The sequence below is a fragment of the Streptococcus parasanguinis genome (assembly GCF_015557775.1).
In the GTDB taxonomy this organism is placed as follows: domain Bacteria; phylum Bacillota; class Bacilli; order Lactobacillales; family Streptococcaceae; genus Streptococcus; species Streptococcus parasanguinis_AA.
The window spans coordinates 286,345-344,015 of record NZ_JADNOY010000001.1 but is presented as its reverse complement, the minus strand read 5'-3'; the positions used below and the strand labels follow the sequence as shown (position 1 = coordinate 344,015).

Sequence of the window (57,671 nt, the reverse complement as noted above, 5' to 3'; positions counted from 1 at the left end):
CTTTTAAAGAATCAACCTGGTTGATCAAATTCGCCAAATTCCCAGTTTCTTTAGTCCAATATTGGGCTGTGTCTTTTGCGACCGTTTGGTTAAAGGAAACGCCTAAAACCAAATTCAGATCCGTCTGAGCGAGAGCCTCTAGGAGACCTGGATTTGTTCCTCCCACTTCATGACCATGGATATAGGCAAAGGCTTCTTTACGGATATATTTCAAGAGGTCTTGATCATAGACCGTTCCTACAAACTTGACGCGTGGATCCTGATCAAATCCAGTTCGAACTCGGAGCTCCTCAAAATAAGGATTGCCTTCATGATTACAAATGATCACCAAATCCCGCTTGGAGGAAGAGGCCATAAATTCACGAATGGCAGTCTCGTAATTATTTTCTGGAACAAAGCGACCCAAAATCAAGTAATAGTTTTTCTCCTGTGTCTGCCACTTCTGATAGAGTTCTCTGACCTTCCTGTCCTGATTGGTCAGACTGGTCGGAGATAAGTCCGTCCCATAGGCAATATAGGTCGTTTTAGACCACGGGTAGGCTTCCTTGATATAGGACTCGATACCAGGGTTGTCAGAAATCACCAAATCTGCGTGGCGCGTCATGATCTTTTCAGAATACTTGAGATAGGCTTGGATCGGCTTGGCCCACTTGGCCCGCTTCCACTCCAGTCCATCTGGGTTGATATAGAATCGTCCACCCAATTTATGGATCTTGCGCGCAAAAGGTGCCACAAAGGCTCCAATTGTATTGCCCAAGATATAAAAAATAGGTTTTTTAATTCCTTGTTTCTTAATGACCTTTAAGGCATAGTTGATGGCCATCATATCATAGGCAATGACGCGAGCTGGCCCAAGTTTCGGTGCTTTAATCCTAAAACAATCGACACCCTTGTAGTCAAAATGTTGATAAGCTTGATCATTAGAAAGGCAGGCAACATGGTACTGGATATCTGGAGACATTTGATGCGAAACCAATTGGTCCACAAAAGTCTCAAAACCGCCATATTGAGCCGGAAGCCCACGACTTCCAATAATAAAAACATGTTGCATAGAGTTCCCTTTCTAACAATTTACAGTCTATTCAATTATACCATTTTCTAGGCTTTTTGCCTAATCCAAACAGAAAAGCAACCCTCAAGGGTCGCTTCAAATTTCTCTTATTTCACTTCTTGTTTGTAAAACTCTTTCAAGGCATCTTGCCAAGTTGGAATGACGAACCCTGTAGCCTTAGCCTTAGCCAAGCTCATCGTTGAGTTCAGTGGACGTTTCGCTTTAGCTGGGAATTGGCTGGAATCCACTGGCTTCACTTCTACATCCGTATCTTTGAGGATTTCAACGGCAAAGTCATACCAAGTTGTATCTTCTTCAGCATCATTTGATAGGTGGTAATAACCATATTCCTTACGGTTTTCAGCCAAATAAGTCATGAACTCGGCCAAAGTACGTGTCCAGGTTGGACGACCATGTTGGTCATTAACGACGGTCAAAGTCTTGTGTGTCTTGGCTAAGTTTTGCATGGTGAAGACAAAGTTCTTACCGTAGTTCCCGAAAACCCAAGCTGTACGGATGATATAGAAGTTAGACACATGCTTCTCAACCAATTCTTCTCCCATACGTTTCGTACGACCGTACTCAGTTTGAGGATCTGGTTGATCGTCTACTTCCCATTCTTGTCCCACTGGTTTTTTCCCATCAAAAACGTAGTCGGTTGAGATATAAACCAAAGTTGCACCGTGTTTTTCAGATGCTTTTGCTACATTTTCCGTACCAGTCACGTTGATGGCATAGTCCAACTCTTTTCCTTCGTCTTCAGCAGCATCAACAGCTGTGTAAGCAGCACAGTGATATACCAAGGTTGGTTTTACTTCCGCAAATACCTCGTCAACTTTCTCTGCATTTGTGATGTCCATTTCAGCTACATCGACAGCTACATATTCTTCATTTCGTTCATCTAACAAATGGCGAAGCTCTGTTCCAAGTTGACCATTTGCTCCTGTAATTAAAATCATGTTAGGTTCCTTTCAATTGCTTTATCCCTATCATTATAGCAAAAAAAGCAGAAGTTTTCTGCTTTTAAACAACACACCTTTTCCTAGTTAACAGTGGTATGATATCACTTAACAAATTGCAAGAAATAATAAAAAGACTTATCATTACAGGAAGATGTGTCCTTGCTCCTGAAGCATAGATCGTTGGAGAAAATGAAACTAACATTCTTCCAACCATTCCAATAGTTAATAAATAAACATACCATATCCTCTTTTCTTTATCTACAACAAAATATAACGAAAGAAGAATAAAAATAAATATTAGTAAGTAGATAAATACTGCACTATAATTCTCAATATTATTAACAAACACCCCTGTCTTATTTGCATTCTTACTAATCAAAAATATTTTATAAAGGGATAAATTAAATTTTAACTTACTTGCAATCAAAAGTAAAATAACAAATATGCTCAATATAAACGATAATACTCTTTTAGTTAATAATGAAATAATCAAAATTAAGACTAAGAAAAATAAAATAAATAAATATGGTTTTGATATTGTTAATAAATTCTCGCCTGTTTCTAGAATACCCAATGAAATTTTTTGAATTATATTTAAATTTTTAAAATTTGGAAACCAATTTTGAGTCTCTTGCATTATTCGAATAGAATTGCCAGGGCTTAATTTAACAGATAAAATAGCCAAAATGCTAAAACTTAAATAAACTATATCAAACTTTTTTAAAGATTTATTTTTTAAATCTCTGACACATTCGAATAAAAGCCACAAAAAAGAATAAACAGCTAATTGCTCTTGCATAATTGAAAAGACAAAAAATATCATACTCAAAACTTTGACCAAAATGTATTTTGAGGTTCTATAATATAAAGAAAAAATTAGCAGAGAAGCCGGAAAAATATAATTCGTATAGGTAGGAATAGCACCTGCGCTAACAAATAGTGTCCTAGGAAAAAACAAAAATAGCAACACACCTGGTAACAGAGGAAAGTTAGGACAAAGTTTTCGACTACATATCAATAAAAAAAGTGTTGCCAAAAATGCTGAAAATATAAATATTAATTCATGTAAAGAAAAATACATGGTAGCAGATTCAATTAGCAATCTACTACTCCAAGTCATATATCGAAAGATTGCGAAATATAGATAATTAAAATTTATTTGTTGAGCATGAACGATAAACCCCGTCTGATCTCCAACAGGATACACACTATTTGCCTGGTAGAATCTGTAAGCAAATAGAGCTGAAACAAAAACCAAAAATAAACCAAAATATACTTTTTTAATCTTTAATAGTCTTTTCATCACTTTTCTCTTTTATCAAATAAACTGGACGCTTCTTGGTTTCCATGAAAATTTTGCCAATATATTTACCCAAAATCCCAATAGTTAGCAATTGGAAGCCCCCAAGGAAAAGAATCACTGTCATAAGAGATGGCCAACCAGAAGTCGGATCTCCAAAGACTAGTGTACGGATCACAATTAGAACCACCATGATAAAGGCCAAGATCCAAGATAGAAGACCACCAATAAAGGCAATATTTAGTGGGGCATCTGAGAAGTTAACGATCCCTTCAATCGAGTATTTGAAGAGAGACCAAAAATTCCAAGACGTCTCTCCTGCCACGCGCTCTACATTTTTATATTCGAGGTATTCTGTCTCAAATCCTACCCAAGCAAAAATCCCTTTTGAAAAACGATTGTACTCGGATAACTCCATAATGGCATCGACCATTGGGCGACGCATCAAACGGAAATCACGCGCTCCATCGACCATTTCCACTTGGCTAATATGATTGATCAATTTATAAAACATCCGTGCAAAGAAAGAGCGAATCGGTGGTTCCCCATCACGGGTTACGCGTCTCGTTCCGACACAGTCTAAATCCGGATCTTCCTCCAACTTCTGCTTCATTTCGATCAATAGTTCTGGAGGATCCTGTAGATCCACGTCCATGACTGTTACATAATTACCTGTGGCATGTTGGAGGCCAGCATAAAGAGCTGCTTCCTTCCCAAAGTTCCGTGAAAAGGAAAGATAGTGCACATTCGAATCTGTAACATGTAGCTTACGTAGAACAGATAGCGTCCTGTCTGACGAACCATCATTTATAAAAATATATTCAAACTTTTCTCCCATCTCCATCCGAACGCGTTCCATCTCTCGATAAAACAATGGAATCGATTCTTCTTCGTTAAAACATGGGACTACAACTGATATGGTCATCTCTTACTCCTTGACTTATTCACTTTCTATTGTAACAAAAAACTAGGGTTTCCCCTAGTATATCACTTAATTGAATTGTAAAACAACAATTTAATAATATTGACTAATGGTTGTAATAATTGAGACAAGAATAAACAAAGAAGCAATGTAAGTATAGTTATATTCTACTTTGTTCTTATCATATTCAATAGATTCTGTTCTATTCTGATTCCAAAACAGTCTTCTTGAAAAATCCGTTATACAACCAAGGAGAACAAAAATCCCCGCAAAATATCTCCCCTGAATTCCTTTAATTGAAATATCAGCAACCTCACCCCACATTAGATAGGCTGTCATTAGAATTCCAAAAACAATCCCCATCGAGACGAGAACTACCCCAAACTTCGCAAAAGTTTTAAGCGGTTTCCCATTTGGAAGTATAAATAGTGTAACTGAAATGAAAATTAAATAAAACCACATAAAAGCTTTCGCATCATAAGTCAACCAACCAAAAGTAAATAATGATTGTAATTTAAATGGAATAAAATTCACAACCTCTTTAATCATCATTCTCGTGAAGTCAGAAAAATGATGCAAGGTAAATATAATCTTTTTCATTGGATTAACTGCTGGATTTGGATGCGCAACTGTTGCATTTATGCCACTTGTTACTTTCAACCAAATCACACTCGTTAGAGCGACCATAAGAATGGATCCGGCAATTAGCAGATATTGTTTTTTATTAAGTTTTTCTTTTGGCAAAAAGACCAACAAACAAATAAGTAACACATATGGCAATTTTGAAAAAGCTATTAAAATACAAAGGATACTGTAGAAAAATATATCCCTATTACTGACTTTATCTTTTTCAAAATAGGAAAGGAATAAACCGATAACTAAAAAGATAAGACCATTAGCAAATGCATCCTGATTGAATGATGCAGCAATATAAATATTAATAGGAATAATCGCTAGTAGGGAAAAAATCAACTGCTTATCACCAGCTTTTTTTATAGCAAGACGAACAAGCAAGGCGAAAACTAGTAAATTGAAAAACCTACCTAAAAAAATTGAACCCAATACACTTAAATGTAAGAGACGCGCGATAAGAATTCCTAATGTTTGGGGTAAATAACTTACAAATGAATAGCCATTGGTATTACCTAAATTAGAATATACTACCTGTTTGTCAGATAATTGTTTTTCTTCCAAATCAGTTTGTAATAAAGGCTTCTTAAATTCTTCTTCAACTTCAGATATATCCGATGAAACCTTCATCTCTTCTACTGATGAAGGTAAATATAAATGTCCATTACTAATATAGAGAGCTCTAGAATAATGAAAATTTTCATCTGGTGTATCCATATTCGGGGTATAGACACAAAAAATTAGTCCAGTAAATAAAACTACTGAAAAAATTTTATTGTATAACTTCATATTTATTAGCGATAGAAGGGTGAAAATTCCTCCAATGATAACAAATGTTTTAATTGGCGCATTATTGAATGGACCATCGAAATATAAATACGTTCCAAATATCAGAAACCAGATAAGCAAAATATAAAATTTCTTTTGCCAAATATTTTGAAAGAAATCTGAACCATTTTTAAAAAGTAGATTTGTCATGTAACACCTTTCTTTTCTTCTAACTGCTGAAACAGATCATACCACTTTTGAATGATAATATCCTCTGCATAAGTCCCTATAACATATTTACGTCCTCTTCTTCCAATGTCCTCTAGAAAAGCAGGATTGGTTAGAAAATACCGCATTTTAGTTGCTAACTCCTCAATACTTGGATCAAAGAGCATCTCAGGCGTAGCAGTTTGAAGTTCAGCAACTCCTTGTGAACAATTATAAGTTAATACTGGAGTACCTAAAACCATTGACTCAACAACCGACATACCAAATGCTTCCGATTTAGAAGTTAATAAGGTAAACAATGACTCTTGATAAACTTCTTTAACCTGAGTTGTTTTCCCTTTTAAGATAATACGCTTTGTCATTCCTAATTGATTGATGAGCGATTGGAGAGTTTCCCTCAAATTACCAGATCCGTAAATATTAAACTTAACATCAGGAAATTCACCAGCCACTTGTGCAAAGGCCTTAATTTGATGATCAATTTGCTTAACTGGATCTAGTCTGCCCACAAAAGAAATCACTTTTGACTTCTCCTTATCTAACACCTCTGATACTTTTATATATCTAGGCAGAGGATTTGTAATCGCAACAAATTTTTCCAATGGAATATTGTAATGATTGCTAATCACTTCCGAATAAGAATCCGATAAGAACATTATACAATCCAATTTCGGATATTTATTTTTAATAATATATGGATAAACTTTATAAATTCCCTTACATTCCAATACAAAATCAGCAGAAGAATGCATTTGTCCAATGAAGAAAGCACAATTAGAAAATTTCTTCAAACTTTTTTCCATCAAAAGATAAACAATTGGGTTTGCTAAAATGACCATTGGATTCTTTGATTGTGACAAAAGTACAGTTAATTCTTTTTCTAATTTTTTTGAGTAATACTTTTCTTTTAAGAATAACCACGGCTTTTCAAAGAAAATATCCTCCTGATATAGAAGAATTTCATGATAATTCTTTTGTACCTTCTCATACTTTTCTTGTGATTGAACAGCACAGCCGACAACCGTCACTTTGTTTCCATCTTCAGCAAAACGTGTAGCGAGCTGATCAACTACACGCTGAACACCACCGATTCCACCTAAATGGTGAGTGACAAAAATAATATCTCTTGTCATTTTTCTATTTCTTTCTTGATTTTATAATACTAAAGATTGTAAAACTTCCCATTATATAAACTAACATAGCAATGCAAAAACTAATAGAAGCTCCCATAATCTGATACTTATTAACCAGCTCACTGGTTATCATTTTAGTAATGATAAACATTAGGGTATACACGGATAATAAATAATAATGTTTTCTCATGATAATTAAGATATTTTCGAGGATAATTGAAAATGAATATAAGACACCTGAAAAAACGAGAATAGTCAGTTCTATCTTATATTTTAATAGATCTATTCCAAATATTAAACTAAGAACATTGACACCAATTAAATAAGCAAAAAAAGTAATAACTATCCCTATTAAGAGAGTAAAAAGCACTATTTTGAAGAACATTTTGTAAAACATCTGAAACTGTTTCTTCTGCCACAGTTCAGCCATTTGAGTAATGAGAGGTCTTACTACCAAAATACAAAGACTCATAAAAAATACTGGCATAAACAGGATGTTGTAATCCCTTTGAGCACCAGTTTCTACTATACCCTTAGCATAAGCACCAGAAATCGATAACTTCGCCTCATTAAAAACAAGTGTCAATAAAAACCCATAAATAAATAAAGAAAAACAAACTTTAATAATTTTTATAGATTCATCAAAAATATTTTTTGAAAAAATATGACTCAAACTCAACCTATCAAACAATTTGAAATGGGCATAATCATAAACAAATACAAAAAACAGATTGATGAAAGCTAGGACCATCAGAGTCAAAACTATAGAATGAGACAATAAGAGCCCAAATAAAAGAATGAGGACGCTTAAAATATATCTATAGACCATAGCTTTTCCAGCAATATCTAAACGACCATGTTGTTGAAAATAACCTTGAAATAGATCCGAAAAAGCATCCGCTACACGGTACACAATAATCCAAGAAATGATCATCACAGAGCTTTTAGTGAAATCATAGTTTATTGACCACAGATAGGGAAATAAGCTAATCAACATTAAGATAACCGTTAGTAATCTTGTGAAAAAATAAGCTGAAAAGGGATGAGCTGAGTTAACATCTGTTGCTTGGTAGTTACGAACTTGAAATTGCCCAATAATGATCCATAAATTACCAATTGAGGTAGCTAGACTAAATTGGTCTGCCACCTCACTGGTTTGCATTCTAGATACAACTAACAAATATAATACCGAGACTGCTGCTGCCGCAAAATTTCCTAGCAGGTTCCATATGTAAATACTTTTTTGAGAAGGAGTATTATTCATCTTTCTCCTCATTTTTGTTTAAAGCGATAACTTGGACAAGATTTTTAAACTTGGTATCTAACTTTGACAACCGTACAGTTAATTGGAACTGATTCATTAATAACAAGAAAATAATAAAAAGAAAAATAAAATTAACAGCAGATGCAATTCCTAAGGATGCTGCGATAAACTCTGCTAACTTTGGAAAAATACTAAAAACTAATAAAATTAATGAAAAGAAGATCCAAAACAAGGCATCATTAATCTGTACACGAGATTTTCTGATGTTCTGGAGAATAAACCCACATGTTCCCAATGAAACAACAACTAATACAACTTGAAACCAGATTGACATTCTATTTTCCTCTCTCTCTAAAATTCTGAATGAATAGAATAGATACGAACATATGAATCATGTACTTAATAGAGCGTGAAAAAGTTAAATAACTTTCTCCCGCTTGTCTCTCTTCCATTCGAACTTGAACTTCTGAAATTGGAACACCATTTCTTAATAGATAAGAAACAGTATCTGGTTCAGGACCATAGTTGATATTTTTTGCAAAAACTTGTATTAAATCTTTTGAAAACATTCTCATTCCAGATGTCGGATCATTAATGGTTTTTCCAGTGGTCAATTTAATAGCAAAACTTATAAGGGTATTCCCTAACATACGAAACGAATTTGGTCTTTTCTCTGTTACAAAGCGAGAACCTATGACCATTTTATTTCCTTTATCAATTCCATCTTCTAAAGCAGCAATATACTCTGGAAGATGCTGACCATCTGCATCAAATTGCACCGCTTTTTCATAACCGTATTGGTAAGCATACAATAATCCAGTTTGAAATGCTCCAGCTAGTCCAAGATTGACTGGTAAATCAATAATATTATAACCATTGTTATGACAAATTTCTGAGGTTTGATCTCTTGAACCGTCATTGATAATTACATAATCATACTGAGAATAATTTTGAATAATATTATTTACTACTGACTGAATCGAACCTTCCTCATTATATGCAGGTATAATAATTAATAAATCTGAGGATTTCAATATCCTTCTTCCTCCATTAAAATTCTTTTTTATCCATTATACAATAACCAAAATATTTTATCCACTAATCTCAGAACTTTATACCAACAATAACAATTGTTGTAAGCATAAAAAAGCTCGATATTAGTTATAAATATCAAGCAATTCTTTAAACTTTGTTATTATTCAAATCCATTTGGATGTTTGCTTTGCCATCTCCATGCATCTTGACACATGCGATGAATATCATATTGAGCTTCCCAACCTAACTCCTCACTTGCTTTTGATGGATCTGCATAACAGGTTGCAATATCTCCAGCACGTCTCTCAACAATCTTATAAGGAATTGTTTTTCCTACCACATCTTCCATATTTTGAATGATTTCAAGAACAGAGTATCCTCTACCAGTACCCAAGTTATATATATTTAACCCTGAATCTTTTTCAAGTTTCCTTAATGCCGCCACATGCCCTTTTGCTAAATCAACCACATGGATATAATCGCGGACTCCAGTTCCATCTGGAGTTGGATAATCATTACCAAACACATTAACATATTCTAGCTTTCCAACTGCTACCTGTGTTACATATGGTAAAAGATTATTTGGGATTCCATTTGGATTTTCACCAATATTCCCACTTTCATGAGCACCAATTGGGTTGAAATAGCGTAACAGCACGATATTCCAGGAAGAATCTGACTTGTATATATCTTGAAGCATCTCTTCAATCATCAACTTTGTTCTCCCATATGGATTGGTTACTGATAGCGGAAAATCCTCTAAGATAGGGACAGTATGTGGATCACCATAGACAGTCGCTGACGAGCTAAAAATAATGTTCTTACATTGGACTTCCTCCATAACTCGAAGCAAGGTCAATGTTCCGGTTATATTGTTTTCATAATATGTGAGAGGGATTTGAACCGATTCCCCAACGGCTTTTAATGCGGCAAAATGAATCACCCCTGTAGGTTGTTCTTTTACGAATACTTCCAATAACTTCTCTTTGTCTCGAACATCTATGTCGTATAATGCAATAGATTTACCAATAATCTTTTCAACTTCTTGGATACTTTTTTTACTACTATTTACAAAGTTATCTACCACAACTATTTCATGACCGGCTTTAGTCAATTCAATTAGTGTATGGGAACCAATAAATCCAGCTCCACCTGTTACTAAAATCTTTTGTTTCATTATTTTTTCCTCATTTAAATAAATTACCTTAATTATCCCATATTTTAGTAATAATTTCAAAACTTGCCCTACATTTTTCACCCCGCCCCTCCCCCTTTTCATGGTATAATAGAGTGAATCGATGACGGAAGGACACCTTATGTTAAAGCTGGGAATTATTGGTACGAGTTGGATTTCACATGAATTTATTACAGCTGCTCATCAGACGGGCCACTATCACTTGCAGGCTGTGTATTCGAGAAAGATGAAGACGGCTCAAGAGTTTTGTGAGCCTTATGGGGCGATCTCTTGCTACACGGATTTCATCGACTTCTTAGACAGTGAGCTGGATGTGGTCTACATTGCTAGCCCCAATTCCCTTCATTTCGCTCAGGCCAAGCTTGCTATTCTAGCCAAGAAGCATGTCATCATTGAAAAACCGGCTGTGACCAAACCTTCTGAATGGAAGGAACTGGTCAAGCTCGCTAATGAGCACCAGGTCTATCTCTTTGAAGCTGCCAGAAATTATCAAGAAGCAGCCTTTCAAGTAGTTAAAAACTTCCTCTCTAACCAGGAAATACTGGGCGCCAACTTCACCTTTGCCAAATATTCTTCTAAATTGCCGGCCCTTCTTGCAGGTGAGATGCCCAATATTTTCTCAGATGTCTATGCAGGTGGAGCCTTGATGGATCTGGGAGTCTACTGCCTCTACTTGGCGATCGGCTTCTTTGGAGCTCCAATCTCCAGCCACTACACCGCTCAGCAATTACCCAATTCGGTTGATCTCTATGGTCAAGGTGTCTTGATTTATCCAGATTTTCAGGTTGCCATTCAGGCGGGGAAAAATATCACCAGCCATCTACCTGCTGAAATCTACACCAAGACTGGAACACTAACTCTCAATGCTGTGGCAGCCATTAACCAGGCCCAATTTGTCAGCCATTCTGGTGAAGTCATCGACCTTCCGATCCAGTCCTGCCCACACCAAATGCAAGAAGAGGCGGAAGCCTTTGCCCTTGCCATCGCTCATCAAAAGCCGTCTGCTTATCTCGAATGGTTACAAACGGCTGCGCAGGTCCATGAAACCCTCTACCAGATGCGTCAGAGCGCTGGAATACAATTTAAGGATGAAAAAGAATGAAAGAACAATTTCCACAAAGCTGGAAAGACCAGTTAGAAACACTCGGATTTGATACATTCACTGAAATTCAGGAACAGATCTTCTCCCCTATCTATGAAGGAGAAAATGTCCTTGGGATCAGTCCTACCGGTACTGGTAAGACACTTGCCTACCTCTTTCCAAGCTTGCTCAAACTCAAACCGAAGAAAGCCCAACAACTCTTGATTCTAGCTCCTAATACAGAGTTAGCAGGACAAATTTTTGATGTCACCAAGCAATGGGCAGAGCCTCTTGGGCTCCAGACCCAACTCTTCCTGTCAGGATCCAGTCAAAAACGGCAAATCGAACGCCTCAAAAAAGGACCTGAAATTCTAATTGGGACGCCTGGTCGGATCTTTGAACTGATCAAGCTGAAAAAGATCAAAATGATGAATGTGGAAACCATCATTTTAGATGAATTTGACCAATTACTGAGTGATTCTCAGTACCACTTCGTCGACAAGATCAGCCACTATGCTCCCCGCGACCACCAACATATCTATATGAGCGCCACAGCCAGGGTCGATCCAGATCAGCTAGAAGAGAATACTCTTCGCATGACGGTTGATGGAGTTTCTTTGGACAATATCCAACATTTTTATATGCAAGTGGATCGGCGTGACAAGGTCGAATTGCTCCGCAAACTCGCCTACGTTGAAGATTTTCGTGGTCTGGCTTTTTTCAACAGCCTATCTGATCTAGGTAGTGCTGAAGAAAAACTACAATACCGGGGTGTTGAGGCCGTGTCGCTGGCTAGTGATGTCAATGTTAAATACCGCAAGGTCATCCTGGAACGCTTCAAAGACCATCAGCTAACCCTCTTACTGGCCACCGATTTGGTCGCTCGTGGAATCGATATTGAACATCTTGAATGTGTGATTAACTATGATATCCCCCGTGATGTAGAGACCTATACCCACCGCGCTGGTCGAACAGGTCGAATGGGGCGTGAGGGCTATGTGATCACCTTTATCACCCACCCAGAAGAACTCAAATCCTTGAAAAAATACGCTTCTGTCCGTGAACTTGTTTTAAAAAATTCCGAACTATTTTTAAATGAATAAGAAAATCCTCTGCTAGTAAATTTACTGCAGAGGATTTTTTAGTTAATTTCCATTGTAATAAATGCGATGACTTTCAAGTTGATAATCCAACAATTCATCTACCGTTACAAAGGTATAACCTTGTGATTTAAGGTAGTCAAGGACGGTCGGAAGAGCATCAATCGTGGTTTGATGGATATCATGCATGAGGATAATCGAACCCGGTTTGACCTCTTTTTTCACTTCATTGAGAATAGCCGTCGTATTATGAGTTTTCCAATCCAGGCTATCCACATCCCACATGATGAAGGACTGGTCTACACTGTATTGGATGGCGTTATTGATGGCTCCATACGGAGGACGCGTGATCTTAGTTTGAACGCCTGTCGCTTTTTGAATAGCTTCTTGGGTATCCAAGATCTCTTTTTTGGCATTATCCAAGCTCAATTTTGGCAATTGAGGGTGATCCCAGGTATGGTTCCCGATTTGATGACCTTCTTTGCGGACTTGCTTAGCAATATCAGGATTCGCACTGACATTTTTTCCAACCATAAAGAAGGTAGCTTTGGCATTGTATTTCTTTAAGATGGCTAGCGCCTGAGGGGTCGTCGTTGGATCTGGTCCATCATCAAAAGTCAGGGCAATCATCTTACGGTGGCGTTCTTCAATATAGGATTGGTAAGAAGCTAGATCGTCAGGAAGCAAGCGCTCTGTATCAATCACATCATAGAATTTAGACAAGGGAACAGTGAAGGTATCATCTCCCTTAACCTTGCTTGGAAATGGAATGGTAAAATTCCCTTTTTCATATTGGAATTCCCATTGGCTCAAATCCAACCCTGAAAAGTGGGCGACCATTTGATCAATGCTTTCCTCATCCAACTGACGAAAGTCTAGATTCCCTCGCAATTCCTCCAAAAAGATCTGTTTGGCTCCATCTGGATCCGCAAAAACCTGACTGAGGGTCAGAGGGTGGTTCTCATCATCCACGTAGAAGAGAGGTAGTTTCACGGTCTCATCTTTGATGAATTTTCCTTTTTTATACTGGTATTCAACCCGTTTGATTTGGATAGGATGATAGCCAACAAAAGGCGCTTCTGCTTCTTCACTATGGTAGAAGGTCAAATGCTTAGGCTCTTTGGTTTTCTCATCGGATCCTAGACGCTGAAGATCTTCTTGAATCTTCTCTTTAATAATCTCAACAGCTTGTCCATCCTTAGTAGGATAATAAGTGGTCACATAAGATGTCCCAATAATCCCTTCCTGAACTTGAACATCTTTCCCTTTTTCAGAGCTTTTCTCTAGTTGGGTGACCTTAGCAAACTGATCCTGATAGGCTTTTTGTTCACGAACCCTTTGAATCTTTTGATAGCCGATATACAAAAGACTCAGTAAAAGGAGATTTGTAATGATTAATAATATAGTTTTCGTGTGTTTGAATCTCATAACTTTATTATAGCAAATTTCTATCGAAAAAACATTCCTTTTTTGTAAATGGTTTCATAAAAAAGAGGGCGACTGTCGTCACCGGCAGTGGCCCCTAATTTTAATCACTCTTATTTTTCGCGAATGACTTCTACTTTATATCCATCTGGATCTACAACGAAATAGTAATTCGGTTGCGTTCCTGGAAGACCTTTTGGTTCCGTCACTTCATAGCCTTTAGCCTTGTGTTCGGCATTTAAAGCTTCTAGATCAGGAGTACTCAAGGCAACGTGTGCGTAGCCGTCTCCAATCACATATGGACCATGATCATAATTATAAGTCAATTCCAACTCATAGTCATCTCCAGGCAAGGACAAATAGACAATCGTGAACTTGTAGTCTGGAAAATCTTTCCGACGTTTTTCTTCAAAACCAAAAGCATCTTGGTAAAAAGCGATTGATTTTTCTAAGTTTTCCACACGAAGGCAAGTGTGCAACATTTTTGAACTCATAAGTGTTCCTCTTTTCTATTTTTTTAAATTATGAACGATTTTTTTACGACTTTCCGTCTTGATGGATAATTTTACTTCAAAGATGGAACCTTTTGGTTTATTATCTTTAACTTGAATGGTTCCCTTAAAAGCCTCTACAATTTGTTTGGCTAAAGATAGCCCCAAACCAAATCCACCTTTTTGACGGGTTCTGGCTTTATCCACCCGGTAAAAACGATCAAAGATCCGTTTCTTGTCCTCGTCTCGAACACCAGGTCCATTATCCAGTACTCTCAAAAGAAGATTTTTGTCCTTCAACTGGACTTCAAACTGAATCTCACCATCTTCGTCGGTGTACTTCAAGGCATTGTCATAGAGAATGGTCATCAACTGCTTGAGGAGCGTTTTATCAGAACAAATGACCTTGTCCACCTGATTGTCCCCCTGGAAGAATTTGCCATTTTCTTCCGCAATGATCTCAAAATTCGAGAAGGTCTGATCAAAAAAGCTTGGCTCAATTTCTTCTATCTCTGGCTTCAAGCCATCATCCCTCCGGGCAATATTAAGAAGGTTGGTGGTCAAGAGCTTCATATTTCGAACTTCATCCAAGCTGGATGCAATACTCTCACTTGACTCCATGATGGTTGCCTCAGGTTTTCTAAAAAGCGTTTCGAGGCGATTTTGGAGGACTGCTAAAGGCGTCCGCAATTCATGGGAGGCATTTTCTACGAAAGCCTTTTGCTTTTGCATACTCTCAAGAAGGGGTTTAACGCTGAGACGTGCTAGGAAAAGACTAGCAAACAAAGAAATTCCCCAGAAGCAGATCATGACAAGAGCGATTTGACTTTCGTGCTCTTCACTCGTCTGCTCCAACTGACTAATATTAGTCATGATAACCGCATACTTAACGTCACTTCCCCCATCATCAGTCAATCCCAAATCAGTCATATAAGCCCGGTAACTTTCTTTTTTCCCGTAGCTATTTGTAATTTGGAGCTGGGAAACTTTGTTGAGCAACTTCCGGCCAAAAGTGACAGATTTAAAGTTTAAAAATCCGTTGCCTGTCGTCAGATTTTCATAATTTCTGTTGAGCAATACAACAGTGGTATTGGATGTGACATCTCCTTTGGGTTCTGATTTATCATGATCTGGGATCATCACCTCAGGATCTTCATCATTATCCTTATCTTTCGATTGTCGCTGGTCCCGATAAGCAATAGCCGCTAGCGAATAAGGATCCTTACTTAAAGTCTTGAGGTTCTCATCGACAGTTGTATAGAGACTCGAGCGCATAACCTGAATGATAATCAAGGTCATGGCTGAAAATATCAAGGTAAAGAGCCCAAAATATCGGATGAAGTAGGAAAAATCATCTTCTCCGACAGTTTTCTTAATTCTGGTTAGCATCTTTTAAGATATACCCCACACTGCGCAATGTTTGCAAGCTCTCAACGAAATCGGTACCTTTTAATTTCTTACGGATTTTTGAAACATAGACCTCAACAACAGAGATAGTCGTATCACTGTCAAATCCCCAAAGGCGATCGAAGATCTGTGTCTTTGGAAGGATGACATTTTGGTTCTGAAGGAAGTAGACCAAGAGATCAAATTCCTTCCCAAGAAGTTCCACTTCTTTTCCATCCACATAAGTCGAATTGGTAGATAAGTTGACCTTCAAATTGCCATAATTAAGGGTGTTTTCATTGACCTTTCCTGAGCGCTTCAAGAGGGCTTGAATCCGCATCTTGAGTTCTTCTAGGTAGAAAGGTTTGGTGAGGTAATCGTCTGCCCCCAGCTCAAAGCCGTGTCCCTTGTCATCCAGACTTTCTTTGGCTGTCATGATCAAAACAGGGGTTGTCACGCCTTTTTCACGCAATTCTTTCAAGACATGGAATCCGTCTTTTTCAGGAAGCATCAGGTCCAGCAAAATCAAATCATAGATTCCACTTTCTGCTTCGTAGAGACCTTCTTCTCCGTCAAAGACCTGCATGACGTCCGCAAAATCATCTAAAAAATCAAATACTGAATTTGACAAACCAAGGTCATCTTCGACCAATAGAATTTTAATCATTGTCGTATCCTCTTCTCTTTCGTGAGTGAGTCTTTCTAATCTATTCTTAACCATTATAACACGACTTGCCTTCATTTCCTATAGTTTAGAACCTGGTTTTATGATCAAACTCAGCCTGCCTGAGGAAGGCTAATTCTATGAATTTGTCGTGTTTTCTTTGTTACTTTGACTATCACTCGTCTTGTTTTTATTTTTTGAATTCTTCTTATTGGACTTTTTAGAGGAACCCTGGTTCCCTTCTTGTCCGCTAGATTGGTTCATGCCATTTTCTGGACCATTCCCTTGTGGGCCACCATTGCCTTCTTGCGGCATCTGACCAGGACCACCTCCTTGCGGGCCACCTTGGCCTTGGCCACCACCTTGTGGACCACCGCCTTGAGGTCCGCCATCCTGTGGGCCACCATTTTGCTGGTTTCCTTGTGAAGCATGGCCATTTTGACTATTTTGTTGCTGATTGGATCCTTGGTTTTGACCCGTTTGGACTGGTTGAGAAAATTGTTGGTTATTGGAAGATTGAGAGGCGATGACTCCGACACCAAAGCCACTTCCAGCACCAACCAACAATCCACCAACTGCTGCCATGCCAATCCACCACTTAGGACTTCGTTTTAGGACAACCATTTTTTCTTTTGATTCTTGCGTTTCGACTACTTGTTTTGTTTCTTTTTGATTCATCTTTTTACCTTTTATCTTTTTTTACAAGTACTTGTCTTTTAAATTTTAAAGGGAGCTCGATCCTTTAAGTATGGCGATTATACTTCAAGAGTCTTAAGCCTGCCTAAATTTTTACTTAAAAAATCCTAAAATAAGCGTGGGCCATTGACAGGTTTAGCCTCTTATTGTAGAATAGTTACCATAAAATAAACAAGAGGTTAACTGATATGAAGAAAATCTTTCCCTTAGTTCTCATCTCCATTGGAGTGGCCATGATCTCCGTCCTATCTCAATTCACCATTCCATTTGGACCAATTCCTTTGACCCTACAGACACTCATAATCGGGATCATCGGGACCATCTATAAACCCAGCCATGCCTTTGTCACAGTCTGCCTTTACCTGCTTTTAGGCTTCTTAGGTTTTCCAGTATTTGCTGGCGGTGCTGGTGGCGCTTCGCATTTCCTTGGCCCTACTGCTGGTTTCCTCCTCTTCTTCCCATTCCGAGCATGGATCACATCTCTATTTACCAATGCTAAATCCAGCATTTTCACTATCTTTTTTGCCAATCTCCTCAGTAGTGCTCTCCTCTTTGTATCAGGAGCTATCGGCTTTATGCTGGTTACGCATACTGATCTCCAAAAAGCATTTGCTTTGGTCGTTGCTCCCTTTATCCTTGCTGACCTCATCAAATTGATCATCATTACGATCACCAGCAAGGCGATTTTCGCCAGCCTTAAACACCACTGGTATTTCAAATAAGATACAAAGGGCTTAGCGGATATATTAAAAATATCAACATCTGAACACAGATGTTGATTTTTGTTATAGGGATACATGTATAAATCTTTTCAATTGAACTCCTTTTAAAGAGAACACTGTTTTAATGATGAAAAACATAGATCCTCCTTCCTTTATTTTTCCTTATAAAGAACTCTCAAGATCAGTAACTGTGTTAACAAAATCCAGATGATCAGAATAGTGAAGTCAAAAAATGAGACGGGACCATGACTATAGACACAAGCTCGTAGGAGGTTGACAGAAGGGACAAATGGAAGAACATGGTAGAGATGGTTTATCCAATCTGGAAGACGACTTGCAGGGTACATGATTGGTGAAAACATCAAACCAATCATGAGAATCAACTGAGACATCAGCGTGACAATATTGGGAGAAAAAGTATAAGCAATGGCAAATCCAAGACTGATCATCGTAAGACAGATCAGAAATAGGATGAATACAGCCAGAACAGATACATTTAGTCGGACAGAAAAACGAAAATAGCCCAGTATAACAGAAATGAATACTCCAGGTAAAATAGCAATCATCCACATCCAAAGATCTGCTAAGGAAATCAGAATTCGTGGTATTGGAAGGGCTCGTACGTAGTCTACATGTCCTTCTGACTTCGCATTTGCTATAACAGGGGATGAGATAGTACAGCCAATAGAAATGATTCCTATCAGAACTGAACCAGAAGAGAGATAGTAGGCAGCTGTCGTATCAATCTCACCGATCACTAGTGGATAACCAAAAAGAAGTGAAATGGATAACAGAACCTGAGCTAGCGTAAAGAGTAGAAATAGATCTTTTTGACGAAGATAGTTCCAACGAAGTAAGTAAAAAAATTGAGTCATATCAGTTTGTCAACTCCTCTCTATAAAGATCTGAAATGGATACGTTTTTCTGAGTAAGTGACAGATTAAAAATATTCTTTCTATCCAATTCCTGTGTTATTTTTGGTAGCAGTCTTGTTAACTCCTCCTCTTCTATTTCAATCTGGCAAATCGAACCATTGATAATGGTATAATCATGAAATAGAGCTAAGCTATCTTCATTTCTAAACTCAAAAGAGATTTGATACTGTTTTTGATAGGTTATTTGCTGAACTGGGCCTGATTTGATTAACTTCCCATGGTTAAATAAGGCATAGTTGTCTGCATATTTTTCAACTTCCAACAAGTTATGTGTCACAATAATAATGGTATGCCCTTTATGCGCCAGCTTCTGTAATAATTGCCACTGTTTTTCACGACGTATTGGATCGACATCGTTCGTGGGCTCATCAAGAAGAATAATGATCGGAGATCCGATCAAAGCCATTGCAAAAGAAGTTAGACGTTTTAAACCGCCTGAGAGATCCTTTCCTTGTTTTGCCCGGTACTCCTTAATTTCCAAGTCGATTAGGAGCTGATCCATTTCCTTTTGTAAATCTAAGCTGTTTAATCCTCTCATTCTTCCAAGCATTTCTATGTTTTGTTCCACCGTCAATTTCTCAAGTGGTGCATACTGTTGCGACATATAGCTCATCATTGAGCGAGCTTGTTTACGATTCTGTACAAAAGAAATGTCTCCATAGCATACATCTCCTTTATCGGGTTTGGTAAAACCAATCATTTGATTTAAGAGGGTGGACTTACCAGCACCATTATGTCCTAAAAAGGCTGTAATTTTAGCAGCTTCTATTTCTAAGGAAATATGGTTATTAGCAAAATGTTGCTTATCGAATGATTTTGTCAAATCTTTAATAGTCAGTGTCGCAAATGTCTTCATCTTATCACTCAAAACTGAGAAGATTGTCCCAGCTTCCTTCATTTTTGATAAGATTATTGTATAATAAACATATGACTTTCCATGGTTTACGTCATGATTTACCATTTAAGTGTCATAATTAGCCAACTCAATTTGATAAGGGGGACTTATGTTAAACGTCGTTATTTGTGATGACTCAACTAGAGATGCTAGTCAGTTAGAACAGTATTTACTTTCTTACGACAAGGTTCCTGTAGAAACAAAACTATATACAAATCCACAAAAAATGCTAGAACAGTTAACAAGGGATACACATTGTGTTTTTTTGGATATTGATATGCCACAAATTACTGGAATTGACCTTGCACGTGAAATTCGTCAGTTCAATCCTTTTATCCCCATTATTTTTGTGACCAGCTATCGAGATTACATGGAACAAGTATTTGAAGTACAGACTTTTGATTACTTAGTAAAACCCATTGAACCCCAAAGGTTAAATAAGGTAGTAGATAGGATCTTGCGTTATTTAGATCTAGGACAAACCATCTTTAACTTCTCATTTGGAAAACAAAGTTACTCTATTCCTTTAAGTGACATTACCTATTTTGAAAAAGATAAGCGTTCCGTTTTTATTTACACACTAGCAGATACCTATAAGTCCTTACTGAAAACTCAAGAAATTTTAGATAAACTACCTGATTATTTTATTCAAATTCATGCTTCTTATATTGTAAATCCCAAATATATAAAAGATTTTGATGCGAAAACAGTAACTATTTTGCTAAATGGAACCGAGGAGCATTCACTTCCAATTAGTCGTAAGTTCCAGTCTTCTTTTAAAGAAAAATACTATAACTATCTCAGTGAAAGGAATTTCTAATGCTAATAGGATTGCGGATCATTAGTATCTTGTTTGACTTATTTCTGGCAAGTGTTTTATTTTATAGGCCAAATTCCAAAAGTAAACATTCAAAAGAGACACTTTTAGTCCTTTGTTGTTGCTTTCTTCTTCATGTGGCTTTTGTGTTTATATTTTTAGAAAGTCGCGTTTTTTTAGTGAGCAATCTCCTTCTTAGTATTGTAGAATCCTCTCTTGTAGGACTCTATTTTGGCTACCCCTTTCGTGATTCTTCCTTTTGGATATTCTTACAGACAAGCCTGACATTATTAGCAGGAGCTGTTCTCAATCAAGCTATCCAACTTTTTCTTCCACTGTCAAAAGTATCGAAAAATTTAGGACTGATTAGTGGTTACCTTGCCATTAGTTTTCTTTTTTCAACCATCATAACACTTGTTCTTCGACAGTTATTTCGAACACATCAAAAGTTAGGCATGGCAACATCTAAAAGAAATTGTCTGTATCAATTTATCGTGCCGATTTTATCGATTATTTTTGCCTTTACTGTATCAGCTATTCAAGGGCAAGTATTTGGACCAGATTATCTTTCTGTCATTTCACTCTTGTCTCTTATTGTATTGTCGTTTTCCTCGCTGTATTTTACCCTACACCTTTCTCAACAACAGCACGCTTATTATCAAAATAAATTAGATAAAGAACAGCTTCAATTCCAATTAAGAGAAACACAACAGTCTCAAGAGGAATACCAACGATTGCAAAGTCTTCGGCATGACTTAAAAAATAAACATTTAACTCTGTTGGCACTTCTAGAAGAAAATCCTGATGAGGCTAGAGAGTATCTTCACTCGTTAACTGATAGTATTTCAGGAAAACAAACCTTTTACTCCAAAAATCCAACAATTAATTTTTTACTGAATCAAAAATTGCACGATGTGGAAGATGAAATTGAATTGGAAATTGACTGCTTTGTCCCTCAAGAATTATCTATTCAGCCTGATATTCTAGCTGTTATTTTAGGAAATTGTTTAGATAATAGTATTTCAGCCTGTCTTCGATTAACTGATAAATCGGAGAGAACATTGGCTCTGAATATACGTTATTTTCAACAAAACCTATTTATTTCGATCAACAATACCTTTAATGAACAAGAACAAGAGACTCGTAAAACACGTCAAAGAGATGGTTGGGGCTTACGAAACGTTGATGATCTAGTACAAGAATACCAAGGAACTGTCAAGCGTTTCAAAGAAAATGGCCGCTATCGAACGGAGATTCTCTTACCAAGTCCAATAAACTAATGATCCTTCTCCTTCGATATCCAATACAAATGATTCATTGAAAAACAAAAGATGCTACAGAATGAATTCTGTAGCATCTTTTATAAATTTATTTCATTTATTTCGTAGCAAGGATAGCGGCTTCTACTGCTGCCTTTTCCCGTTGGATCAAATCCACACGCGCTGCGATCTCCTTGATACCCATGCTGATGTTTCGGCTGATAGCCATATCAGACAATTGCGGTTCAAAGAAGGCTTTGTATTCATTCAAGCGTTCACGGGTCTTGAAACAGTTAGCTGGGTAGATGACAAACTTATCAAAGCTCATATCACCACCGAGGGCTTTCTTGACCCAATCCCAGTTTTCACGCGCCCAAGTCCAAGTTCTTCCTTGGGTAAAGTCATCGTGTAAGAAGTTGTAGTACCAACTCATAGCCAAGTCCTGAGGTTTCACCACATCCTTGTTCTTCCACTCCTTCAATAGAGCTTCCAAAGTTTCCTCATCCTTGGTATAAGAAAGTGCAGCCGCCAACTGGCGTTTAAAGTTCCCATCTACTGTCTTAACATAAGTATCCAGGTATTGTTGGCTAAGCTCCTTGGTTTCCTGGTGCTTGATTTGGTTGACCAAGATTTGCAGGCGGATGGCAGCTGGAAGTTTTTCCAAATCATCTGCATGTGCTTCAAAGATAGCGCTCGCTTGAGCTTTTGCAGCTTCATCATTGGCCTTGATCATATTAGCAATCATTAGCTGACGAACTTTTTCGTCTTCTTCTGTTTCACCAGACTTAGCTTCTAGACCCAAGCGTTCAAAGTTGTAACGGTTCAAGCGTTTCAACAACTCATGGAAGGCAGCTTCTGTTTCAGTTCCTTCATCCACAAAGAGACTGATTCCAGCTAAGACGCTCGAAACAGCTGAAACAACCAAGTAGGAACTTTCTTCTGTCAAGTGTTCAATCACTGGCAAGAGGCTTGCATAAGAAATTTGACCACTTTCAGCCAAAAGACGACGTTCTTGAACCACTTGTAATTTTGAAGTGCTATCCAAGCTAGCAAGGTCAGCAAGGATGTCTTCCAACAATTCCCCACGGTAGTCACTGATATAGTGAGCTGTATTTTCTGTATTGAAGCGAAGAGCTCCGCTGTTAGCTGCTTTCAAGGCACTGTAGTTTGGAATTTCTAAAACTTCTGTTTCCAAGGTATCTGGAATACCCGTCCAGTTGCTATTCAATGGAACAACCCACTTGCTGCCTTTTTCTTCTCTTTCTCCGATAAAGAACTGCTCTTGACGGATGATCAAGGTATCGTTTTCCACAGAAGCTGAAACAACAGGGTATCCTGGTTGCTCCAACCAAGAATCCATAAAGGCTGCGACATCACGACTTGAAGCTTGCCCAAGAGCATCCCAAAGGTCACGACCGATAGTATTGCCGTATTGGTGTTTTTCAAAGTAGATCTTCAACCCTTTACGGAAGGCATCATCGCCTAACCAGCGGCGAAGCATGTGCATGAGACGGCTACCCTTGGCGTAAACGATTGCTGGGTCAAAGAGGGTGTTGATCTCATCAGGGTGTTTGACTTCCACATGGACGGATTGAACGCCATCTGTAGCATCGCGTTTCAAGGCAGCAGGCACTCCAGTTGTTTGGAAGTCTTCAAAGATATTCCAGCTTGGTTCAATGGCATCCAAGCTGACATATTCCATCATATTGGCAAAGCTTTCATTCAACCAGAGATCATCCCACCACTTCATGGTCACAAGGTTTCCGAACCATTGGTGAGCCAATTCGTGAGCCACCACCAAGGCTACTGTTTGACGGCTTTGGGCCGTAGAGTTTTCATCTACTAGAAGGTAGACTTCACGGTAGGTTACCAAGCCCCAGTTTTCCATCGCTCCTGAAGAGAAGTCTGGAAGGGCGATATGAAGGGATTGAGGGATTGGATACTTCACACCATAGTAGTCTTCATAAAATTCAATAGCACGAACTGCAATATCCAATGAGAAGTCCAAGTTTTCTAATGGGTGAGCTTTGGTAGAGTAGACACCGACTAGGGTTCCATTCTTGGTCTTAGCTGTCACTCCTTGAAGATCTCCAGCAGCAAAGGCCAAGAGATAAGAAGACATACGTGGAGTCGTATCAAACTTCCAAATACCTGTTTCTTTGCGGTTTTCCACATCGATTTCAGGCATATTTGAAAGGGCAATTTCACCTTCTTCTTGGTCAAATTTCAAAGAAAGATCGAAAGTTGCTTTAGCTTCAGGCTCGTCCACACTTGGAAAGGCTTCACGCGCAAAATGGCTCTCAAACTGAGTCGAGAGGACTTCCTTCTTCACACCATCAATGCTGTAGTAAGATGGGTAAATCCCAGTCATATTGTCTGTAATCTTACCAGAATAGGTCAGGGTAACTGTCACTTGACCTGTGCCTTCCAATTCAACATAGACTGCTTCATTGTCATCATCAACCGTAAATGGACGGGCTTGACCTGCTACTTCTACTGTTTCGATGGTCAAATCCTTTTGGTGAAGCGAGATGCGAGTCTCTTTTGCCTCTCCGCTAATGGTCACTTTCCCTGAGAAAGTTTTACTAGAGCGGTTCAAATCTAAGAATAGATCGTAGTGCTCAGGTACAAATGTATCAATAAAATGTGCAACTGCTTGCATAATTTCCTCCTTTAAATGTTTCATGCTTTCCAATGAAAAGCCCTAATAAAACTATTTTATCACAAAGTTAAGATAAAAGAAAAGACAAGCATTAGAATGCCTGTCTGTGATCGAAAAGACTCCATGATCTTACATTTCGATAATTTTACCTGTTTCGAAGTAAACCACCCATTCACAGATGTTTTTTGCATAATCTCCGATGCGTTCCAAGAAGTTGATCACTTGGAAATAATCCCGTCCAGTCACGATGGACTCTGGATTTTTCCGAATTTCTTCTGTTGCTAATTCTTGGATGCTATCGAAGTAATGGTTGATGACTTCGTCTCGTGTCGCAACTTCATAGGCCAAATCCACATCGCCTTTGAGGTAAACATCTAGTGTCGCTTCGACAAAATCTTTGACTTCACGGCCCATCTTGCTGATCTCTTCCTCAACAGATTGGATGCGGACTTCCCCTTTCATGCGAATCGTTGCCTTGGCAATTGATACTGCGTGGTCACCCATCCGCTCTAAGTCAGAGACCGCTTTTAAGACAGTCATCACGACACGAAGGTCTTGTGAAACGGGCTGTTGAAGGGCAATAATCTCAAAGGATTTACGCTCTAATTTCACTTCGTAGTCGTTGATCTCCGCATCATCTTCGATGACCTGGCGGGCCAATTCACGGTCATGGGTCACGAAAGCGCGGACCGTACGGTTGATCTGACTCAACACTTCATTTCCCATTGCATAAAACTGGTTATGCAACTTCTCTAAATCTTCTTCAAATTGAACTCGTAACATTTTATTTTCTTCCTATCCAAATTTACCAGAGACATAGTCTTCTGTTTCTTTCTTAGCTGGGTTCAAGAACATTTCATTGGTGTCATTGTACTCAATCAAATCGCCATCCAAGAAAAAGGCTGTTTTATCAGAAATCCGACTAGCTTGCTGCATGGAGCGTGTCACCAAGAGCATGGTGTAGCGGTCTTTTAGTCCATATAAGGTTTCTTCAATCTTACCAGCTGAAATCGGGTCCAGCGCTGAAGTTGGTTCATCCAAAAGAATGATCTTTGGACTGGTCGCAAGAACCCGCGCCACACAGACCCGCTGCTGCTGACCACCGGAAAGTCCGATAGCTGAATCATGCAGTCGATCCTTGACTTCATCCCAGATGGAAGCGCGTTTCAATGAGGTTTCAACTGCCTCATCTAAGACAGCCTTATCCTTGACACCATTAATCATCAACCCATAAGTCACATTATCATAAATGGACATTGGAAAGGGATTGGGCTGTTGGAAGACCATTCCGATTTCCTTACGCAATTCGACCGTATCGGTCCGTGGTCCGTAGATATTGTGACCGTTGTAGAGGACGGTCCCTGTGGTGGTGACCTCATGGTTAAGGTCCCCCATGCGGTTAATGGCTTTTAAAAGGGTAGATTTCCCTGATCCTGAAGGACCAATCAAGGCTGTAATCTCCTTTGGAGCAAAATCCAAAGAGACACTATTCAAAGCCTTCTTTTTATTGTAATAAACCGACAAGTCCTTGACTTGCAAAATTGGTTCTGTCATTCTATTTTCCTTTTTGTTGTCATATTACTTTATCCAAAGTGACCCGATACATAATCGTTGGTCGATTGCAATTTCGCATTTTGGAAAATATTCGAAGTCTTATCGTACTCGATGAGGTTTCCCAGATAAAAGAAACCGGTATAATCACTAGCACGCGCTGCTTGTTGCATGCTGTGGGTCACGATGACAATGGTGTAATCTTTCTTCAGCTCCAGCATGGTTTCTTCTAATTGCGCTGTTGCGATCGGATCAAGCGCTGAAGCTGGCTCATCCATGAGTAGGATATCCGGCTTCACAGAAATAGCCCGCGCGATACAAAGTCGTTGCTGTTGACCACCTGAAAGCGTTAGAGCTGATTTGTGAAGATCATCCTTGACCTGATCCCATAGAGCTGCCTGTTTCAAAGAAGTTTCGACCAATTCGTCCAAGACCTTCTTGTCTCTCACACCAGCACGTTCATGAGGGAAGGTGATATTTTTGTATATTGATTTGGCAAAAGGATTGGGCCGTTGGAAAACCATCCCGATGTGCTTGCGCATTTCATAGACATTGATATCTGGACGGTTAACATCGATTCCTTCATACCAAATTTCACCCGTTACACGCGCAATATCGATGGTATCATTCATCCGGTTCAAACTACGAAGGTAGGTTGATTTCCCAGATCCTGAAGGACCGATCAAGGCTGTAATCTTATTTTTTTCAAACTGCATGTCGACGCCTTTGATGGACTCGTTCGTTCCATAATAGACATGCAAATCTTTAGTCGATAGGACCACCTTTTCTTCAGGAAAAGTAATGATGTGTCTCTCATCCCAATTGTATTTTGACATTTCTTCTCCTTTAAGCAGATGTTAGTTTTTTATGGAGGTAACTTCCGAGTTTGCGGGCTCCAAAGTTAAAGATCAAGATAAAGATCAAAAGAACGGCGGCAGAACCAGCTGAGACTTCGATCGAGTCTGGAATGGTTCCTTCACTGTTGACCTTCCAGATATGGACGGCCAAGGTTTCAGCCTGACGGAAGATCGAAATCGGACTCGTCACACTAAAGAGGTTCCAGTTTGACCAATCAAGAGCTGGAGCCGATTGACCTGCTGTATAGATCAAGGCAGCGGCTTCCCCAAAGATCCGTCCTGATGCCAATACGACCCCAGTAATAATGCTTGGAAGAGCCTCCGGTACCACGACATGAATCACGGTTTCCCAGCGAGACAAGCCCAGTGCTAAACCTGCTTCGCGCTGGGTATGATGGACGTGCTGCAAGCTATCTTCGATATTGCGGGTCATCTGTGGCAGATTAAAGACGGTCAAGGCCAAGGCCCCTGAAATAATCGAAAATCCATATTTGAACTGGACAACGAAGACCAGGTAACCAAAGAGACCTACAACAACAGATGGCAAAGAAGACAAGATCTCAATACAGGTACGAACCAAATTGGTCAAGCGACCTTTTTTAGCGTACTCAGAGAGGTAAATCCCAGCTCCAAGAGAAAGTGGGAAGGAAATCACCAAGGTAATGACCAAGAGGAAGAAGGAATTATACAATTGAATTCCGATCCCTCCTCCTGCTTGGTAAGAAGAAGATTTCCCAGTTAAGAAGTGCCAAGATACATGGGGCAAGCCACGGACCAAGATATAAAGGATTAATGAGGCAAGAATCGCAACGATGATCCCTGAAATAGCATACAGCACTCCTGTCGCAATTTTATCCATTCGTTTAGCGTGCATAGTTCTTCTTACCTCTTTCTTTCGTAATCAGTTTAATCACACTGTTAAAGGCAAGACTCATGAGGAGCAATACCAAGGCGAGTGACCAAAGAACATTGTTATTGACCGTACCCATGACGGTATTTCCGATTCCCATGGTCAAAATAGAGGTGAGGGTGGAAGCTGGTGTCGTGAGTGAAGTTGGCACGACAGCAGAGTTTCCGACCACCATCTGGATGGCTAAAGCTTCCCCGAAGGCACGCGCCATACCAAAGACAACCGCTGTAAAGATTCCAGAGCGGGCTGCCTTGAGCGTGACATGCCAAATGGTTTGCCAGCGGGTCGCTCCCATGGCCATACTAGCTTCACGGTAATGACGGGGTACAGCTCGGAGGCTATCGGTCGTCATAAAGGTAACAGTTGGTAGGATCATAACAAAGAGGACAAAGACCCCTGAGAGGATCCCAAAACCAGTCCCTCCAAAGAGACTACGCGTAAATGGGACGACCACTTGAAGACCAATGAATCCATAAACAACGGAAGGAATTCCCACCAAAAGCTCAATCGCTGGTTGCAAGAAACGAGCTCCTTTGGGGGAGACTTCTGTCATGAAAACAGCTGCACCAATGGCAAACGGCGTTGCCAAGAGGGCAGAAAGCAAGGTTACAATAAAGGAACCTAGAATCATAGGGAGGGCTCCAAATTCCTTTGCAGCAGGATTCCAAGAGCTCCCAAATAGAAAACTAAAGATATTGACTTTATTAACAAAGAAAGTCGATAAACCTTTTTGGGCCACGAAAATCAAAATCATGGCAACGACGACAACAATCAAACTCATACATAGAAAGGTAATAGTCTTCCCAAATTTTTCTAGGCGGGAGTTTTTTGATTTCGTCAGCATTTTTTTTGCTACTTCGTTCATTTTTTACCTAATTCTTTTATTTTTTTGTCACATTCCCTTTTAAATCACGGGTGACTTTCATATCATTGATTGGAATATAGCCCATCTTGCCAACCACTTTTTGCTGAACCTCATCCGTCATCATGTAGTCAATGAATTTTTTAGACAACTCATTGGGTTTTCCCTTGGTATACATATGTTCGTAAGACCAGATGGGCCAGTTATTGTTGACGACATTGGCTTTGGTTGGTTGATAACCATTGAGCTTCATGGTTTTGACACTGCTATCCAAGTAGGTAAAGGCTAGATAAGAGATGGCTCCTGGAGTTTGAGAAACGATGTTTTTCACCATTCCATTAGAGTCTTGCTCTTGGGCCTGCTTGGGTTGTTTGCCATCCATGATAATGGCATCAAAGACAGCACGACTACCAGAACCTACAGCACGGTTCACAATCGTGATCTCAAGATCTGGACCACCCAACTGCTTCCAGTTGGTATATTCACCTGTAAAGATCTTTCGCAATTGCTCCGTTGTCAGATTGTCGATCGAGATATTTTTATTGGCAATGATGGCTGTCCCTGCTACGGCTACCTGATGATCGACCAGACTAGAGGCATCGATCCCAGACTTTTCCTCTGCAAACAGGTCACTATTTCCGATGTCCACAGCACCTGATTGAACTTGTGAAAGTCCTGTACCAGAACCTCCTCCTTGTACATTCACAATCTTACCAGGATGTTCTTCAATGTAGCGATCTACCACTCCTTCAACCAAGGGTTGCAAGGCAGTGGATCCAACAGCAGTGATGGATTCTCCGCGATTGATCCAAGAAGCACAAGCAGATAAACTTCCTGCTAATGCGATCGTCGCTAGTCCTAGGATCAGCTTTTTAGACTTTTTCAAATCATGTCTCCTTGATATTTCACTATTTCACTTATGATTTTGACAAGTTTCTTTTTAAAAAAACTGTACTTCCACTATATCATAGAACGGGTTCTTTGCCCAGCATTTTACCTAAAACGAAGCCCCTTTGGATAGAAATTTTTCAGGGTTTGCCCGGTCACTTTGGCAAAGCCCAAACCATTGCCTTCTACAAGGACCTGGTACCATCCATTTGGATGCGTTTCCTTCAATTGAACTGTCTCTCCCGCCACATAATGAACAAAGTCCTCAGGCGTGATCGAAACGGTCTCTTTGACTTCACTCGGTCTTAGTGCTAAGCCAAGTGCAAAACTAGGTTCAAAACGATTTTTCTTGAAGGTTCCTAGATGCAAGCCATTTCGAGCAATTTTTACTTTGCGCAAATCTGGTAACCCTAAAGGAACTAAATACAGCTCGTCACCAAAGGTTTCGAGGACCCCTTCCAGAGTAATCTTCAAATGTTTCTTAGCAAATTCCTGCCACAATTTTTTTTGTTCAGCAGATAATTGGTCCTTTTTGGAAGGGATTTTAGCAGGCCGATTCTCTCCTAGATAACGGAACTTAGCAACAAATTGTCCCTCCCCTTTAAAGAGATGAGGATACATGCGCGCCGTTTCTGGATGGTCAATGCCTTCTGCCATACCATTGATCTTCTCGATCGTTTCCAATTCTAGATCAAAATTATCTAAGAGCCAGGATACGATCTCTTCATTTTCCTCAGGAGCCCAGGTACAGGTTGAATAAACCAAGGAACCTCCTGGAACCAACATCTTGAGGGCATCCTCTAGAATCTCTCTTTGAAGGAGACTGCACTCTCGAGGGTAATCGACAGACCAATAGTCCATGGCATCTGGTTGCTTGCGGAACATCCCCTCACCTGAACAAGGGGCGTCTAGTACAATCAGATCAAAAAAGCCTGAGAAAACTTTGGCCAGACGATCGGCAGACTCATTAGTTACTAGCACATTTCGCGCACCAAAGCGTTCGACATTCTCTACAAGAATTTTCGAGCGCCCCTTATGGATTTCATTGGAGACCAAGAGTCCCTGATTGTCCAAATAAGACAAGAGTTGGGTAGTCTTTCCCCCAGGAGCTGCGGCCAAGTCTAAGACCTTCATCCCTGGCTTCGGCTGAGCGACTTGGGCCACTATCTGAGCTGCTGGCTCTTGCGAATAGACCAAGCCCGTTGCGTGCTCAATGGATTTTCCTGAGACCTTTCCATAATGTCCCCAAAGAGTATTGGGAATCGGATCATCAAATGCTTTTTGAGCTTCTTTCAAGGGATTAGTGCGAAAGGCCGCTACTGCTTCTTGCTCAAAGGTCGCAAAAAAAGCAGCAGCATCCTCACCTAGAAGATGCTGGTATTTTTCTTTAAAACCATTGGGAAAATTCATTTAACTTCTCCCTTTCTTAAGATAGGTTTGAATTTCTGTTAACTTCACTTTTGGAACCATCATAATGGGTTCCACTGTCTGGTAATTGGGTTTATCTCCATTTAGATTTAAAACGGTATAACCTAACCGTTCTCCCATGATCGCAGCTGCGGCATAATCCCAGGGCCAGATGTAGCTAAAATAAGCTAGAATCCCACCTGAGAGAATTTTTGAAAAACTAATACCGGCACTACCATAGACTCGAATTCCAAGAGAAGCCATACCAAGATCGGCCATGCCCCAGTCATTTTTCTCAAGCATGCCGACATTTGAAGCAATCAGAAAGTTTTCCAGAGGTTGGTCCACAAAAGGCGTCAATTCAAACTCATTGCGATAAACCGGGAATTCCCCACCCCCATAAAAAAGGTGATCCCGCATAACATCGTAGATCAAGCCAAACTGACCAATTCCTTCTTCAAAATAAGCCACCATCACCGCAAAATCTTCCTTTTGGGTCACAAAATTATTGGTTCCATCAATGGGATCGATCACCCAAACGGCTCCTTCTGAAATTGGGGATCGAAGGCCATCTTCCTCCGCAAAAATCCGATCTTCTGGGTAGCGATGTTTGATTTTTTCAACCAAATCCTTTTGAACCTGTTGGTCCATCTGGGTTACTAAATCTGTCGGCCCAGTTTTTTTTGAGATCATCAAGTCATCATGGAGATGAAGACGCAAGTAGTCTCCAGCCTCTAAAACGATTTGTTTGGCAAACTCTAATTTATTCTTCAAGAGAAAACCATCCTTCCTCTTTTTGCTTTGCAGTCTGGGTCGCACGATAGAGAGAATAACCGCTCACTTCTTCGAACTCCCGTCCAAGACGCTTTTCTTCTCCGATACTAGGTACGACCTTCTTAAAAGCGCGGTAGGCTTCCATGTATTCTTTGGCCTCTACCTTACTTTCATAAGCTTCTTCAACTTTATTGAAAAAAGAAAGCACTGAAGCAAGCTCTTCAGTGCTCCACGATAAGTCCAGTGGGTAACTATAATTTTTTTGCATTCGACATACTTCTTAGTTTATTTCTGCTCTTAGAGTGGCAGAGCGTAACTCTTGTTTGCGATAACTCCGTGGCAAGAAGGCCCGAATTTCATCTTCGTTAAAGCCAATCTGCATACGTTTGTTATCTAAAATAATCGGTCTCCGCAAGAGACTAGGATTTTCCTCAATCAGATGGATCAAGGCTGAGATGGATAAATCTTCAACATCAACATCCAATTTTTGAAAAATTTTTGAACGAGTTGAAATAATGTCGTCTGTTCCGTTTTCGGTCAAGGCCAATATACTTGTCAACTCCTGTTTGCTCAAAGGACTTGTCATAATATTGTGTTCTTTAAATGGAACATCGTGCTTTTTTAACCAAGCCCGAGCTTTTCGACATGATGTACAACTCGGTGATAAAAATAATGTAATCATGTGGTTCACTTCTTTTTTTATATATAACTATCTGACTCTATTATACAAAAAAAATAGGTGCTTGAAAAGCGCTTTTTTGATTTCTCGACGATTTTTCTGGATTTCAGTGGAAAAAAGAAATCCCTTTCATTATTCTCAAGAAGAGGCACACAAAAAAGGATTAGGAAAGTTCCTAATCCTCGTTCCAGTTTCGTGAAACTGCTTCATCTTCTTCTAGTTGCGCCACTAGTTGATCGATCCCATCGAATTTGACCATTTCTCGAATCTTATCTAACCAATGAATGGTCAGGGTATGACCATAGATGTCTCCTGTAAAATCAAAGAGATTGACTTCGAAACGAAGCTCTTTCCCATCAAAGGTGACATTTTTCCCGACAGAAGCCATCCCACGGTAGGTCTGCCCTTTAAAATCGACATCGACTACATAAACCCCATCTGATGGGAGATAGGTCCGATCAATCGGTGCTAGATTGGCGGTAGGATAGCCAATGGTGCGGCCACGCGCATCCCCGTGCACGACGATTCCCCGACTGGATAAAGGGTGACCAAGTAGACGGGCAGCTTCTTTGACGCGTCCTTCTAGGACAGCTTGACGAATTCGGGTCGAACTAACCTTTTCCCCCTGATCCAATACAGGAGAAATGACTTCCACTTGACCATCAAAATAAGCAGATAAGTCAGAGGCCGTTTTCTTATCAGAGCCAAAACTATAATCAAATCCAGCAATTAAAACTCGGGCCCTCAATGCTTTGACAAATTGATCAACAAATTCTTTGGCTGTTTTAGAAGCAAAATCGGTCGTAAAATCAATGAGGAAGAGCTCATCCACTCCTAGTTCGTTTAATTTTTGGAACCGATCCTCAGGACTCTGCAAATGAAGTAGTAATTCTGGTTGGTAGCGAACAAAGGCTAACTTAGGAGATTCAGGGAAGGTTAACAAAGCGACCTTCAAGCCTTTTTCATCCGCTATCTGACGCGCCTTTTTAAAGAGTTCTTGATGCCCCAGATGCAGGCCATCAAAGTAGCCCAGAACCAAAACTGTCTCATTCTCCAAATGGATCTGGTTAGCAGTAGTTATCGTACGAATATTCATGAATTTATTGTAACACATTTTCTGTCAGAAAAACCTTGCGAGGTTTGTAAAGTTCTTCCCTTTTTTCCATAATGGCTACCAATTTCCCTTGGTAAAACGCAGCTAACTCTCTGGCTTCGCTCTCAACTGGAATAAAGCGTCCCACTTGGACTTCGCCAACCTCTTCTACTGTCAGCTCTACTTTTTCCAGATCCCCGGTGCCAATTTCAAGTGGGTGAAGGAAGCTCAAATCTCCTTGCCCTACTTTTTCAGCCACCTCTTCTAAGGTCAGGGCATCTTCCAGTGACAAACCGGCAGCACTGGTCCGTGTCAGATGAGACATATGGGCTGCGTAGCCCAGTTTTTGACCCAAATCCACCGACAAGGTCCGGATATAGGTGCCCTTACTGCATTTAACCCGGAAACGAAAACGGGCTAGACTTTCTTCATAGCTAATCTCACTGGTGCGTGTGAATTCATAAATGGTTACCTGTCGGACAGGGCGTTCCACTTCTTCTCCTGCCCGCGCATATTCATAGAGCTTACGTCCATTGACCTTGACCGCTGAATACATAGGCGGTACCTGCTCCATTTCTCCCACCATTTGAGCAATCATGCGGTCCACCTCTTCTGCATCTAAAGATGCTTCCACTGGGGTCCGCTCTACGACTTCCCCGCTGGCATCCTCCGTCGTGGTAGAAAAGCCCAAAGTGATTTCTCCCTCATAGACCTTGCCTTCATCTTGCATGAATTCGACCATCCGGGTCGCCTTTCCAACTGCAATCGGAAGCACTCCCACCACATCTGGATCCAGCGTTCCCCCATGGCCGATCTTCTTAGTTCCTAAGATTTTTCGCAGTTTAAAGACCACATCATGTGAGGTCATGCCTGCTTCTTTTTTTACATTGATAATTCCGTCCATCTGATTTGCTCTTTCTAACTCTTGTGTGACCATCCGGGCCACCGACCCTTTATTATACCATGAAACAAGACTTCTTGTCCCTCTTTCCCACTTCCCATGAGCTTCCAAAAAAACCGTAGCAGATTTCAGACTTTTTAAAATGGGTTTGATACAATAGAAAGCGAAAGAAGGTGTAACATATGTTAATGTATGATGTTATTGTGATTGGATTTGGTAAAGCTGGTAAAACACTTGCAGCGAAATTATCAAGCCAAGGAAAAAAAGTTGCTCTGATTGAAAAGAGCAAGTCGATGTACGGTGGTACTTGTATCAATATCGCTTGTATTCCAACCAAGACCTTGATTGTTGCAGCAGAAAAAGGCTTGGATTTTGAGCAAGCCATGAGCGAAAAAAATGCGGTGACGACTCGTCTCAACGGCAAAAACTACGCAACCATTGCTGGAACTGGTGTAGACATTATCGATGCGACGGCTCGTTTCGTCTCCAACAAGGTCATCGAAATTCAAGCTGGGGATGAAAAGGAAGAATTGACAGCTGAAACCATTATTATTAATACTGGTGCGGTGCCAACTATCCTTCCAATCCCAAGATTAGCTGAAAGTAAATTTGCTGTAGATTCAACCGGTATTCAACGTTTGGAAAACCTACCTAAACGCCTGGGCGTCCTTGGTGGTGGACCTATCGGATTGGAATTCGCCCACCTCTACAATACCTTAGGTAGCCAAGTAACAGTATTGGATGCTGCGGACACGTTCTTGCCACGGATCGAGCCAAGCATCGCAGCTCTTGCAAAAGGCTACCTTGAAGAAGACGGTATTCAATTCTTGCAAGGCGTTCATACCCAAGAAATCAAAGATGACCAAAACAGCTTAACGGTTGTCACAGATAAGGGAGACTTCGAGTTTGATATCCTTCTCTACGCAACAGGACGTAAACCAAACACAGTTGGACTTGGTCTTGAAAACACAGACATCCAAGTCACTGATCGTGGAGCGATTCAAGTTAACAGCCATTTGGAAACTAGCGTCCATGGCGTCTTTGCAGTTGGAGATGTCAATGGTGGCCCTCAATTCACCTACATGTCACTCGATGACTTCCGCATCGTCTTCAACTACCTTACAGGCGATGGTAGCTACAATCTAGAAACTCGTAACAATTATGCAACAACACTCTTCATTGCTCCTCCACTTGCCCAAGTCGGCTTGACCGAGCAAGAAGCACGCGACAAAGGGCTCCCAGTCGCTGTTAAAGAATTGCCAGTTGCTGCCATGCCTCGTGGACATGTTAATGCAGATCTTCGAGGTGCCTTCAAAGCCGTGGTCAACCCAGAAACCAAAGAAATCCTTGGAGCAACTCTCTTTGGAGAAGCTGCAGGCGAACTTATCAACCTGATCACCATGGCTATGGACAACAAGATCCCTTATACTTACATCGCAAAACAAATCTTTACCCACCCAACCATGGCAGAAAACCTAAACGATCTCTTTGCGATTTAACTAACATAAAAAGCTGGAAAATATTCCAGCTTTTTTTAGTTTACGAATCCACAGACAGCCTCTTGAAATGCTTTATTTTCTTCATACAGAGCATGCCCAGAATGCTTTAGAATAAGGAGCTGACAACCCGAAATCGCTTTTGCCAGTTCCTTAGATCCGTCCACACCGATCACATCATCTTCAAGAGCACCAAGAACCAAAGTCGGACATTGAATTTCTTTTAAGACCACAAGGCTATTATGTTCCAGGCAAGACTGAGACTGAATGGCAATTCGTTTCTCATCTTTCATTCGTCCCAAGCGACCCATGATATTATAAAGCAACCGCCACTTTTGATAGCTCTTTTGCGTATAGGAATGCTTTGCAATATCCAGCATGAGATGCTTAAAATTTCCAGATTGACTAAGCTTTTGCCAATGCTCAATTCGCTCTCTAGCAAGTTGACTAGGCTTCGCTGTTGTCACAGCTAGAATGAGCTTTTGAACCTTTTCAGGGAAATCCGCCACCAACCATTGGGCAATCATTCCACCTTGTGAAATCCCTATGATATAGGCGGTATCTAGGTTTAGTGTCTCCATTGCTTCTGCTACATCTGCTGCCATATCCCGTGTCGTATAGCCCTGTCTCAGCTCATTGATTCGAGAAAAAACATAGATTTTATAGTGCTTAGCAAGTAGACGATAAGAGAGGGAAAAGAGCTGGGCCTTTCCTTTAACGGTCTGAAGCCCATCCCCCAAGCCTGGTATAATAACAAGAGACTTCTTTCCTTTACCAAAGGTCACATAATCCATGCTCTTATTGTTAAAATATAAGGTTTTCCCTTTTGTTGAAGACATTACTTCGTTCCCTCTACTATTTTTCCATGATTTATTTAGGTTGAGTTTTTAAATGCAAGGCAAAGCCTGCAGTCACTTTTTCAAATCCAACCGCCTGATAAAACTGATGTGCAGCATTTCGTTCAGCGGTTAATCCACTATTTAAAGCCAGTGCCTCAGCTCCTTCTTTTACCGCTTGTTTTTTCAATTCATCGATTAGCCTACTAGCAATTCCTTGTCGTCTTGTTTCTTTTGCAACTGACAAAGCCAAAATACGATAGTAAGATCCATCTGCTTCAAAAAAGAAGAGCTTTGCATAACCTAAGAAACCTAAAATTTCTCCGTTTCTTTCAGCTAGAAGACAGCCATAATGTGGTTGAGAAAGAATCATTTCTAAACGTTGAGACAGCTTAGAAGCGGTCGTTGGATAGCCCAAGTCTTCGTATAGAGACAGTAGGGCTTCAGCATCTTTCATGGTTGCTTTTCGTATCTGCATAGGATCCTCCTATTCTCCTTTCAGAGCATCAAACTTAGCCTTCATGGTTGGATTTTTCCGTGTCAGTTTTTTGACAGAGACGTCGTCCAGTTTGTTATTTGCTAAGCGCAGCTGGTTTTCAGAGGTCGTCAGGAACTTCTTGATTTCTTCCATCCGACGGATGGCCTTGTCAATCTCTTCGATGGCCTTGCCAAAGTTTGTCGAAGCAGACTGATAGTTCTTGGCAAAAGCTACTTTAAAGGCATCCAAGTCTTCTTCAAAGTGGGTGATGTCGATATTTTGTTCACGAACAAGCGCTAATTCCTGCTTGTACTGGAGCGAGTTAAGCGCAGCATTGCGCAAGAGGGTAATCATGGGCAAGAAGAACTGAGGCCGGATAACATACATCTTCTCATAGGCGTAGGACACATCGACAATACCCGAATTGTAGAGCTCGCTGTCAGCCTCAAGAAGTGTCACCAGAATAGCATACTCGCAGCCTTTCTCACGCCGGTCCTTATCCAGCTCTTTGAAGAAATGCTCGTTTTTCTTCTTGGTCGCTGTCTCATCGCCTTCATTTTTCATCTCAAACATGATAGAGAGGATTTCTACACCATTTTCATCCACCTCACGGTAAATGTAGTCACCCTTGCTGCCGGTTCTGGCATCATTGTCCTTGCCAAACTCAGCTCGTGGAAACATAGCCATACGATTCTTGTTAAACTCATACTCGCAGTGCTGTTCCAAACTCTCGCCAATCATCTTAGTAGACTGCTTAGCTTTGAAATCCTTGTAGAACTCTATGGTCTCGTCTTTCTGCCGCAGCTCTACCTCATAGCGCTCTTTGAGAGAAGTCTGGGCGAGTGCTGCTTCCTTTTCTTGCAAGGCTAGCTGATTCTTAACCTCGTCTCGCTCTTTTTCCAGTGCAGATAAAGTCTTTTGGAGCTGATTCTCATGCTCCAAGCGCAAGGTGGCCAACTGATTTTCCAGCGCTTGCACTTCTTTTTCTTTCTCTAGTAGGCTTTGGCTAGCCGTTTGCTCCACCTCTTTTTTGGCCAATTCTTTTTCGGTATCAAACTGTTGAATCTGGTTCTGTAACTGGGCAATTTCTTGGTCCTTCTTTGCTAACTTCTCTTGCTGTTCATTAAGGGCCTTTTGCTCTGCTAAAGCCAACTCCTGCCGAATTCGCTCATGAATTTCTTTGTCAAACTCTGCTGTCCGTACCTGTGACAAGAGTTCGCTGTATTGACTTTCATTGACTGTAAAGACTTCCCCACAGTTGGGGCACTTGATTTCGTTCATAGTATGCCTCTTTCTCTATTCTTAGTATATTATATCATGCCACCAGTAAAATCAAAACCAGCAAACGAGGCTTGCTCCTACTATTTCCCTAGTTTATGACAGTGAATAGAGTAAATGAGAGAATTTGAGAAAGAAGAACAATGACCATTAAAACTTCCCGCCGTGAGAAAAGCAGGAGAAACAGATTTGTTTCTCCTGCTCGGTAGATTTGAGACGGAAGGCTCAAATCTAAGGTATGGAATCCCAAAGGGAGTCGCTACCGTCCGTCCTCACCTAAGGGAAGTTGATAAAAGGACAAAACCAGCAAGCTAAGCTTACTGGTTTCAGTTTATTTCTTCTCAATTGGCGCGACACTGGCTAAGAGTTTCTTTAGCCCCACTTCTGGGAAGTTGATCTTGAGTTCTTGGGTACTGCCACTACCAGAGACTTCTAGGACAGTCCCTTCGCCCCACTTCTTGTGAATGGCAATATCACCAATGGACCAAGCGACGCTTTCTTTAGCGCTAGAACGGTTACTATTACCAAAAGGTAGGCTTGATGACGTGAGAGCACTTGGGGATGCTTGTCTCTTGCGCTCTTGAAGGGCTTGTGACAGGCTCATGCCTTTTCCAAAGGTCGTTCCGGCACCATTGCTATAAGAAGCCTTAAAGCTGGTGTTGACTGGACGGGCTAATCCTTGGTAAGTCAATAAATCCGAGCTAATTTCATTGATGAAACGCGTTGGCCGGTTGTAGCTGGTCCGTCCAAAGAGCAAACGTGAGTTGGCATTGGTCAAGAAGAGAACCTTCTCTGCCCGCGTGATCCCTACATAAGCTAGGCGACGCTCTTCTTCCAACTCGTCTGGATCCTCTGCTGCACGACTAAGAGGAAAGACATTTTCTTCCATCCCAATCAAGAAGACGACTGGAAACTCCAATCCTTTAGCCGCGTGAAGGGTCATCAAGGTGACTTCTGAGGTCTCTTGAGCTCCATCATCTGTATCGGCAATCAAAGCCAAATCGTTCAAGAAGCGACTCAGGGTCTCCACACCTGATTCGTCTTCGACGGTCTCTCCGTTTTCATCAAAATTCTTGGTAACAGATAGGAACTCTTGGATATTCTCGATGCGGGCCTGACTTTCCAAATTTCCCTGATTGGTTAGGGCTGTCATATAGCCTGTCTTGTCAAGGACTTCTTCGACCAATTCTGTAATGGTCAGCTGGTCCAATCTTTCTCTCAAATCAAGAATGAGATTGGCAAAGTCCCAGATGGCTTGGGCAGCCTTTCCTTTGATGCCTGAGAGCATGATATTAGCCGAAGCATCTAGAAGTGAGGACTCTTGCATTTGAGCAAAGTCACGAATCTTATCCACTGTACCTGGCCCGATTCCCCGCTTGGGTTCATTGATAATGCGCTCAAAACTGATATTGTCACTAAGGTTGGCAATCAAGTTTAGATAAGCAATGATATCCCGAATTTCCTTCCGGCTGTAGAACTTGGTGCCCCCTACCATGGTGTAGGGAATGTTAGACTTGAGCAGCGCTTCTTCAATGGTCCGGGACTGAGCATTGGTCCGGTAGAGAACGGCAAAATCACGGTGTTTGTAGCCAGCTTCGCGACTGAGCTCTTCAATCGTTTTAGCAACAAAGACCGCTTCATCCTGCTCGTCATTAGCCCGGTAGTAGACAATCTCTTCCCCGTCAGCATTTTGGGTCCAAAGATTCTTAGGACGACGATTTTTATTGTTTTTAATGACATCATTGGCTGCTTGCAGGATGGTTTTAGTCGAGCGGTAATTCTCTTCTAGGAGGACGACCTTGGCATCAGGATAATCCTTCTCAAAGTCCAGGATATTCTGCATATCTGCTCCCCGCCAGCCATAAATAGACTGGTCCGCATCCCCAACGACACAGATATTTTTAAAACGTGAAGCCAAGAGTTTGACCAATTGGTATTGGGCATGGTTTGTATCTTGATACTCGTCTACGTGGATGTATTGAAACTTCTGCTGGTAATAGGTCAGCACATCTGGATGCTGATCAAAAAGACGCAGTGTCAGCATGATCAAATCATCAAAGTCCACTGCTTCTGACTGACGGAGTTCCTTTTGGTAAGCCTCATAACACTTGGCGATGATCTGGGTATACATATCCCCCGCTTGGGCGACGTAGGCCACTTCATCGATCAGGTCATTTTTGGCATTGGAAATAGTCCCCAAGATGGTCCGTTCATTCCATTTTTTAGGATCCAAGTTCAAGGACTTCAAAATCCGCTTCATCAAGGTCCGTTGCTCAACCGGGTCGACAATGGTGAAGTTGCGGTTGTAGCCAATGTGATCCGCATCACGACGGAGGATGCGCACACACATAGAGTGGAAGGTGGCAATCAAGCAATCTTGGGTGGCTGGATTCAACTGATAAGCCCGCTCCTTCATTTCCCGAGCGGCTTTATTGGTAAAGGTAATGGCCAAAATATTCCAAGGATTGACCATTTTTTCATCGATCAAGTAAGCGATGCGGTGGGTCAAGACACGTGTCTTACCAGAACCAGCCCCCGCCATGATCAAGAGGGGACCTTCTGTCGTTTGGACCGCCTCTGCTTGGCGATCATTCATACCATTCAATAAAGGATTCATCTCATACTCCTCATTCATTCAATCGTTCTATTATACCACATTTTCGCCCTTTCTCCTTTTGGAAACAGTTGGCATCATTTGAATTTTGTACTCAAAAAGGCTATAATAAAGGCTTAAGAAGAACGAATATTTCCTCATCAACAACGATCCAAGTTTTTCGCTTAGGAGGAAATCTACAGAAGTCTGGAGGAGTTATCAGTGAATCAATCACAAAGTAATTTAAAACTAGCCGAACGTGGAGCCCTGATCAGTATTGTCGCCTACCTGATTCTTTCCGCAGCTAAATTAGCAACAGGACATCTCCTTCACTCCTCCAGTTTGGTCGCGGATGGTTTTAATAACTTATCCGATATTATCAGTAACGTCGCCCTTCTCATCGGCATTCGCATGGCCCGCCAGCCAGCTGACCGCGACCACCGATTTGGTCATTGGAAGATTGAAGATCTAGCTAGCCTGGTAACTTCCATCATCATGTTTTATGTGGGCTTCGATGTCCTACGAGATACCGTTCAGAAAATCCTCAGTAGGGAAACCACTGTCATTGATCCTTTAGGGGCCATTGTCGGAGTTGGATCAGCCCTTGTCATGTTTGCGGTCTATCTTTATAACCGGACTTTAGCTAAGAAAGCTCAATCCAAGGCCCTCAAGGCAGCTGCCAAAGACAACCTGTCTGACGTGGTCACTTCTTTAGGAACCTCTGTTGCGATTGGAGCTAGTGCTCTTAACTATCCGATTGTGGACCAATTAGTGGCCATCGTTATTACCTTCTTTATCCTAAAAACTGCCTACGACATTTTCATTGAATCCTCCTTCAGCCTCTCCGATGGTTTTGATGAAAGTCTCCTGGATAAATACAAGGCGGCTATTCTGGAATTGCCAAAGGTCAGCCGGGTCAAATCCCAACGGGGACGGACTTACGGAAGCAACATTTACCTAGATGTCGTCATCGAAATGAATCCAGACCTCTCTGTTTATGAGAGCCATGCTATTACCGAAGAGGTCGAGCGCCTTCTCAAGGAACAGTTTGGCGTCTTTGATATCGATGTCCATGTGGAGCCAAGTTCTATCCCTGAAGATGAGATTCTGGACAATGTCCTTCTCAAATTAAAGACCTATGAGGAACGCTTGCAGGCTCAGCAGGAATACCAAACCCTCCTAGCAGACAACTTCACCCTCATCAATGAGTATGGCCAAGAAAGCCACAAAGAGGACCTGGTCCGTTTGCAGGAAGAACATCAAATTCCCTTTAAGAATTTCGAAATTGAATCTATCAGTCAAAAGACCAAATTGATTCGCTATGAGTTAAATGACCAGATCCATACCAGTCTCTGGCGGCGTCATGAACACTGGCAAAAGGTCTTTCACCAAATTACCAGTAAACAGAAAAAATAGAACCCTCTACCTCAATCTAACCAGAATAAAAAGCTACTGCAATTCTTTTTTGCAGTAGTTTTTTTGTAAGAAAAAATAGCCTTTCGGCTATTCTTCAACTTTTATAAATCCAAATTTATTGAGAGGGTAGAGACGTAGATTCACGACTCCTTCGATCTGATTTTTATGGATATAACCAAACTCACGACTATCTTCTGTATCCCCACGGTTATCATTTAAGACTAGAAAGGTATCGGATGGTACACGACCAGCCTTGGTCCCTTTTAACTCTGATAAAAAGAAATCATCAGTATAATACCCATTACTCGTTGGAGCAGCTAGATGTTTGTTCAGCATTTTATTCAGGTAAGGTTCTGGTGTTGCCTGTCCATTCAAATAGAGGACGTCATCTACGTAGCTGACTTCATCGTTTTCTTTGGCAATAACACGTCCAAGGTATTCTTTTCCACCGACCTTGTATAAGACCAAATCACTGCGATCTACCTGAGCATTTCTAGTCGCTACCACAAGATCTCCATTTTTCACAGAAGCATTGGCCATCTTATCATTGATACTAAATGGATGAAATACAAAGATACGAAGCAAAATCAGTGCTAAAACCAGAACACCGACAATGATGACATTTCTAATTAAATCTCTCCTTGGCATGTATGTCTCCCTTCCTTTTTGTTTATTATACCATTTTTTTGATCTTTAAAAAAGAGAAAGTAAGCATTAGTGAGAATTCTTATCAACACAAACCAGAAGAAAAAGAAAAACCTCGCGGTCAATCCTTTCAGATCAACCAACAAGGCTTTCAGATATAATTGTCTATTAACGTACTGTACGGATACGCATTGTGTTTGTACGAACAGCTTCACCAAGTGGCACACCTGCAACGATAACAATATCATCACCAGATTGTACAAGACCAGCTTCAACTGCTTTACGTTCAGCAATTTCAAACATGTCATCGGTTGATGATGGAGCTTCTGTCAACATTGGGATAACACCCCAGTTCAACATCAATCCACGTTCTGTCAATTCGTCAAATGTCAATGCCAAAATATCAGCATTTGGACGGTATTTAGAAATCAAACGTGCTGTGTGACCAGTCTTAGTAAGAGTTACAACCAATTTGATGTCCATTGAGTTTGTAGCATCTTTAACAGCTGAAGCCATAACTTCTGTCTTAGAGTTACGTTCAAATGAATCTGAGTTCAAACGTCCGTATTCTTTCAAAAGTGTTTGAGCGTTCTTGTCAATTGTAGCCATTGTTGTAACTGACTCAAGTGGGTATTTACCGTTTGCAGATTCACCTGAAAGCATTGTAGCATCAGTACCATCGATAACAGCGTTGAAAACGTCAGATACTTCAGAACGAGTTGCACGTGGTTTTTCAGTCATTGTTTCAAGCATGTTTGTTGCAGTGATAACAACTTTACCAGCAGCATTCACTTTAGTGATAATCATTTTTTGGTAAACTGGAACCATTTCAAATGGTACTTCGATACCCATGTCACCACGAGCAATCATAATACCGTCTGCAGCTTCAATGATTTCATCTAAATTATCGATACCTTGTTGGTTTTCGATCTTCGCAAACAATTGAACGTGACCGTTACCAGTTTCTTCACAAATTGCACGAACTTCATTTACGTCTTTTGCAGTACGTACGAATGAGATCGCGATGAAGTTGATACCTTGTTCCAAACCGAAGCGGATATCGTCGTTATCGCGTTCAGCAAGTGCTGGGAAAGGAATCTTAGTGTTAGGGATGTTCACACCTTTTTGTTTAGCAATGATACCGTCGTTTTCAACTTCAACAACAAATTCACGTTTTGCAGCATCTTTTTCTACAACGCGAAGACCCAATTTACCATCATCAACCAATACTTGGTGTCCAACTTCAACGTCATCAAAGATGTCAAGCGCACCAGCAACGTTCAATGCGATAACGTCACGAGTTGATTTGATGCCTTGTTTTGTAGCAACGCGAATACGTTCACCAGTTTTGTATGAGTACTCTTTAGCTTCGCCTTCGAACAATTCAGTACGGATTTCTGGACCTTTAGTATCAAGAAGGAAACCAACTTTTTTACCAGCGATTTCTTCTGCACGTTTAACAGTCGCCATACGTTCACCTTGTTCTTGGTGGTCACCGTGTGAGAAGTTGAAACGGAAAGTGTTAGCGCCAGCTTCGATCAATTTAGCAATGTTTTGTGCTGAAGCTTCAACGTCCAGTTTTTCAGCCCAGTATCCATCTTCACCAAATTTTTTACCACCACGGATTTCTACCGCAGGACCCAAAGTTGCAACGATTTTTACACGTTTGTTCATGATATATATGACTCCTTTTTAAATATATCTGTCTTTTTAAGACAAGGTTAACGAATTTATGAAATAAAATTAGATTGAAGACAAGCTACGGTTCAACTCGGCAAGACCAAGATCAGCTTTATGTGGATTGTTTACCACAATCTTACCATCTTCTGTCAAGCTAAAGAGGGCTCCTTCTTCTGCTTTACCAAGGATTGGGTTTTCAACCATTTTTTCATTACGGATACCAACTGCTACACCACCGATTCCTTGTTTCAACAATTTAACAGCGTGTGCTCCCATACGTGAAGCAAGAACACGGTCACGCGCAGTTGGTGAACCACCACGTTGGATATGCCCAAGCTCAGTCACACGAAGGTCACTTGTATCTCCAGCATCTTTCAAAGCTTGACCAAATTCATCTGCAGACATCACGCCTTCAGCCAAGATAATGATGTTGTGGGTACGACCTTTTGCGTAACCTTCTTTGATGCTCTCAACAACTTCTTCGATCTTGAATCCTTCTTCAGGGATGATGATTTCATCTGCACCAGATGCAATCCCTGCCCAAAGAGCGATATCTCCAGCATTACGTCCCATAACTTCAATTACGAAAGTACGGTGGTGACTAGATGAAGTATCACGGATCTTATCGATCGCGTCCATTGCAGTTGTGACTGCCGTATCAAAACCAATTGTAAAGTCAGTTCCGACGATATCGTTGTCGATCGTACCAGGAAGACCAACAGCTGGGAATCCAAGCTCAGTCAAGCGCATCGCACCATGGTAAGAACCATCTCCGCCAATAACGACAACACCTTCGATCCCGTGTTTCTTCAATTGCTCGATCCCTTTTAATTGACCTTCGCGTTGTGCGAATTCAGGGTAACGAGCTGAATGAAGGAAGGTACCACCACGGGAAATAATATCTCCAACAGATGAGGCGTCAAGGGGCTGAATTTTACCAGCAACCATTCCCGCATATCCATCATAGATACCGAAAACTTCCATTCCTTCTGAAATTGCTTGACGAACAACTGCACGGATGGCAGCGTTCATTCCAGGGGCATCTCCACCACTAGTTAAAACAGCAATACGTTTCATTTCGTTGTTTGCTCCTTTTTTTCTTTTACATTCTACGTAATTATAACACAAAGAAGACTAAAATTCTCGTATTTTTCGCAGTTTTTACCGATAAATCGTTTTCATAACGAGATTCTTTAGTTCATCTTCCAATTCTTTGTTTTTCTGGACTGTATAGCCCCTCAATTGAAGAGTTTTTTTCTCGTCTTCATAGCGTAATATCACAGGATATGGGCCCGGATATTTTTTCAAGATAGAAAGAATCGTTTTATCCTGACGATGATCGAGCAACTGGATCCAGAACTTTTCATTGGTTGCCAGTTGTGCCTCTGCTAGAATCATCTGCAAGCGCCCATCACGCTCTTGTATCTTCCCTGTCAAGTAATAAAAGCCACCTTCTTTTATCAAGGAGGAAAATCGATTGTAGGTTTCAGGGAAAAGGGTCACATCCAATTTTTTCTTGGTATCACTGACTTGTAAGAAAGCCATGAGATCACCCGACTTGGTTCGAATGGTCCGGATGGCTTGCACCTCTATGAGAATTCGCGCCTGCTCTCCTTGTATGAGTTGAGAAATTGGTTGGATCTCATAGGGACTCGTTTGCCCAATCGCAACCAATGGGTGGGTACTGAGACCGACGCCAATAATGGCCTCTTCCTTCTCATATTTTTCAGCCTGGCTAAAGTCTTCCGCTTCTGTCCAGGAATAGTTAGAATCTGCAAATAAACTACCTAACTCATCTGCAAAGACAAATAAATTCGGCAAATTGTGAAGCACCTTGCGTCTATTCTTCTCAAAGTTATCAAACAACCCTAGTTCTACTAAAGGCGTCAATAGAGGTAATTTATGATACTGATTAGGAAGGCGTAAAATAAAATCTTCGACACTTTCAAAGGGACGATTGTCAATGATCCAATACGCTAAATCTCTCGGAAGTCCCTTGATATTTTTCATTCCCAAGTAAATTTTTCGATCCTGAAACTTATCTCTGTAAGGGATGGTATTGATGGATAATGGCGCGACTTTAAAATCAAACTGGAGAGCATCTGTCAGATAATCACTGCTCGAATAATTGAGCATGACATCAAAGAAAACATCTGGATAATGGACCTTGAAATAGGCCATCTGAAAGGCCAAGGCAGAATAGGCATAGGCATGGGAACGGTTAAAACCATAGCCTGCGAATTTTTCCATAATCGCAAAGACCTCTTTGGCTTTTTCTTCCGTATGACCAAGTTTAAGAGCACCCGTGACAAAATCGTCTTCCATCTTGTGCATTTCAGTTGCATTTTTTTTGCCCATGGCCCGACGTAAGATATCGGCTTTCCCTAGGCTAAAGCCTGCAAAACGCTGGGCAACCTGCATGACCTGCTCTTGGTAAAGCATGATCCCATAAGTGGGCCGTAAGATTTCTTCAATAGCTGGATCCAGAATATCAACTTTTTCCTGGCCGTGCTTTCTTTTGACAAAATTATCAATGTAATCACTAGCGCCTGGACGATTGAGAGAGGTGGTCGCTACCACTTCTTCGAAATGATTGGGTCTCACACGTCTCAAAAGGCGGATAGCTCCTGCTTGTTCAAATTGGAAAATCCCCTTGGTATCCCCAGCAGCAAATAAGGCTAAGGTTTCTGGATCTTCTAAATCAATGGCTTCAATCACGATCTCTTCTTGGTACTTTTCATAGACGGCTTCCTTCATTTTTTGAACAAAGGTTAAGTTTCGCAGACCCAAAAAGTCCATCTTCAATAGACCATTGGCTTCAACCGCATGAGCATCGTACTGGGTGACAAACATGTCTTCTCCATACTTGAGAGGAATGTGATCCGTCAAATCCTGGTCACTCATCACAACACCCGCCGCATGGATCGAGGTCTGTCTAGGTTGGCCCTCAATTCTTTTGGCAATTTCAAAGCCACGTTCAAATTCTGCTCGACTATGAATCACTTGTCGAAAAGCTAGATTCTGTTCATACGCAGTTGTCAGTGTATCCCTAAAGCCAATACGCTTGGTAATGGAGGTTAATTCGTACTCTGGTACCCCAAAACGTTTAAAAACATCTCGAATGGCTTGTTTGGCCCCAAAGGTTGAAAAGGTCACGATCTGAGCCGCATGGTAACTCCCATAACGGTCTCTCACATAACGGATAAATTCTGGACGATAGATATCAGGAATATCAATATCAATATCCGGCATGGTATAGCGCTCCACATTTAAAAAGCGTTCAAAGAGGAGGTTCTTCTCCACTGGATCAATCCCTGTAATCTCCAGGGCATAAGCTACCAGTGAGCCGACAGCAGACCCACGTCCCATTCCCATATAATAGCCTTGACTCCGTCCGAAACGAAGAAGATCCCATACAATCAAGAAATAATCATCAAAGCCCATTTGGTGAATAATGTCTAATTCATGCTCCAAACGTTCTTGATAGACCGGACTAGTCAAGTTCTTTCGAAGAAGACCGGCTTGGGCTAATTCTCTCAATTCCGCAACAGCTGGTTTCTGAGGATTGAAGCGAGGCAATTTCAACTGAGTATCAATGTCGTATTGAATCCCTTGGACAAGTTTTTCAAGATTTGTGATGGCTTGCGGAAATCGCTCTGCAAAATCATTCTTTAAATCCTGAGGAGTTTTTAGAACTGTTGTAGGATCAATTGGCCCTGTTTCTGTCAAGCTTTGATTGTCCTTGATGGCTGCCAGCATCTGCATGGCTTCCACATCTTCCACCTCAAAGAAACGCACAGTATGAAGAGGGAGCACAGGGTGGCTAAACTCTTGGACCGGCGTATCCGCAAAAACTCCGATGAAGTAATCTAGACCAAGCGGCAAGTCTCCACTAACAAAAGGCGCTGGGACAATGACTGCTACTCCTTCTGTTAGGTGCTTCACATCCTCCCAATTGCCCTTCCCCATCATTTTGACAGTCGACATCTTCATCAGATTCTGGTAGCCCTTCGTTGACAGAGCGATCATCCGAAACGGAATTGTTTCATTGTCTACCTCTAGTCCAATTTCTAAACCGACCAAGGGGCTGAGCTTGTGGGCCTGACAGGCTTCGATAAATTCATAGGCACCATACAAATTATCTATATCCATGATTCCCAATGCGCCATACCCCATGCTTTTAGCCACGTGAACATAGTCTTTTATGGTCACAAGGCTTTCCATAAAGGTATAGACTGATTTGGTATCTAGCTGTGCAATCACTTTTTCTCCTCCCTCACTGGTCTATTTTTGGGACTCTTTTTTGTACAAAAAAACACCACTGCTACACAATGATGTCTCAACAACGGAAGACATGGGATTCGAACCCACGCACGCTTTTACACGCCTACCGCGTTTCCAACACGGCCTCTTAAGCCTCTTGAGTAATCTTCCATGAATAAAAATATGGAGCCGGTGGGAGTTTCTGAAAGTCAATCAATTCGCTGTTTTTAGCTTTTTGGGTCTGTTTTAAGGACTGCTTCTAAAACTTCACAACTTCATTGCTCACATTGCTAGTTTAGCATAGCTTTCGAGAAAGTTCAAGTTTTATTTTTTTCTCTTGGGCGCAAAAGGAAGTTATTTAATAGGAAAAAATCTTTTATTTTTTTTTAAAAAAGTTGATAAAACCTCTTGACTTTATGTAACTTTAGTTGTATAATATATACATAAGGTTAAGGAGGAAACCTTAGACAAGGAAACTAAAGAAAGGAAAAATAAATGTTAAGGCGAAGAAAAAAGCCAATCAAAGCTAAAACGAATAAGCTAGTAGTCAAAATCAACTTGTTCATCATAAGCATTGAGTGGCACATCGAATTCGGATAGTGAGCAATCACTATCCGCCCCTTGGTGGGGCTTGCTTTAATTATAACAGGTATCGTGATGAAAGTAAAATTTAATGTTAAAAAAACCACAGCTAGAGAAAAACTTGAGTTTATTTTAGGGCTTCTGTTGATCGTAGTGATCATTTGGTTTTTTGTGAGGTAAATATGTTAGTTGATATCAATGCTATTAAATGGCTGCTAGAAAATGCCACAGCCTATTCTATTAGTAAAAATTGTGGATTATCCACCCAAGCTGTAGACAAATATAAGAATGGTATTTCTGATATTATGAATATGCGTTTGAAACACGCAATTAAAATGGCAGAATACGCCAATCAGTTAAAAAACAAAAAGTGATGGTTATTTAATCATCACTTTTTTGATGTAAAGACCCATTGCTTATAGCAGAGAATCAAAAAAACATAGTCATTCGATTGAGGTTACAACGGACAATTTTAATAATTGCCATTATAAGCACAATAAAAAAGCCCCCTCGAATTGAGGGGGTGTGTGTCTTATCATAGAGTTTCTGGCCACGGGTCATCTGTGGTATACGACATATTAGTAAATCGTAAATCTCCGATATCTCTATCAGTAGGTACGGGATCATCGAATTGTAAGCGTAGCTGGTTGCCGTCACCCGGCCCGCCTAAATAAAAAGTGCCAAGGCGCTTCCCCTTGTCATTTGTCATAATACCCAGTTTTGAGCTGGTCGCACGAAAACCGACGGGTATACCGCCGACGTTTAAGATCACCACGTTACGCTCACGGTCTGACCCTTGTGGAACGTAGCTGGGCGCACCTCGTCTCACGATTCCAAACCAACCCCACGATAAACCACCGAAGCCAATCTCTACCGTGGAGTTTATACGTCTAAACTCAACATATGCATTGTTTTGGCTCGATGAAATTCTTGGCTTGTGTTTGACATCACCAAACAAGACAGACCAAGCGTTAGATCCAGTTCCAGCGGTTTTCTTGATCCATTTAACCGCTCCGTTCTTTGCTGTCGTATCGGTATAAATTGTACCGATGTCAGCATTCAGATTGTACGGAAAGCCTTGGCCTTTCAATTCCGTGCCTGTACCACTTCCACCCGTTCCGACCTTACGCTTGAGTTCTTCCAAGTCATTCTTAGTCGCAAGCTGGCTTGTGTCAATCGTTGGCAATTTTGAGCGTGTGACAAATGGATCACCGCCATTTTTAAGTTTATCATCTATCAGGGCATCAAGTCCAAGGTCTACGTGCTTCTCTTTGATGTTGGTGGTCATCTGTGCTTGTAATGTCGCATAAGTCGGAAATAACTCGTAAGCTTTGGTAGTCTGTAACGCTCCGCCTTGGTTGGCTTGAAGCGCCCCAATATCACGACCAATGGATTCTATAGCTTTCTTTAATTTATCCATTCAGCACCTCCTTAGAGGGTATTTTTAGCCGTTGTATAGATTTGTACGAAGTCAGTATTTTCAAGGTCAGTGAATTTTTGGCCAAGCTCTGTCATTTTAGACACAATAGCTTGGTCTGCTGATCCTGCACCATTTGCGATACGGTCAGCGATCTCTTTGAGAGTATCTAATTCTTCTGGTACTCCATCGCCTAAAATGGCAGTCTTGACACCAGCGATAGCCGTGTCTAGTTGTTGTTGTGTGATTCCAGCTTGTCCAAGTTCTGACTTGTCGGCTTTGCTTGCAAGTGTGGTTTTAATTTCCTTGATGTCGCTACCGACAGCTTGAGCAAATGATGTTAATTTTTCAGTATTTAAAGTCATAATTTTTCCTCTCTAAATTTTTGCAAGATTGTATAGTACTGTTAGGTCTGGCAACTCTTCCGTTTGTGATCCGTTTGGATGTTCAGCGATATACTTGTCAATTTCAGTTTTAACATCATTTTTTACAAGCGATAATACTTCCTCGCTTGTAAATTCGTCTGCTGAACGGGTGACGTCTAAACGTGTTGAGCGATCGCTGGGGAAAATATAGCCACCGCAAACGACTTCAACCAGATAGGATCCGATCGGAAGGGCTTTTTCGATTTTTAAAGTGACTCTGGATTTATCCACTTTACTTTCAAATGTGGCCTTTCCTTTTTGGTTAAAGATCCTGATCGTGGCATTCTTGCCATTCAGCTCGCTGATCGGGCGCATGTTTTCATCCAGTAGCTCATAACCAAACAGAGAGGCAGAGTCGCCTTGCTTGACGACTGCCCCTCCTTCGAATTGTCTCAGATTTGTCGAATTTAATAATGTCATTAAATCCTCCTTGTTTTAAGCGAATGAGCCGAAGTCTGTGATACGCTTACCATTCTGCGATTGACCTACTGCCACATATCTGCGATTTCCAGATCCTCCGATGTACGTGATCCAGATATAACCGTCATTGTCTAACCAGCCATCATAGTTAATCTCTTGACCAGCGGTATAGACTGCTACGATATCACCTAAAAGCCCTGCAGAAGAACGTACATTAAGCGCAGAGACTTCGACTGTGAATGTACCAGTTTCCTCGTTAAATTCGCTAGAATCGACTGTAAGAGGTTCTGACGGCTCGATAGCACTCACTTGCGCTGGTTGGTCATCTACAGGGAAGTAGAACCAGCCTACAATGCCCGTGAAATCACGGGTGTTATATCGTGCAGGGCCACCAACATACAGAGCATCTTCATTACCGTCAATATTTTGCTCAATGGTGCGCATGGTATATCCATCTGAATCTTCAATCACAATACCAGTATGCCCATAGCTGTGGCCATAGATGTATGTTGTATCCATAACGAATACAGCCCCGGATCTTGGTTTACTGTCCAGATTCCCCTCCTGGTTATATTCTACCTCGTAGCCTAAATCACGGGCCGAATTGAGTAGATCAATAGCATTGCCCCAAAGGGTTTTTCCAAAAAAGTACGTAGAGATTGCATTAGGTAGTGCAGCACACTGCATACCCCACTGGCTCATAGATACACCCGTTCCAGCATCTGCTAACCCTTCTGCATATCCTAAAATATCATTTAAAGTAGCCATTACTGCTCCTTTCTAAAATCAAAGGCTACTATCCAAAAATAGATAGTAGCCAGTAAAAACATATTAATCTTCGCTAGGCTCTTCATAACCTAAAGCACGCTCTGAATCGCTCAATCCAGCAGTAGTTGGATCGTTGACTACTCCGACCAAAACGAAGAAGGCGAACAACACATTAACGAATACCAAGATTTTATCAATGGTTTGTCCGAATTCCAATTTGATACCAAAGATATCTGCGAATGCTTGAAAAAGCAATGCAAGCGCTGGAACGATTGCAAGCCAAAAGTTTTTATTTTTGATACGTACAGACCAGTTAATTTTATTCATAATATTACCTCTTAATTATTTTTTATTTTGAATTAATGCTTTAAGTTCTTTCATATCCTCGCTCAAGGCTTTGACCTGTTCTGCGAGGATCAATAGAGACTTATTCTGTTCATCGTGGTTGTCGAGTCGTCTCACTGCTGTCAAACGGAAATCACGCATGTTTTCAATGTCTTTCTCGATAACGACCATGCGTTTCTCTTGTGCCACGACACTTCCTTTAAAATTACCGTAAATTCCAAGTAAGATCCCGATAAATCCGACCATCATCGAGATATCTTCTGGTGTAAAGTGGATCATAGATCACGCCCCTCTCTAATTAAAGTACTGGTTGTGGTGTAGCTGTCGCCAATGGTTGAGTTTCAAGGTCACCAGAAGGTTGTCCTGGCTTCTCTTCCTTCTCTTCTTTTGGTTTGGTCCACTTCCAGATGCCGATTTTGCCATTTTGGTAAAGGCTGTTCAATTGATCCAAGGTCTCACCTTGGTAAGTAAATGGCTCATTTACTTGGATCATGACACGCTTACCTTCTCCGAAAGCTTCTGTGTGGCTTGGATCTTCAACCGTAAAGATCTCTTGTGGTTGGTAAGTCTTACCAGTTTCTCCAAGATCCACCAATTCAAGACCACGCTTAAATACAGTTGGATCAAGTGGATTTTCAACATCGGTCACACGGGCCAATACATTCCATTCTGCCACTTCTTTGATCTTCTGGATTTGGTTCGCTTTTTCTTCGTTGTCCTTGGTAAGAGCTTGGATCTTAGCGATAGCATCATTATTAGCTTCGACAGATTTGTCTAGCTCTTTCTTGATTGCCACGACTGCACCAGATGTATCAAGTTCCATGCGGACGATGTTTAATACTGCTTCAACCAGTGTCGCATCATCTTCAGTCATGCGGTTTGTTGGTAAGATTTCCTCAAATACTCGATAAGGAAAGTCTTGCTTGATTGCTACCTTGGTGGTGTTAGCTACTGCATCGTATGATTTAAATTGTACTTTGTAATCCATTATTTAGTTACCTCGTTTTTAGTTTTAATTTCTTCAAACAGGTCCTTCAAGTCTTTATCAGACTCTAGGACAGAGCGATAGCTTTCAACTTCCTTAGCAAGTTGCGCTACAAGTTGCTGTGATTCAGCAAGACGAACCTTGAATTCTGCCTCGGTGATTGACTTACTAGCTAGTTGATTTGCTAGTTCTGCGATGATTGCTACATAATTATTTTCGTTCATTAATTACCCCTTATCTAAATCCATATTTATCAAGCACACCTTGAACGTGACCGCCAGCGGCTCCACTAATCTGCCCATAACGTTTCATGATACCGAAGCAAGTCAAAAGATCCCAGAGATACTGACCTATATCTCGTCCACCACTCATATAGAAATGTTTTGAATAGATCCCCTCAATGAAAAAGTCACCACGGCCGATGTAGTGCTTAACATTATTTTGGTTCATCGGTATCAAATAGGCATTCCCGTCATTTGTATTTCCGTGGAAGTTCCAAGGACTACGATAACGACCGTTATTATAGATAAGTACACGGTCGCCCACAAATTCTGTAAGGCTTTCTTCTTTACCGCTCCCTTTACCTGACCATAGCCGAATGCCAGCGAATGTTTCGTTGTCGTGTCGTTCTACCTCTTTTGGATCTTTGTTATGATTCGTCCCGATTACCATCAAGGCTGCATTAGAATCACGAAATTGCTCTGCGATAAATCCGCTCTTTGTCAATTTTATAAATTGAGAAGAGTTTGTATCATCAATTCTTCGAATTGTGCCTGTATTTGAGTACAGATTCAGCGTTCCGTTATCCAAGTCAAAAACTGTTGATCCGGTATTCGCACTTAGTCTTCCGCCTTTGACGTGTTCTGCAGAAATGTCAATCGAAGCGAGTTGCGTAATAAAGGCTTTTTGCGAGATCAGTTCTCTGATAAATGCTTGGTTAGCAAGCAGTTTCTGAATCAAAGCATAATCAACTTGTAGCTTGTCTGCTGTTACTGCATTACTAGCCAAAACCGGTGTAGTAACTGATCCAGCCTTCATGTGCCCAGTTTCCACGCTCTCGCTCGCAATGTGACGGCCCAAGATGGATCCATCAACTACCATGTCGCCTTTCACCTTGATCAATTGAGCTATCAAGGCAATGGACTCTGGCTCTTGCACCATTAAGGAGCTGATCGTTCTCCCGTTAATACTCTTGCCAGCACCGAAGGAAATTTGACTTGGTGTGATTTGGATATCCGTTTTTCTCAACATATCACCAATTTGGTTTGTGATTGTTGTAAACTGTCCATCCACTGTCTGTCTGTATTCAGCAATCTTAGACTCAATTTTAGCCTCTGAAGTGCCAGCTTTATCCAGTGGGCTGGGCCTAAATGCTGGGATCTTAGATCCACGGACTAAAATTGGATTCCGTACCCAAAACTCTCCGTTATTGATAGCATAGATGTAGAATGGGAAATTCCCTGTTTTGTTAAACTCAAAATCACGATTGGCAGTGAAATGGAATTCTGCTCGAATCCACCTATCCTTCGGTGTATTTTTGTCAGCAAAACCTTGATTAAATATGGCAGTATTGTTTGAATGGTTTTTTAATGCAAATGCTAGGCCTTTGTCTACCTCTACACTAGATTTGATCATGTAATCAAATGCGATAGAGTATACATCACCTTGCAAAATGCGATCAATATAGATTGGGAAACAAGGTCCTAGCCATGTTGTGGACGGAGACCCATCAATTTTCATTTTGAAGATTCCGTCTTCCGGCCTTGAAAGCCTATTATTATTATTATTATTGGACACACTGTATTCAGTTAATGTGTCCGCAAATCTGATAAGATTGTCTGGTGTTGTATCTGTCGCAACACTTTCAAATCTTCGATTGATTCCAGCTACATCTTCATCATATTTAGCTTTTGCTATGTAGCCTTGCTCTAGAATCTGCCTTGTTGCTTTCAGGGCATCAACTGCAGCCTTCTCAGAGTAGGTCTGCATGCGCTGTTCAAGTTCGCCATTTGGACCAGCTTTGCTCTCTAGTTGTGTTAATTGGGTCGAGAGACCTTGGATAGTTCTTTCAAAAGTAGCTTGAGCCTGTGTTACTAAATATTCTTGATCTTCAAGTGCTGGTTGCCACGGCCTTTTTTGAGTCCCTTTATAAAGGTCAATTTCTGCAATATATAAATCAGATTGACCGCCATTTGTTCCGTTATTGTCAAAACGTAAATAGGCATTATCAATATCTCCGGAATTAAATTGGACTGATACACTTTCTAGTTCACTAGTGCTTAATTTTTTACCATTAATCAACTGTTTGATAATGGTGAAGCCTCGGGTTTCACCGTTACGACGGCCAAGGATAAAGACATCATAGGACGTCAAAGCCGAATTATTAAAACCCCTAAAATTAAGGGTATAATCTGTATTTTTTTCTAATAAGAACCGGTTAGAACTTATTACTTTTTCGGTTTGGTCATTATTAGAGAAAATAAGTATTGGTTTTGAGCCGTTAAAATAGAATGGATGGTTTCCTATTTTTGCAATCCCATTGCTACCAAAATATTTCGTACCTTCTTTATAAGCAGTATCACGAATTAAGTTAGGCCCACCGATTGTCGAAGAGGTAAGTTGCTCTTTAATTCCATTCACTGTCTGCTCGACATAAGAGCGATCTGCCTTGCCATTTGTGACATTGGTCAGGTCAGAGATGGCTTTCTCTGTGGTTTGCTCAAACCGTGATTGTGCGCCTTGGATCCCAACAAATTGGCTTTGCGTTTGAGCCTTGAAATCATTGATCAACTTCTGGATATCAGCATCGCTAGTCTTTAATTGATCAGTAGTAGTTTTCAAGCCTTCCATTTTAACTTCAATGCCATTGTATTGAGCTTTAAACTCTTCTACAATTTCAGTTTTGTTAGCCTGGTTCGCTGCATTGATTTTGTCGGTTACTTGAGCCGAAATTTCCTGCTTGACTACTTCAGCTTGTGCTTTGGCTTGTTCGATTCCATCAGCGATTTTATGTTCCAGCTCTTTTGCTTGCTTGTCATACTCAGCATTGGCATTATCTACAAGCTTCTGAACTTTCGCTTCATATTCCGCATCGTAGGACTTCATTTTCTTGTCAACGGAATCGTTGACCATTCCCGAAATAGAGTCTGCTAAAGTTCTTGCTACTTCTCCAAATCCGATGCTGACAAGTTTGATGCTCATTGGATTAAACTTGTATTTCGTGATCTTTTTTCGCAAATCGACATCGTAGCCCTCGTGAAAGATGCTCACTATATCAAACATGTGTACTGGTTGATCTGCCTGGCCTACAACATCAATCTCAAGGCTTTCTTCGATCATGTCACACAGAGTTTCACGGAAATAGCGCTTGCCGTATTCTTCAAGTGTTTTTTGATCCACTACATCCTGATCTTGTACTTCCATATCTGCTTCGTAGATATGCTTGTATTTATTGATCAGTGGGCTATCAATGGTCACGGTTAGGATCTGATCTTTCTTTCC

The 57,671-nt window shown here is 40.8% G+C and carries 55 protein-coding genes and 1 tRNA gene (2 of these 56 only partly in view); 8 read left to right on the top strand and 48 right to left on the bottom strand.

Features of this window, described 5'->3' with window-relative positions:
- From cps2T to galE, 10 genes are all read right to left on the bottom strand, one after another.
- Positions 1-1,051 carry the 5' portion of a beta 1-4 rhamnosyltransferase Cps2T gene (cps2T, locus tag I2F76_RS01830; protein ID WP_195487111.1) on the bottom strand. Its footprint begins 98 nt before the window's first position, so the window shows 1,051 of its 1,149 coding nt (coding positions 1-1,051); its start codon is at positions 1,049-1,051; its stop codon lies beyond the left edge, outside the window.
- A 107-nt stretch (positions 1,052-1,158) separates the two neighbouring features.
- On the bottom strand, positions 1,159-2,010 hold the full coding sequence (rfbD, locus tag I2F76_RS01825) for a dTDP-4-dehydrorhamnose reductase (RefSeq protein WP_045764001.1): 852 nt from the start codon (positions 2,008-2,010) through the stop codon (positions 1,159-1,161).
- A 64-nt stretch (positions 2,011-2,074) separates the two neighbouring features.
- Positions 2,075-3,316, bottom strand: a complete 1,242-nt coding sequence (locus I2F76_RS01820; protein WP_195487110.1) for a beta-carotene 15,15'-monooxygenase — start codon at positions 3,314-3,316, stop codon at positions 2,075-2,077.
- On the bottom strand, positions 3,294-4,238 hold the full coding sequence (locus tag I2F76_RS01815) for a glycosyltransferase family 2 protein (RefSeq protein ID WP_070589274.1): 945 nt from the start codon (positions 4,236-4,238) through the stop codon (positions 3,294-3,296). Before I2F76_RS01815 ends, I2F76_RS01820 begins: the two co-directional genes overlap by 23 nt.
- Before the next feature lie 90 nt (positions 4,239-4,328).
- A complete protein-coding gene (locus I2F76_RS01810) occupies positions 4,329-5,843 on the bottom strand; it encodes a DUF2142 domain-containing protein (RefSeq protein ID WP_195487109.1) in 1,515 nt (504 codons plus the stop codon).
- Entirely contained in the window at positions 5,840-6,994 is a 1,155-nt protein-coding gene (locus I2F76_RS01805; RefSeq protein WP_195487108.1) for a glycosyltransferase, read from the bottom strand. Before I2F76_RS01805 ends, I2F76_RS01810 begins: the two co-directional genes overlap by 4 nt.
- 4 nt (positions 6,995-6,998) lie before the next feature.
- Positions 6,999-8,258, bottom strand: a complete 1,260-nt coding sequence (locus I2F76_RS01800) for a lipopolysaccharide biosynthesis protein (RefSeq protein WP_195487107.1) — start codon at positions 8,256-8,258, stop codon at positions 6,999-7,001.
- Positions 8,251-8,592, bottom strand: coding sequence for a DUF2304 domain-containing protein (locus I2F76_RS01795; protein WP_070589284.1), 342 nt, complete (start codon positions 8,590-8,592; stop codon positions 8,251-8,253). Before I2F76_RS01795 ends, I2F76_RS01800 begins: the two co-directional genes overlap by 8 nt.
- Position 8,593: 1 nt before the next feature.
- Complete coding sequence (locus I2F76_RS01790; RefSeq protein WP_070589286.1) at positions 8,594-9,292, bottom strand: glycosyltransferase family 2 protein; 699 nt, start codon at positions 9,290-9,292, stop codon at positions 8,594-8,596.
- A 161-nt stretch (positions 9,293-9,453) separates the two neighbouring features.
- Positions 9,454-10,470, bottom strand: a complete 1,017-nt coding sequence (gene galE / locus I2F76_RS01785; protein ID WP_070589288.1) for a UDP-glucose 4-epimerase GalE — start codon at positions 10,468-10,470, stop codon at positions 9,454-9,456.
- Between the two features lie 139 nt (positions 10,471-10,609).
- Between galE and I2F76_RS01780 the strand changes: the two genes are divergently transcribed.
- Positions 10,610-11,590, top strand: a complete 981-nt coding sequence (locus I2F76_RS01780; RefSeq protein WP_195487106.1) for a Gfo/Idh/MocA family protein — start codon at positions 10,610-10,612, stop codon at positions 11,588-11,590.
- The gene (locus tag I2F76_RS01775; protein WP_195487105.1) at positions 11,587-12,672 is read left to right on the top strand and encodes a DEAD/DEAH box helicase; all 1,086 of its coding nucleotides are present in this window, start codon (positions 11,587-11,589) and stop codon (positions 12,670-12,672) included. Before I2F76_RS01780 ends, I2F76_RS01775 begins: the two co-directional genes overlap by 4 nt.
- Positions 12,673-12,714: 42 nt before the next feature.
- On the opposite strand, the gene I2F76_RS01770 is transcribed toward I2F76_RS01775, so the two are convergent.
- The 5 genes from I2F76_RS01770 to I2F76_RS01750 all read right to left on the bottom strand — a co-directional run bounded on the left by I2F76_RS01770 (position 12,715) and on the right by I2F76_RS01750 (position 17,313).
- A complete protein-coding gene (locus I2F76_RS01770) occupies positions 12,715-14,097 on the bottom strand; it encodes a polysaccharide deacetylase family protein (protein WP_195487104.1) in 1,383 nt (460 codons plus the stop codon).
- Positions 14,098-14,207: 110 nt separating this feature from the next.
- Positions 14,208-14,588 (bottom strand): VOC family protein, encoded by a 381-nt coding sequence (locus I2F76_RS01765; RefSeq protein ID WP_049498864.1) that lies wholly within the window; start codon positions 14,586-14,588, stop codon positions 14,208-14,210.
- 15 nt (positions 14,589-14,603) lie between these two features.
- Complete coding sequence (locus I2F76_RS01760; protein WP_003017452.1) at positions 14,604-15,974, bottom strand: sensor histidine kinase; 1,371 nt, start codon at positions 15,972-15,974, stop codon at positions 14,604-14,606.
- On the bottom strand, positions 15,958-16,638 hold the full coding sequence (locus tag I2F76_RS01755; protein ID WP_037607818.1) for a response regulator transcription factor: 681 nt from the start codon (positions 16,636-16,638) through the stop codon (positions 15,958-15,960). Before I2F76_RS01755 ends, I2F76_RS01760 begins: the two co-directional genes overlap by 17 nt.
- Positions 16,639-16,773: 135 nt before the next feature.
- Positions 16,774-17,313, bottom strand: coding sequence for a hypothetical protein (locus I2F76_RS01750; protein WP_049488209.1), 540 nt, complete (start codon positions 17,311-17,313; stop codon positions 16,774-16,776).
- A gap of 206 nt (positions 17,314-17,519) precedes the next feature.
- Here I2F76_RS01750 and I2F76_RS01745 point away from each other — a divergent pair, with 206 nt between their 5' ends.
- On the top strand, positions 17,520-18,053 hold the full coding sequence (locus I2F76_RS01745; RefSeq protein WP_049488208.1) for a biotin transporter BioY: 534 nt from the start codon (positions 17,520-17,522) through the stop codon (positions 18,051-18,053).
- Between the two features lie 152 nt (positions 18,054-18,205).
- On the opposite strand, the gene I2F76_RS01740 is transcribed toward I2F76_RS01745, so the two are convergent.
- Together I2F76_RS01740 and I2F76_RS01735 are read right to left on the bottom strand one after the other, a co-directional pair.
- Positions 18,206-18,928, bottom strand: coding sequence for an ABC transporter permease (locus tag I2F76_RS01740; RefSeq protein WP_049503982.1), 723 nt, complete (start codon positions 18,926-18,928; stop codon positions 18,206-18,208).
- 1 nt (position 18,929) lies between these two features.
- A complete protein-coding gene (locus tag I2F76_RS01735) occupies positions 18,930-19,886 on the bottom strand; it encodes an ABC transporter ATP-binding protein (RefSeq protein ID WP_195487222.1) in 957 nt (318 codons plus the stop codon).
- A 106-nt stretch (positions 19,887-19,992) separates the two neighbouring features.
- Between I2F76_RS01735 and I2F76_RS01730 the strand changes: the two genes are divergently transcribed.
- A complete protein-coding gene (locus I2F76_RS01730) occupies positions 19,993-20,703 on the top strand; it encodes a LytR/AlgR family response regulator transcription factor (RefSeq protein WP_014713137.1) in 711 nt (236 codons plus the stop codon).
- On the top strand, positions 20,703-21,980 hold the full coding sequence (locus I2F76_RS01725) for a sensor histidine kinase (protein ID WP_195487103.1): 1,278 nt from the start codon (positions 20,703-20,705) through the stop codon (positions 21,978-21,980). The genes I2F76_RS01730 and I2F76_RS01725 overlap by 1 nt, the downstream gene beginning before the upstream one ends.
- 97 nt (positions 21,981-22,077) lie before the next feature.
- Here the strand turns inward: I2F76_RS01725 and I2F76_RS01720 are convergent, their stop codons facing one another.
- The 13 genes from I2F76_RS01720 to truB all read right to left on the bottom strand — a co-directional run bounded on the left by I2F76_RS01720 (position 22,078) and on the right by truB (position 34,546).
- On the bottom strand, positions 22,078-24,621 hold the full coding sequence (locus tag I2F76_RS01720) for a M1 family metallopeptidase (protein WP_195487102.1): 2,544 nt from the start codon (positions 24,619-24,621) through the stop codon (positions 22,078-22,080).
- A gap of 129 nt (positions 24,622-24,750) precedes the next feature.
- Positions 24,751-25,404: a phosphate signaling complex protein PhoU gene (gene phoU / locus I2F76_RS01715; RefSeq protein WP_003003266.1), complete on the bottom strand. Its 654-nt coding sequence runs from the start codon at positions 25,402-25,404 to the stop codon at positions 24,751-24,753.
- Positions 25,405-25,416: 12 nt separating this feature from the next.
- Positions 25,417-26,175, bottom strand: a complete 759-nt coding sequence (pstB, locus tag I2F76_RS01710; protein WP_049496099.1) for a phosphate ABC transporter ATP-binding protein PstB — start codon at positions 26,173-26,175, stop codon at positions 25,417-25,419.
- A gap of 29 nt (positions 26,176-26,204) precedes the next feature.
- Positions 26,205-27,008, bottom strand: a complete 804-nt coding sequence (pstB, locus tag I2F76_RS01705; protein WP_061604521.1) for a phosphate ABC transporter ATP-binding protein PstB — start codon at positions 27,006-27,008, stop codon at positions 26,205-26,207.
- A 10-nt stretch (positions 27,009-27,018) separates the two neighbouring features.
- Complete coding sequence (gene pstA, locus I2F76_RS01700; protein WP_061604520.1) at positions 27,019-27,903, bottom strand: phosphate ABC transporter permease PstA; 885 nt, start codon at positions 27,901-27,903, stop codon at positions 27,019-27,021.
- Complete coding sequence (gene pstC / locus I2F76_RS01695; protein WP_014713132.1) at positions 27,893-28,804, bottom strand: phosphate ABC transporter permease subunit PstC; 912 nt, start codon at positions 28,802-28,804, stop codon at positions 27,893-27,895. The genes pstA and pstC overlap by 11 nt, the downstream gene beginning before the upstream one ends.
- A gap of 16 nt (positions 28,805-28,820) precedes the next feature.
- On the bottom strand, positions 28,821-29,687 hold the full coding sequence (locus I2F76_RS01690; protein WP_003017442.1) for a phosphate ABC transporter substrate-binding protein PstS family protein: 867 nt from the start codon (positions 29,685-29,687) through the stop codon (positions 28,821-28,823).
- A gap of 107 nt (positions 29,688-29,794) precedes the next feature.
- A complete protein-coding gene (locus I2F76_RS01685; RefSeq protein WP_195487101.1) occupies positions 29,795-31,099 on the bottom strand; it encodes an RsmF rRNA methyltransferase first C-terminal domain-containing protein in 1,305 nt (434 codons plus the stop codon).
- The gene (locus I2F76_RS01680; RefSeq protein ID WP_195487100.1) at positions 31,100-31,870 is read right to left on the bottom strand and encodes an inositol monophosphatase family protein; all 771 of its coding nucleotides are present in this window, start codon (positions 31,868-31,870) and stop codon (positions 31,100-31,102) included.
- The gene (locus I2F76_RS01675) at positions 31,860-32,138 is read right to left on the bottom strand and encodes a UPF0223 family protein (RefSeq protein WP_031577056.1); all 279 of its coding nucleotides are present in this window, start codon (positions 32,136-32,138) and stop codon (positions 31,860-31,862) included. The genes I2F76_RS01680 and I2F76_RS01675 overlap by 11 nt, the downstream gene beginning before the upstream one ends.
- Positions 32,139-32,150: 12 nt before the next feature.
- Entirely contained in the window at positions 32,151-32,552 is a 402-nt protein-coding gene (locus tag I2F76_RS01670; protein WP_009732658.1) for a Spx/MgsR family RNA polymerase-binding regulatory protein, read from the bottom strand.
- Between the two features lie 172 nt (positions 32,553-32,724).
- On the bottom strand, positions 32,725-33,645 hold the full coding sequence (locus tag I2F76_RS01665; RefSeq protein ID WP_155125108.1) for a bifunctional riboflavin kinase/FAD synthetase: 921 nt from the start codon (positions 33,643-33,645) through the stop codon (positions 32,725-32,727).
- Positions 33,646-33,649: 4 nt separating this feature from the next.
- Positions 33,650-34,546 carry a tRNA pseudouridine(55) synthase TruB gene (truB, locus tag I2F76_RS01660; RefSeq protein WP_045759281.1) on the bottom strand — a complete coding sequence of 299 codons (897 nt, stop codon included), beginning with the start codon at positions 34,544-34,546 and terminating at the stop codon, positions 33,650-33,652.
- Positions 34,547-34,725: 179 nt separating this feature from the next.
- Here truB and I2F76_RS01655 point away from each other — a divergent pair, with 179 nt between their 5' ends.
- Positions 34,726-36,042, top strand: coding sequence for an FAD-containing oxidoreductase (locus I2F76_RS01655; protein WP_195487099.1), 1,317 nt, complete (start codon positions 34,726-34,728; stop codon positions 36,040-36,042).
- 35 nt (positions 36,043-36,077) lie between these two features.
- On the opposite strand, the gene I2F76_RS01650 is transcribed toward I2F76_RS01655, so the two are convergent.
- The 4 genes from I2F76_RS01650 to pcrA all read right to left on the bottom strand — a co-directional run bounded on the left by I2F76_RS01650 (position 36,078) and on the right by pcrA (position 41,248).
- Positions 36,078-36,878: an alpha/beta fold hydrolase gene (locus tag I2F76_RS01650; RefSeq protein WP_195214046.1), complete on the bottom strand. Its 801-nt coding sequence runs from the start codon at positions 36,876-36,878 to the stop codon at positions 36,078-36,080.
- Between the two features lie 31 nt (positions 36,879-36,909).
- Entirely contained in the window at positions 36,910-37,353 is a 444-nt protein-coding gene (locus I2F76_RS01645; protein WP_195214047.1) for a GNAT family N-acetyltransferase, read from the bottom strand.
- Between the two features lie 9 nt (positions 37,354-37,362).
- A complete protein-coding gene (locus I2F76_RS01640; protein ID WP_195214048.1) occupies positions 37,363-38,634 on the bottom strand; it encodes a DUF2130 domain-containing protein in 1,272 nt (423 codons plus the stop codon).
- A gap of 328 nt (positions 38,635-38,962) precedes the next feature.
- Complete coding sequence (pcrA, locus tag I2F76_RS01635) at positions 38,963-41,248, bottom strand: DNA helicase PcrA (RefSeq protein WP_195487098.1); 2,286 nt, start codon at positions 41,246-41,248, stop codon at positions 38,963-38,965.
- 198 nt (positions 41,249-41,446) lie between these two features.
- On the opposite strand from pcrA, the gene I2F76_RS01630 reads away from it, so the two are divergent.
- Positions 41,447-42,640 (top strand): cation diffusion facilitator family transporter, encoded by a 1,194-nt coding sequence (locus I2F76_RS01630; RefSeq protein WP_031576616.1) that lies wholly within the window; start codon positions 41,447-41,449, stop codon positions 42,638-42,640.
- A gap of 87 nt (positions 42,641-42,727) precedes the next feature.
- Here the strand turns inward: I2F76_RS01630 and lepB are convergent, their stop codons facing one another.
- The 5 genes from lepB to I2F76_RS01605 all read right to left on the bottom strand — a co-directional run bounded on the left by lepB (position 42,728) and on the right by I2F76_RS01605 (position 49,399).
- Positions 42,728-43,288, bottom strand: a complete 561-nt coding sequence (gene lepB / locus I2F76_RS01625; RefSeq protein ID WP_070673890.1) for a signal peptidase I — start codon at positions 43,286-43,288, stop codon at positions 42,728-42,730.
- 165 nt (positions 43,289-43,453) lie between these two features.
- Entirely contained in the window at positions 43,454-44,959 is a 1,506-nt protein-coding gene (pyk, locus tag I2F76_RS01620; protein WP_049482315.1) for a pyruvate kinase, read from the bottom strand.
- Positions 44,960-45,028: 69 nt separating this feature from the next.
- On the bottom strand, positions 45,029-46,042 hold the full coding sequence (gene pfkA, locus I2F76_RS01615) for a 6-phosphofructokinase (RefSeq protein ID WP_070673889.1): 1,014 nt from the start codon (positions 46,040-46,042) through the stop codon (positions 45,029-45,031).
- Between the two features lie 84 nt (positions 46,043-46,126).
- Positions 46,127-49,228 (bottom strand): DNA polymerase III subunit alpha, encoded by a 3,102-nt coding sequence (locus I2F76_RS01610; RefSeq protein WP_195423014.1) that lies wholly within the window; start codon positions 49,226-49,228, stop codon positions 46,127-46,129.
- An 83-nt stretch (positions 49,229-49,311) separates the two neighbouring features.
- Positions 49,312-49,399: transfer RNA gene (locus tag I2F76_RS01605), tRNA-Ser, on the bottom strand.
- Positions 49,400-49,992: 593 nt separating this feature from the next.
- Here I2F76_RS01605 and I2F76_RS01600 point away from each other — a divergent pair.
- Positions 49,993-50,184, top strand: coding sequence for a hypothetical protein (locus I2F76_RS01600; RefSeq protein ID WP_049472254.1), 192 nt, complete (start codon positions 49,993-49,995; stop codon positions 50,182-50,184).
- Between the two features lie 161 nt (positions 50,185-50,345).
- Here I2F76_RS01600 and I2F76_RS01595 read toward each other — a convergent pair whose 3' ends face one another.
- The 9 genes from I2F76_RS01595 to I2F76_RS01555 form a co-directional block, all read right to left on the bottom strand.
- Positions 50,346-51,230 (bottom strand): hypothetical protein, encoded by an 885-nt coding sequence (locus I2F76_RS01595; RefSeq protein WP_195487097.1) that lies wholly within the window; start codon positions 51,228-51,230, stop codon positions 50,346-50,348.
- A gap of 11 nt (positions 51,231-51,241) precedes the next feature.
- Positions 51,242-51,592 (bottom strand): hypothetical protein, encoded by a 351-nt coding sequence (locus tag I2F76_RS01590; RefSeq protein ID WP_049496546.1) that lies wholly within the window; start codon positions 51,590-51,592, stop codon positions 51,242-51,244.
- A gap of 12 nt (positions 51,593-51,604) precedes the next feature.
- Entirely contained in the window at positions 51,605-52,072 is a 468-nt protein-coding gene (locus I2F76_RS01585; protein ID WP_195487096.1) for a hypothetical protein, read from the bottom strand.
- 15 nt (positions 52,073-52,087) lie between these two features.
- Positions 52,088-52,759 carry a CHAP domain-containing protein gene (locus I2F76_RS01580; protein ID WP_229289633.1) on the bottom strand — a complete coding sequence of 224 codons (672 nt, stop codon included), beginning with the start codon at positions 52,757-52,759 and terminating at the stop codon, positions 52,088-52,090.
- Positions 52,760-52,903: 144 nt separating this feature from the next.
- Entirely contained in the window at positions 52,904-53,167 is a 264-nt protein-coding gene (locus tag I2F76_RS01575) for a phage holin (protein ID WP_031575453.1), read from the bottom strand.
- A 15-nt stretch (positions 53,168-53,182) separates the two neighbouring features.
- Positions 53,183-53,464 (bottom strand): DUF7365 family protein, encoded by a 282-nt coding sequence (locus I2F76_RS01570; protein ID WP_070659795.1) that lies wholly within the window; start codon positions 53,462-53,464, stop codon positions 53,183-53,185.
- A 19-nt stretch (positions 53,465-53,483) separates the two neighbouring features.
- A complete protein-coding gene (locus I2F76_RS01565; protein ID WP_195487095.1) occupies positions 53,484-54,173 on the bottom strand; it encodes a hypothetical protein in 690 nt (229 codons plus the stop codon).
- Positions 54,173-54,394: a hypothetical protein gene (locus I2F76_RS01560; protein WP_195487094.1), complete on the bottom strand. Its 222-nt coding sequence runs from the start codon at positions 54,392-54,394 to the stop codon at positions 54,173-54,175. The genes I2F76_RS01565 and I2F76_RS01560 overlap by 1 nt, the downstream gene beginning before the upstream one ends.
- 10 nt (positions 54,395-54,404) lie before the next feature.
- Positions 54,405-57,671, bottom strand: partial view of a phage tail spike protein gene (locus tag I2F76_RS01555; RefSeq protein ID WP_195487093.1) — the 3' portion only. 621 nt of this gene lie beyond the right edge of the window; 3,267 of the gene's 3,888 nt are visible here — the last part of the coding sequence; its start codon lies beyond the right edge, outside the window; it ends in the stop codon at positions 54,405-54,407.

What these genes read in the sequence shown, in the direction of transcription:
- I2F76_RS01675 (WP_031577056.1), bottom strand. Translation starts at nt 32,138, where the DNA reads ATGCAAAAAAATTATAGTTACCCACTGGACTTATCGTGGAGCACTGAA.
- I2F76_RS01720 (WP_195487102.1), bottom strand. Translation starts at nt 24,621, where the DNA reads ATGCAAGCAGTTGCACATTTTATTGATACATTTGTACCTGAGCACTAC.
- I2F76_RS01585 (WP_195487096.1), bottom strand. Translation starts at nt 52,072, where the DNA reads ATGACATTATTAAATTCGACAAATCTGAGACAATTCGAAGGAGGGGCA.
- I2F76_RS01750 (WP_049488209.1), bottom strand. Translation starts at nt 17,313, where the DNA reads ATGAATCAAAAAGAAACAAAACAAGTAGTCGAAACGCAAGAATCAAAA.
- I2F76_RS01760 (WP_003017452.1), bottom strand. Translation starts at nt 15,974, where the DNA reads ATGCTAACCAGAATTAAGAAAACTGTCGGAGAAGATGATTTTTCCTAC.
- I2F76_RS01645 (WP_195214047.1), bottom strand. Translation starts at nt 37,353, where the DNA reads ATGCAGATACGAAAAGCAACCATGAAAGATGCTGAAGCCCTACTGTCT.
- I2F76_RS01770 (WP_195487104.1), bottom strand. Translation starts at nt 14,097, where the DNA reads ATGAGATTCAAACACACGAAAACTATATTATTAATCATTACAAATCTC.
- galE (WP_070589288.1), bottom strand. Translation starts at nt 10,470, where the DNA reads ATGAAACAAAAGATTTTAGTAACAGGTGGAGCTGGATTTATTGGTTCC.
- I2F76_RS01820 (WP_195487110.1), bottom strand. Translation starts at nt 3,316, where the DNA reads ATGAAAAGACTATTAAAGATTAAAAAAGTATATTTTGGTTTATTTTTG.
- I2F76_RS01735 (WP_195487222.1), bottom strand. Translation starts at nt 19,886, where the DNA reads ATGAAGGAAGCTGGGACAATCTTCTCAGTTTTGAGTGATAAGATGAAG.
- I2F76_RS01685 (WP_195487101.1), bottom strand. Translation starts at nt 31,099, where the DNA reads ATGAATTTTCCCAATGGTTTTAAAGAAAAATACCAGCATCTTCTAGGT.
- pstB (WP_061604521.1), bottom strand. Translation starts at nt 27,008, where the DNA reads ATGTCAAAATACAATTGGGATGAGAGACACATCATTACTTTTCCTGAA.
- I2F76_RS01650 (WP_195214046.1), bottom strand. Translation starts at nt 36,878, where the DNA reads ATGTCTTCAACAAAAGGGAAAACCTTATATTTTAACAATAAGAGCATG.
- phoU (WP_003003266.1), bottom strand. Translation starts at nt 25,404, where the DNA reads ATGTTACGAGTTCAATTTGAAGAAGATTTAGAGAAGTTGCATAACCAG.
- I2F76_RS01640 (WP_195214048.1), bottom strand. Translation starts at nt 38,634, where the DNA reads ATGAACGAAATCAAGTGCCCCAACTGTGGGGAAGTCTTTACAGTCAAT.
- I2F76_RS01775 (WP_195487105.1), top strand. Translation starts at nt 11,587, where the DNA reads ATGAAAGAACAATTTCCACAAAGCTGGAAAGACCAGTTAGAAACACTC.
- I2F76_RS01725 (WP_195487103.1), top strand. Translation starts at nt 20,703, where the DNA reads ATGCTAATAGGATTGCGGATCATTAGTATCTTGTTTGACTTATTTCTG.
- I2F76_RS01575 (WP_031575453.1), bottom strand. Translation starts at nt 53,167, where the DNA reads ATGAATAAAATTAACTGGTCTGTACGTATCAAAAATAAAAACTTTTGG.
- rfbD (WP_045764001.1), bottom strand. Translation starts at nt 2,010, where the DNA reads ATGATTTTAATTACAGGAGCAAATGGTCAACTTGGAACAGAGCTTCGC.
- I2F76_RS01665 (WP_155125108.1), bottom strand. Translation starts at nt 33,645, where the DNA reads ATGAATATTCGTACGATAACTACTGCTAACCAGATCCATTTGGAGAAT.
- I2F76_RS01600 (WP_049472254.1), top strand. Translation starts at nt 49,993, where the DNA reads ATGTTAGTTGATATCAATGCTATTAAATGGCTGCTAGAAAATGCCACA.
- pstA (WP_061604520.1), bottom strand. Translation starts at nt 27,903, where the DNA reads ATGCACGCTAAACGAATGGATAAAATTGCGACAGGAGTGCTGTATGCT.
- I2F76_RS01765 (WP_049498864.1), bottom strand. Translation starts at nt 14,588, where the DNA reads ATGAGTTCAAAAATGTTGCACACTTGCCTTCGTGTGGAAAACTTAGAA.
- I2F76_RS01670 (WP_009732658.1), bottom strand. Translation starts at nt 32,552, where the DNA reads ATGATTACATTATTTTTATCACCGAGTTGTACATCATGTCGAAAAGCT.
- I2F76_RS01560 (WP_195487094.1), bottom strand. Translation starts at nt 54,394, where the DNA reads ATGAACGAAAATAATTATGTAGCAATCATCGCAGAACTAGCAAATCAA.
- I2F76_RS01755 (WP_037607818.1), bottom strand. Translation starts at nt 16,638, where the DNA reads ATGATTAAAATTCTATTGGTCGAAGATGACCTTGGTTTGTCAAATTCA.
- I2F76_RS01745 (WP_049488208.1), top strand. Translation starts at nt 17,520, where the DNA reads ATGAAGAAAATCTTTCCCTTAGTTCTCATCTCCATTGGAGTGGCCATG.
- I2F76_RS01595 (WP_195487097.1), bottom strand. Translation starts at nt 51,230, where the DNA reads ATGGATAAATTAAAGAAAGCTATAGAATCCATTGGTCGTGATATTGGG.
- truB (WP_045759281.1), bottom strand. Translation starts at nt 34,546, where the DNA reads ATGGACGGAATTATCAATGTAAAAAAAGAAGCAGGCATGACCTCACAT.
- I2F76_RS01740 (WP_049503982.1), bottom strand. Translation starts at nt 18,928, where the DNA reads ATGACTCAATTTTTTTACTTACTTCGTTGGAACTATCTTCGTCAAAAA.
- I2F76_RS01815 (WP_070589274.1), bottom strand. Translation starts at nt 4,238, where the DNA reads ATGACCATATCAGTTGTAGTCCCATGTTTTAACGAAGAAGAATCGATT.
- pfkA (WP_070673889.1), bottom strand. Translation starts at nt 46,042, where the DNA reads ATGAAACGTATTGCTGTTTTAACTAGTGGTGGAGATGCCCCTGGAATG.
- I2F76_RS01800 (WP_195487107.1), bottom strand. Translation starts at nt 8,258, where the DNA reads ATGAATAATACTCCTTCTCAAAAAAGTATTTACATATGGAACCTGCTA.
- pstB (WP_049496099.1), bottom strand. Translation starts at nt 26,175, where the DNA reads ATGACAGAACCAATTTTGCAAGTCAAGGACTTGTCGGTTTATTACAAT.
- lepB (WP_070673890.1), bottom strand. Translation starts at nt 43,288, where the DNA reads ATGCCAAGGAGAGATTTAATTAGAAATGTCATCATTGTCGGTGTTCTG.
- I2F76_RS01655 (WP_195487099.1), top strand. Translation starts at nt 34,726, where the DNA reads ATGTTAATGTATGATGTTATTGTGATTGGATTTGGTAAAGCTGGTAAA.
- pcrA (WP_195487098.1), bottom strand. Translation starts at nt 41,248, where the DNA reads ATGAATCCTTTATTGAATGGTATGAATGATCGCCAAGCAGAGGCGGTC.
- I2F76_RS01570 (WP_070659795.1), bottom strand. Translation starts at nt 53,464, where the DNA reads ATGATCCACTTTACACCAGAAGATATCTCGATGATGGTCGGATTTATC.
- I2F76_RS01805 (WP_195487108.1), bottom strand. Translation starts at nt 6,994, where the DNA reads ATGACAAGAGATATTATTTTTGTCACTCACCATTTAGGTGGAATCGGT.
- I2F76_RS01730 (WP_014713137.1), top strand. Translation starts at nt 19,993, where the DNA reads ATGTTAAACGTCGTTATTTGTGATGACTCAACTAGAGATGCTAGTCAG.
- I2F76_RS01780 (WP_195487106.1), top strand. Translation starts at nt 10,610, where the DNA reads ATGTTAAAGCTGGGAATTATTGGTACGAGTTGGATTTCACATGAATTT.
- I2F76_RS01590 (WP_049496546.1), bottom strand. Translation starts at nt 51,592, where the DNA reads ATGACTTTAAATACTGAAAAATTAACATCATTTGCTCAAGCTGTCGGT.
- I2F76_RS01565 (WP_195487095.1), bottom strand. Translation starts at nt 54,173, where the DNA reads ATGGATTACAAAGTACAATTTAAATCATACGATGCAGTAGCTAACACC.
- I2F76_RS01810 (WP_195487109.1), bottom strand. Translation starts at nt 5,843, where the DNA reads ATGACAAATCTACTTTTTAAAAATGGTTCAGATTTCTTTCAAAATATT.
- I2F76_RS01580 (WP_229289633.1), bottom strand. Translation starts at nt 52,759, where the DNA reads ATGCAGTGTGCTGCACTACCTAATGCAATCTCTACGTACTTTTTTGGA.
- pyk (WP_049482315.1), bottom strand. Translation starts at nt 44,959, where the DNA reads ATGAACAAACGTGTAAAAATCGTTGCAACTTTGGGTCCTGCGGTAGAA.
- I2F76_RS01795 (WP_070589284.1), bottom strand. Translation starts at nt 8,592, where the DNA reads ATGTCAATCTGGTTTCAAGTTGTATTAGTTGTTGTTTCATTGGGAACA.
- pstC (WP_014713132.1), bottom strand. Translation starts at nt 28,804, where the DNA reads ATGAACGAAGTAGCAAAAAAAATGCTGACGAAATCAAAAAACTCCCGC.